Source organism: Bacillus sp. (in: firmicutes) (genome assembly GCA_017656295.1).
In the GTDB taxonomy this organism is placed as follows: Bacteria; Bacillota; Bacilli; order Bacillales; family JACDOC01; genus JACDOC01.
Genome location: JACDOC010000004.1, coordinates 172740 through 218644, shown reverse-complemented (window position 1 = coordinate 218644; position 45905 = coordinate 172740). Strand labels below are relative to the sequence as shown.

Sequence of the window (45905 nt, the reverse complement as noted above, 5' to 3'; positions counted from 1 at the left end):
TTGGCTTGCACTTCTCGCTTCTTGGCTTGCACTTCTCGCTTCTTGGCTTGCACTTCTCGCTTCTTGGCTTGCACTTCCCGCTTCTTGGCTTGCACTTTACGACACTGAGCTTGCACTTTCCGGCACTCGGCTTGCAGTTTCCGCCTCTTGGCGTGCATTCTCCGTTTGGTAATGTTCCTTCGTGGAAATGCAATAGTTCCGTTCATATTTCAAGCCATGCTCAGCCAGGAGTCTCTCTGAATACCTGCAGTCTTTTTGTACTTGTAATAGCCTGAAACGGATACTTTTAGAAACGTGCATAGTTCCTCTATTGTGTAATCTTCTCTGAATTGATCGACTATCTGGAACCTTATTTTCTTCCCTCCTTGTTCAAAATCTCCAGATACTTTTTTAGGATTGCATTCTCCATTTCTAATTTTCTAACATAACGATCTTGATCCTTATATTCTTTCCGTCTGCCCCTTCTATCGATTAAACCAGCTTCTCCATCTTTCTTATATTTTCTCCACCATACTTTCAAGCGGTCTTTGTCTTTTATGCCGAGTTTTTCGTTAATTTGAGCATTCGTATAACCAGCTTCTTTCATTTTTACTGCTTCCAATTTCATTTCAAATGTGTATATTTGGAACTTCTGCCCTTTTTTGGCCATAAAAATCACCCCTTAAAGTAAATGTTGCCCATTAGGGGGTTTTTCAACCTCTACTTTAAGGGGTGCAGTTCACGATATCCGTATGGTTTATTCTCCTTTAGATGCACTAAAAATCGCAATGGATCATCCTGATCGGCAAGTTGTGCTATTTGCAATTGGTTTTGAAACAACCGCCCCGTCAACGGCATTGACGCTGATGCGCGCTCGTGAACTGGATGTGTCCAATTTTTTCGTTTTTTCTAATCATGTCTTAATTGTCCCGGCGATACAGGCGATTTTGGATTCTCCTGATATGTACATTGATGGGTTTATTGGACCTGGTCATGTTTCATCGGTAATCGGAGCCCATCCTTATGAATTTATCGCGAAAAAATACCGAAAACCAATAGTCATCTCTGGTTTTGAACCGCTAGATTTATTGCAATCGATTCTTATGCTTGTGAAACAAATGAAGGAAGGGCGGTTTGATGTAGAAAATCAATATAGTCGTGTCGTTCCATCCGAAGGAAATATTTCGGCACTTGACGTAATGAAGGAAGTATTTGAAGTTCGACCTCTTTTCGAATGGAGAGGACTTGGTACGATTTCTCAGTCTGCGCTAAAATTGCGTCCTGAATTCGCCAAGTGGGATGCGGAGGTTCGTTTCCAAGTCGGGGGAACTCGGGTAAACGATCCGCAAATGGCACAATGTGGCGATGTATTAAAAGGTTTGTTAAAACCACATCAATGCAAACTGTTTGGCAAAGAATGCACTCCGGAACATCCTGTAGGAGCTCTCATGGTGTCATCGGAAGGGGCATGCGCTGCCTATTACCATTACGTTCATTTGCAAGGGGCAGCGGGTAAGTAAAAAGAAAGGGGATAATTTTATGGACTGGCTTTTAATGCTGGGTGTAGCTCTTTTTCTTGGGGTTCGTCATTCATTAGACCCGGATCATGTCGTAGCTGTTTCGACTCTTGTCTCCGAAGAACGAAGACTTTGGCCTGCGGCCTGGCTTGGTTTTATTTGGGGGATAGGTCACATAATTCCAATCGCTTTTGTTGGACTGCCGTTAATAATCTTTCATTTAGAAATTCCTCTGGTGTTTGAAAGCTTTGTTGACACAGGAGTAGGGATTCTTCTTATCTTGCTCGGTGGAACAACGCTTTGGAAATTGATGAAAAAACGTGTCCATTTTGACGTTCATTCGCATGATGAAACGATTCACGCGCATTTTCATCGCCCAGGCCATCGCCACCCGACGCTGAAATTAGAGCGTAGACAATGGATTACTTTCGGCTTCGGCCTTGTGCATGGTCTTGCGGGAAGCGGCGCTGTCGCTGTACTCGCCATGCAAGCTTCACCAAGCATAGAAATGGCGATCTCTTGGCTTTTGGTCTTTGGTTTAGGAACGGTTCTTGGGATGTTTGCAATGACATTATTCATCGCTGCGCCGGCTCTTACGATGGTAGCGAAGAGAAACACGATACGGTTTCGAATTCAGGGAATAGCAGGGTTCATCAGTTTATTTTTCGGTAGTTATATGCTTTGGGAGATTTGGTCTGAACTACTTTAATCATCATAGCATCAAGAAGAAAGGAAGGAACGGATATGAAGACTACCAAAGTACAATTTTCTGATTCTTACATTGAATTGGCTCATGGCGCCGGTGGGAAAGCTAGCCGAAGACTAATTGAAGGGCTATTAGTTCCTTATATGATGGGGGACAAGCCGATTGAATTAAGTGACGCGTCATATATTGATATAGATGGGCGCCGATTAGCGTTTACGGCAGATAGCTTCGTTGTCAATCCGCGTGTCTTTCCAGGAGGGTCCATTGGCGAAGTTGCCGTCAATGGAACGATAAACGATTTAGCGATGGGGGGAGCCAAACCGCTGGCGTTGGTGACTACCCTTATTTTAGAAGCGGGGTTGGCGACAGCGGAGCTGGAAAGGGAAGCGGCAGCTATCGCAAAGGCAGCTAAACGCGCTGGAGTGCCTGTGGTAGGGGGCGATACGAAAGTAGTGGAGCACGGAAAAGCGGACGGTCTGTTCATCACTACTGCTGGGATCGGCCTTACCGATCCGCGTGTTTCTCTTTCTTCGAAAAACGTTCAACCGGGTGACCAAGTGATTTTATCTGGTCCGATTGGAGACCATGGGATTACCGTTCTATTAGCTAGAGGGGAACTGGATTTGGAAGCCGATCTCACTTCCGATACGCGTCCACTTTGGCCGTTTGTATCGGCGATTATTGAAGCAGCGGCACCGGGGTTACGATGGTTACGAGACCCAACCCGCGGCGGGGTTGCTACGGCATTGAACGAATTAGCACGGGATGCTCAGGTGGCTGTTATGCTCGATGAAGAGGCGATTCCTGTACGCCCGGCAGTACGCGGTGCCTGTGAAATTTTAGGATTGGACCCCCTTCATATTGCCAATGAAGGACAGTTTCTCGCTGTGGTTTCACCGGAATACGCCGATATCGCATTAAAAACGCTTCGAAGCGTACCTGGCGGAGAAGATGCAAAGCGCATCGGTGAAATACAATCAGAACCAAATAAAGTGGTTCTGGCTCGCTCACAGTATGGAGGTACGCGAATGATCGATATGCTTATCGGTGACCCGTTGCCACGCATCTGCTAATAGAGTATGGAGAATTGTTATTAAATAATCTCTCTATGGAGGATGTGAATCAAGATGCTGGAACTCTTTGGGGCGAAAGGATGTCCTTATACGAGGGAATTGCGAGAAAGTTTACTATGGGACGGAGAAGAATTTGTCGAGTATGATGTGGAAGAAGATCAAAAAGCGTTAAAACAGCTCATTGCATTGACGGGGGGACGCACGGTTCCTGTCTTAGTCGAAGATAGGAGAGTAATCCAAATTGGGGTTAGCGGACGCGGATGCATTGTTGCACCTCCATCTTCTGAAGAGATAAAGTAGGTGATACATCATGAAAATTGCGCAACGTATTCACATCTCTGGTGTTGTACAAGGGGTTGGTTTTCGTCCCTTTGTTTTTCGTCTAGCAAACCGATGGAAGCTTAGCGGATGGGTGCGCAACGGAGAAAGCGGAGTAGAGATACATGCGGAAGGGGAAGCGGCAGCTGTCAAACAATTTGTTCAAGAACTTACCAAACATCCCCCTGCTTCAGCCAAAATAACTAAGCTAGTAATCAACGATGCAGCAATACAAGGAGCGTCTGATTTCGAAATTTTGGAAAGCACACGCCATGATCGTCCTACGGTGCAAATTCCTGCTGATCTTACAGTTTGTTCAGCATGTTTATCCGAAATGTTCGAACCTGTTAACCGCCGTTATCTTTATCCTTACATCAATTGTACGGATTGCGGTCCACGCTATACCGTAATCAAAGGTCTTCCATACGATCGTCCATATACGACGATGCACGCGTGGCCTATGTGTCTAGCTTGTTCAACTGAATATTATGCGCCGGCAGATCGCCGGTTTCATGCACAGCCAACTGCCTGCCCCGAATGTGGCCCTCATTATTATTTGCGGTGGTGGGAAGGAGAAATACATAGTGATGAAAAAGCGATTAAAAAAACGGCAGATCTCCTTCGTTCCGGTCACATCGTCGCAATTAAAGGGATCGGCGGTTATCATTTGGCGTGTGATGCTGAAAACGAAAAAGTAGTATGGGAGCTTAGAAGGAGGAAGCTCCGCGACGCAAAACCGTTTGCCTTGATGGTGAAAGACATTGAGACGGCAAGGACCTTGATTGATATATCAGCAGAAGAAGAAAAACTCCTTACATCTTCCGCCCGTCCCATCGTGTTAGCACGGGCGCATCGACAACTTTCGGGAGTAGCTCCTGATAATTCCGATTTAGGGGTGATGCTTCCATACACCCCTCTCCATCATTTGCTGTTTCATTTCGATGCTCCGCAAGTGCTCGTCATGACGAGTGCTAACCGTTCTAGTGAACCGATTATTTATAAAGATGAAGAAGTAATCAAGGGGCTTGAAGGTATTGCTGACGCGTGGCTCATTGGGGAGCGTCCAATTGCCCGCCGTGTTGATGATTCTGTCGTTCGCGTCAGCCCTTTTGGGAATATCGTGCTTCGGCGGGCGAGGGGGTATGCGCCGCTTCCTGTTGCACATCTTCCCAGCAACCGGCCAATTCTTGCGCTCGGATCTGATTTGAAAAATACTGTCGCATTAGTGGTCAATGGACAGGCAATCATGAGCCAGCATTTAGGAGATTTGATGAAATACGAAGCATATATATCATTTGAACAAACGGTCCGCGATCTTCTGTCGATGTATGATGTTCAATTAAAGGAAACGACTGTAGCGTACGATTTTCATCCTGATTATCGTTCTACTTCCTTTGCTCACAGTCTAGAAGCCTATCAACATATTGGCATTCAGCATCACCGCGCTCATGTGGCGACTGTGCTGGCTGAGCGAAACGCTTTCGAAAAACAAGTGGTTGGTGTTGCGTTCGATGGCACCGGATTTGGGGATGATGGAGCAATCTGGGGAGGAGAACTGTTTGTAGGAAGCATTGTAAAAGGATTCGAACGATGTGGACATCTTCGTTATGCCATGCTTCCTGGCGGGGATGCGGCAGCTCGAGTTCCGCTTCAAGCGTTAGCTGGTTTCTTTGGAGATGTGCCGGAATTGGCAATAAACGTTGGAAAGCGACTTTCGCTTCCTGAACGGTTTTTCACTGCAGTAAAGATGGTCGAAAAACGATTGCGCACGTTTCCTACGACGTCTGTCGGACGATTGTTTGATGCAGCGGCTGCCCTTTTAGGATTTACTGACGCTATTTCATTTGAAGGTCAGGCAGCCATTTGGCTGGAGCATTTAGCACGTACAGCTCCATTAGAGAAGGTATATCCATTTCCGTGGAACAGAAAAGAGCTAGACTACCGTCCTCTTTTGAAGGAAATGGTGGAAGACCGCTTGAATGGTATAGATGTGGCGATTATAGCTCGCGCCTTTCATCGAAGCGTCGCTGAAGGCGTATTTAAAAGTGTACGTTCTTTAGGAGCGACCTATGGAATTGATACCGTTGTGTTATCCGGTGGTGTATTTCAAAATTCACTATTGTTATCTGACTTGAAGGAGTTGTTTCTTGGAAGCGATATGACCGTATGGATCGGCAAGGAAGTTCCACCTAACGATGGTGGCATTAGTCTCGGGCAGGCTGCACTTGTGGCGGCAACGCATTTGAAAGCTAAGACGTTATGACATTGAAGTTACCAAATTTTGGACTATCATTTGCGGAAATATAAACTCTTGGATGTTTACTATTATTTACAGAAAAATGTTAACTATTTTTAACTGAAGCTCGCTGGTATGCCACAGCGAGCTTTTTTAATTTTTTTCAATCGACTGTTATTTAATCCCAATAGCCTATACGGCTGGAAAACTAGACAACAAAGTAATCATTCATGCGAAAGTGTGTCACAAATGGTTATGCTATTGTTACAGCCGTAATATGAAATTTTGTATTATTTTTTATTTCATGCCTTCTTTAGATCTAATATTTACAATGTTAGTCTACTAATTTGTTGGGTGTTGTTGAAAATTATCTTTTTTATTTCAGATTTTTTGAAATAAATATATATTCCGTTGCCTTGAAACGATAACAAAACGATGATAACAATGTCATTCACACCAATTAGAATGTATCTCAACCGTTGGGGAAATTTGGGATTTAGGCAAGAGAAAAGAGAAAATATTCTAAATCAATTTTTAATAATTTGAAAATTCTTTAAATTATGTTGATAAATAGTTTTTACTTTCGGTACAAGATAAATAAAAGTCGTTGGAACAAGTCCTAATAAGTACTTTGTTTCATTTCCCCCGCCTGATTCATTTTTACGTCGGATAGACTAAAGAGCACAGTGTTAGTTGAAGAAGGACTATTTAAAATCAAACGCGAAATGAATACTAGTAGATGAAAATATTACAAAATTGAGAAAAAAAGGAGGTTACGAATGTGAGTCAAACATTGATTCAACCAGATGATACATTAACATTATGGGGAATTATTGCTGTATGGGCATCTGTTAGTATTTACTTAGAGCAGCGCTATCGTTGGGCATCCAAAATCTCGGGAGCGATTATTGCCCTTATTGGAGCGATTATTTTATCGAATACCGGGATTATTACAACCGAATCCCCAGTTTACGATTCGATATGGGGAATTATCGTTCCATTAGCGATTCCATTGCTACTTTTTCATGTTAATATCGGTAAAATATGGAGAGAAAGTGGTAAATTACTGATCATTTTTCTTTTATGCTCTATTGGTACGGTAGCAGGTACAATCATAAGCTTCTTTTATTAGGCTGTTTTCTAAAAAATTGTTGCTTTTTAAATGAAAATTTCTGATTTCCCATATTTTCTGCTAAAATAAGGACAAGTTCAAAGTAAAATAGAGAATGGAAAAGGGGGGTTGATTATATTGAAATTGTTACTAACCTCTAACGGTTTTTACACTAATGAAATTAAAGAGCAATTTTTAAAACTCATTAACGGTGCTACTAATGACCTAAACGTTGCAATCATCACAACTGCCTCGCCACAAAAGGAGAAAAATCGGTTTGCTCAGAAGGCAAAAGAAGACTTTAGAGAAATGGGGTTCCAGAACATAGATTTCATTGATGTAGAGTTTGATAATGTAGAAAGTCTTACAAATAAAGATGTTATTTACATCAATGGTGGAAATCCATTTAAATTACTATTTCATTTTAAACAGAGTGGGGCGGATAATATTCTGCGACAGTTAGTTTCAAAAAATGTAGTTATTGTTGGCGTAAGTGCTGGTGCTGTCCTGCTCGGACCAAACATTAAAATTGTTCATTTCTTCACACCACAAATGGATGAACTAAATACTAAGGATTTTTCAGCATTGGGATTAACTGAAAAACTTGTTTTCCCTCATTATGACAGAGAGGACTTGTTTAAAGATATCACAGGCAAGACAATCGAAGATAGGCTGAAGGAATTTGAATTCCTTGAAAGATGTACAATTACGAGATTAAGAGATGATGAATATATCACAGTACAAATTTAGTTATGTGCCCTCTATAATCTGAGGTCTTTTTTATGCACTTCTAAACTCTTCAACCGTTAGATAATTTGATTTTTGACACGCTGAAATAAGCATTTGTTCCACACGTTTACCAACTGCCAAATTCTTCCCTAAATTAAGCCAACGGAACCAGTAAATATGGTAGATACCTTTCTTCACACGCTGTTTTTGTCGTTCATTAATAGTTTCGTAAGGTAAGCCTTTAAGTTTGGCAAACTTTTTATAGTTGGTTGCAGTATCAGTGCATAACAAAGCAGACGGGTGAGCGTTGTCTTGAACGATATTTACCATTTCTCTTCACAGACATACTTCCACAATGAACACAAGCCATACCAGAGGCAAATCTCGCTTCACGAATGGTATTAAGTAATTTTGTAATTTTGTCTGGTTCTTCTGGAAACAAATCCTGTTTAATCGCTTCAAACAACGCTAACTGTTCAGATTTTGAAAGTTCACTAAAATCTTCATAAACATCTTCCCACATACTTGAATGCCTCCTTAATACCAATTATATCAACCTAATAACATTATGGTTAAAAAAGCAGCAATCTATACGAAAACAGCTTTTTATTAAAAGAGCATATCCCACATCTCGATAAAATTGGAGGCATGACTTATATCGGTGGAGGAGTTAACTTTGCTGCAATGGCAGCCAAATTTGAGGCACCAGGGGAATTAGTTTCTGCTACTGTTGTGGCTGATAATTTAATGATGGCTTTCTATTTTGTGATTCTAATGATTATTCCTACATTAGCCTTCTTCAGAAAGCGGTATAATATTCCTCACATTCTCGAAGTAGAACAGGAGAGTGGATCCGAAGAAGGAAAAACGTTAGCCGAAAGTTTCTGGAAAAGAAAAAATATTTCATTAAAAGATATCGCCCTATCTGTCGGAACTGCATTTTTACTTGTAATCGTCTCATTTAAGGTAGCCCAGTTGTTCGATAACTTAATTCCATCAGGTGAAAATGCTTCCGTTCTAATGAATCTATTGAATGGTCTTTTTGGAGATAAATATTTAATGCTTACCACCATTACCTTTATTACATTAGCGCTATTTCCAACATATTTTGATAACCTTCATGGTAGTCAAGAAATTGGAACATATCTCATTTATTTATTCTTCGTCGTTATCGGAATTCCAGCAACCATTCCGCTTATTATAAAAAATGCACCGTTGTTATTAGTGTTTGTGTTGATCATCGTACTAATTAATATGATTGTTTCTTTAAGTGCAGGAAAGTTAATAAAAGCGAACCTTGAAGATATCATCCTAGCAAGTAACGCCAATATTGGAGGACCAACGACTGCAGCTGCATTGGCTATTGCTAAGGGGTGGAAAAACTTAGTCGGTCCGATATTAGTTGTTGGAACACTTGGCTATATTATCGGAAACTATGTGGGTACATTACTAGGTTTTTGGTTTTCAAATTTGATATAAATGATTTAACAAATAACCCGGCAGAGTGATTTGTGCCGGGTTATTTATTGAATACTAGGTTAAAAAGTAACTACAAAATTCCGTAAGTTAGATTCTCTTTTGTCGGGTTTCGAAAGTCATTGTGGCCCACTCTTGAAACAACCGTATTTTAGGATAATGTAGTTTGTGTCAAGAAGGTACCAACATATATTTAATAAAGTAGCTTTTATTAATCATTCAATAAGTCTCAAGTCGTATTTAATTATACATATCAGGTCCATTTTGGATTTTCTCTTTTTTTTATATCTTAAAGATGGGGAAGGAACAAAAAGCAAATAACGATGATTATTATTTCATTGCTTCTTGTCTAATAATGGCAAAAGTATAAGCAAGGCCCACGAATACTGTAAAAAATAATATGGAAAGAAGGGTAAACGTTGAAAAAATTTTTTATAATTTTATCGGTTGTCATTGGATTATATTTTATCTTATTAAAGCCAATTGATTTTAGTTGGTTACCATTTATAAATCAAGAAACTCAATCCGTTATAACTAAGGAAATTGAGATGATTGAGATTGATGTTTCAAGCGTTAGCACAGCGATTATTCCGGAAAGCCGAAAAGATTTAAAAGCAGATCTAGACGGAAAGGGAAAGGTGATGGTTAAAAGACACGGAGACACGGTAGAGGTAAGTGTGAAACAAAAATGGAAATGGTTTGACTGGTTTTTCTTCAAAGACAAGGCAAAACTAAATATTTATATTCCAGAAGATTATGATCGAGATATGGTAATAAATCTTGGCTCTGGAAATGTAAAGTTCTCCGGTCATTCAAAAACGAAACCAATGAAACTAGAAGAATTAATTTTAGATATTGGATCAGGCAATGTCGAACTCAAGAATTTATCGGTTCAACATTTTAAGCACAATGGTTCCTCAGGGAATGTCAATATAGACTCATTAACGACAAAAACAGGATCATTTGATATTAGTTCGGGAAGTCTCCATGTAAAAAATTATATTGGTGCTATTAAGGCTGAGTTATCATCAGGAAATTTACATGTACAAATGGCCAAATTAATAGATTCAGTTGATATTAAAGTAAGTTCTGGCACGGTGGATCTTAATCTTCCGACCAACGCTGATTTTACTTTAAACGGAAAGACAAGCAGCGGTAACATAATATGCGATTTCCCGATAACTAGTAAAAAATTGAGTAATAAACATATTTCAGGTACACATGGGTCAGCTAAACACCATATTAATCTAACGGTATCAAGCGGAAATATCCATATTTACTAAAATGACATTTGGATGGCTAGCGACCAAATGTAAAAAGTATGAAACAATAGGAGAGCTTCATCTATAATAGCAAACAGCTCTCCTATTTTATCGCTCTCAAAAGGATAAGCTCATAAACGTGGAGGAACAAGTCACTCGAAAAATTATTTTGCTATTCTTAGGTAAGGTTACGAAAATCATTGTGGCCCACTCTTGAATCAACCGTTCGTCAATGCTTGGTTGAAGGGGCTATTTTCGCCAACGGTAGATCATTTCATTCCGTCGAACCCAGGTCCATTAAATCCCGGCGGTGACATCGTAAAACGGTTATAAAACCATCTAATATATCGTGACTAACAGAAAATCCTTTACGTTTATAGAATTCCAAGGCGTTATGATTCCCATTTGAAACAAAAATAAAATAATCTTCGACATCATCAAATTGTTTCAACCACTTCATTGACATATTGAAAAGTTTAGATCCAATCCCATATTGTCTGTACTCTTCTTTAATATAAAATTGGGATAAACAACCTACATTATCTCTACTAACAGATGCAAGGTCAAAAAAAGTGGCAAATTCATTTGAATAAGTTTCTTTAGGAGAGATATTTGAATATACATAACCTACTAATTTATCATCGTCTTTAACGACCACAGTATAATTGTATATTGCACTTTTTATTGAAGGAATCATTCGTGTCTCAAAATTCATGTTGTCAAACAATTCCGGTTTTATGTATGCTTTCGACTTTTGAAAGGCCATGAGTTCATTGCATAAATCTCTGCAGCATTCAATTTTGTCATCAGGTATAATTTCATATTTTAAATTCATATTTATCACTCCTCACCTTTGCAAGTAAAAGCCTTGCTAATATTTGCTAGTACTCGATTCACTATAATATAATTTTAATATAAAATTACATGATATGAAGGATTTTTATTACTGATTAGGTAAAAAATTGTTAAACGAGTGTTTCGATATTTCTAATTTACCAAACGGTCTTTCACGATCTCCCATTGATGAGGTAGTGGGTACGGGCCGTATTAACTATATTGTTCAATTTTCAAAGAAATCATGGAAAGGAAAAATTGCTCAAAAGACAGAAGAAGGGAAATACTTAATAAATGAAGATACTTTTGATATTCATGTAGAATTTACATTTGATGCTTTTAATCGTTCCTTTACTTTACCATTACACTATGAAACACGCCCATACTTACCAAAACGAAAAATAGCTAATCATGCAGAAGGTAGCGAGAAATATCTTTATCAGAGAGAAATAGTGAAGCGTATGATTCATGAAAAAATTAAATCGCTAAACGATCAATCTATTAAATGTTATAATGGTTCAAACCAAATTGCCAATACAAAGATTGTGTTAAACGAAAACACCACTGTTAAAGAGTTCAAGGAACAGTTACTATTGAATTTGCGCAAAATATCAGATTTTGTGGATGAAACGGTATCCGAATTAAATGCGATGTCCTAAAGATTTGGTACATAGGTAACGGAGCTTGTTTCCTCAAAAAAGGAATCCACGGAACATGTGATGAAGACTAAACATAAGTAACGGGAGCCTATCAGGTATTTGATAGGCTTTTTTTACTGGAATCTTTCATTAGTAGGGGGCAAGATGGTTGAACATTCGCGAAATCTATAGATAAAACAGGAAAATCGATTGAATTTATTTGCAAAATATACAGGAAAATGGTTCGAAAAAATGTTCGAATCCCTACTGCTGTCTCTTTTTATCAATTGAACTGGATGATCAATAGGTTAAATCTGTTGATTTCGAAAAAATTTTTTCTTACAGCCACAACGATGTAAACGTTCTCAACATCTTTTTCGTAAAAAATCAAAGTTGACATGAAAGTAAAAAAGTTATAACATTCGGATTATCAAGAAAATTCAATCAAATGAAATAAAGTCTTATCCAGAGTGACTGAGGGAACAGGCCCGATGATGTCCGGCAACCTCCTTTATGGAACGGTGCTAATTCCTGCAGAATGAGTTTTTTCATTCTGAAAGATAAGGCGAAACAAATTGGTAATACCTTAAGCCTCTTTCAGAATGAAAGGGGCTTTTTCATTGCTTATAAAAAGCAATTGAAAAATGCCCCGTCTGATAAGGTGAAACACCATAAAAGGATGATCAAACTAATTCTGTGAAAGGAAAGGAGAAGAAGGTATGACTGTGGTTATTTTAGAGGGAGTGCGTACGCCATTTGGAAAGTTTCGAGGAAAACTGGCCGATGTATCAGCGAAACAGCTAGGAAGCGTTGCAGTGAAAGAATTGCTTCGCCGGGTTCCGGAAGCAAAAAACGCAGATGGAGTAATACTTGCACAAGTCATCCAGGCTGGAGAAGGGCAAAATCCAGCGCGAAAAGTGGCCGTAGAAGCGGGAGTGGATCTTTCGGTACCTGCTATTACACTCAATAATGTTTGTTTGGCCGGATTGGCTTCCGTTTCGGATGCTACGCGCCGGATTGTTTTACAGGAAGGGCAGTTATACATTGTTGGGGGCTATGATTCGATGACGAACGCTCCGCACACTGCCAACTTGCGAAAAAGTGTCCCGCTTGGAAAAGCAGAGTTTACGGACACTTTAATTAATGACGGCTTGTGGTGCTCCCTCTCGAATGAATCAATGGGCGTATTGACTGACAAGAAAAACAAAGAACTAGGAATCACTCGCAAGGAACAGGATGAATATGCATGCCTTTCACAACAACGGGCATACAAAGCGTTACAAGAGGGCCGGCTGCAGGAAGAAATCACTCCTGTATACGCACATGAAGAATGGTTAAAAGAAGATGAAGGTATTCGCCCGAACACCACGATTGAAGGATTAGCGAAACTCCGTCCTGTTTTTACAGAAGACGGTACGATTACAGCTGGAAACGCATCGCAAATGTCAGATGGCGCAAGTATTGGAATTGTCGCAAGCGAGACACAAGCTGAAAAACTTGGCTACACACCGCTTGCAAGAATCATCGGTTGGGCAGATATTGCTGGTCCAGATACGAGCCTCCATTTAAAACCGGCCCAAGCAATTGAAAAAGTCTTGGAGAAAACGGAGCTTACGGTTCATGATATAGACTTGTTTGAAATTAACGAGGCCTTTGCCAGTGTGGTCATAGCCAGCTGCAAGAAACTAAAGATTCCGTATGAAAAAGTAAATGTCAACGGCGGAGCAATTGCCATCGGCCATCCTTTAGGAGGCACAGGGTTCCGGTTGCTGCTAACGCTTGTTCATGAATTAAAACGGCGAGGCGGCGGAAAGGGAATTGCGACACTTTGCGGCGGGGGCGGCCAAGGATCAGCCATCCTAGTAGAAGTGCCAAAGAGGTGGTAGCCATGACAACGAACATTCAACAAACCTTTGATTTCCTCAATCAGCAGGAACCGGTATGGAATCCTAATAAAACCCTCATTGAAAATGCAAACATCCAATTATTTATGAACAAGCACAAGATCCCCACCATCGAAGAACTCCACGGAAAATCGATTCAGAACCCGGAATGGTTTTATGAAAGCTTGCTGGAAGAGTTTGATATCCTTTGGCAAGAGCCGTATCAACAATTTCTGAATACAGAAAAAGGAGCACCATTCGCCAAGTGGTTTATCGGTGGAAAAACAAATCTCCATTATTACACCATTGAAAAACAAATCAGCCAAGGAAGAGGAAATACAGTCGCGTTGATCTGGGAAGGAGAAAACGGTGACACGATCGCTTTTACCTACAATGAACTGAACGAAAAAATAAATGACCTGGCAGCTGCCCTTACATCCCTTGGAGTTTCTAAAGGAGATCGCATCGGGATTTACTTGCCGCCTATTCCTGAAGCCCCCATCTCTTTATTTGCGTGTGCCAAAATCGGTGCGATTGTCATTCCAGTGTTTTCAGGCTACGGGGCTGAGGCGGTAGCATCAAGGCTGAATGATGGTGAAGCAAAAGTATTGATCACAGCCGACGGATTCTTCCGCCGAGGAAAGATTGTCAAGATGAAGGAAGAAGCTGATCGGGCGGTTGAGCTAGCACCAACGGTCCAGCAAGTCATTATTGTCAACCGCTTTAACCGAAACATTTCCATCCATCCAAATAGAGATTATTGGTATGAGGAGTTGATTGGAAACCATTCATCTCATGAACCAGAAACCGAATTCGTCGATTCCGATCACCCATTCATGATTATGTATACGTCCGGAACAACTGGCCGACCTAAAGGAACGGTCCATACACATACGGGATTTCCGCTAAAAAGCGCGATCGATCTGTATTTTTGCTTTGATATAAAAAGAACGGACCGCATATTTTGGCAAACAGATTTTGGGTGGATGATGGGCCCGTGGCTATTTCTAGGTGCTGCTGTGCATGGCGCAACTGTTGTCCTCTATGAAGGAAGTCCCGATTTTCCTTATGAAGGAAGATTATGGGAATTAATCAAGCGCCATCAAGTTTCGATCTTTGGAATCTCTCCAACTCTCATTCGCTCCCTGATGATAAAAGATGTTGAAGTACCAAATCTTTCATCTTTACGGATTCTTGGGTCGACAGGGGAACCGTGGAATCCAACGGCATGGCACTGGTTCTTAGAAAAAGTCGGTAACGGACGGTGTCCCATTATTAATTATTCAGGCGGAACAGAAGTATCAGGAGGGATACTGGGCACCTATCCCATTTTTCCACTAAAACCATGCGGATTCCATGGCCCAATTCCCGGTATGGCTGCAAGCGTCGTCAATGAACGCGGAGAAAAAGTGGAACATACAGTCGGGGATTTAACGATTAGAGCACCGTTTCTAGGGATGACGAAATCGTTCTGGAACGATGATCAACGCTATGTAGAAGCCTATTGGTCAAAGTGGGAAGGAATTTGGGCGCACGGTGATTTTGCTGCCGTGGACCAGCATGGATTCTGGTATTTGCTAGGACGTTCCGATGACACTATGAAGGTGGCAGGGAAACGGATCGGGCCATCAGAAATCGAAGCAGCGGTTACGGCTCATGAAGCGGTAAAAGAGGCGGCAGCAATTGGAATCCCGCATCCAGTAAAGGGTGAAGTTCCTGTTATTTTTGCCGTTTTACATGGACATGAGGATTCACATTCTGACTTGGAACAGGAATTGCTTGCTTATGCCGCACGCTCTCTCGGGAAAGCTCTGAAGCCAAATAAGGTTCATATTGTCTCAGAGCTTCCATATACGCAGAGTGGAAAAATTGCCAGGAGAGTCATCAAATCATCGTATCTTGGCGAGCCGTTAGGGGATATTTCAACACTGAAAAACAGGGAATCACTAAAGGAAATTGCCAAAAGGGGGAAGGGAATTGAGTATATTGGCTAACGAACGTAAGCAAATTAATTTATCGGAGGAACTGGCAAGACTGTTTATTCAAAATAAGCGTCAGGAATCGCTATTTCGTGAGGTAGCTGTGCTTGCCGATCGTTTTCAAACGAGGGCGGCTGCAATCGACGAAGAGGGAAGGTTTCCGTTTGAAAATTTTCAAGAGCTGAAAAAGTCCGCTTACGTCTCTCTTACCGTTCCAAAACAATTTGGCGGCAAAGAGATTTCCCTCTACGAATTTGTTCTTTTGCAAGAGCGGCTCGCCCAAGGGGATGCGTCCACCGCTTTAAGTATCGGTTGGCACCTGGGGGTGATATACGACCTTAGGGAACGGAAGATATGGGATCACGTCTTATTTGAACGGATCTGCCGAGAAATTGTGGAAAACAAGGTGTTGATTAACCGTGCAGCGACAGAGATTGCTACCGGGAGCCCAACGAGGGGAGGCAAACCGCAAACCATTGCCGTAAAAGAAAATGGCAAGTGGAGAATCACAGGGAGAAAGTCTTTTACGACCATGGCTGTTGCCCTTGATTTCTCGTTAGTAACAGCTACGATTGAAGAATCAGGTGAGGTCGGCACCTTTTTGATAGATCATCGACTAAAAGGAGTTCGTGTGGAAGAAAACTGGGATATGCTTGGGATGCGGGGGACGAGAAGTGATGACCTTGTGCTTAATCAGGTCGAACTGCCGGAGGATGCGCTAGTAGAATTGGAACAATTGGATTCTTCAAATCATCCCCCGAGAGCGTGGCTGCTTCATGTTCCAGCCTGTTTCCTCGGAGTTGCCATTGCGGCTAGAAACTATGCGGTTTCGTTTGCGGCACATTACCAGCCGAACAGTCTTCCAGTACCCATTAAAGATGTCCCCGAGGTACAAAGGAAAATTGGCGAAATGGATTTGGAGCTGTTAAAAGCAAGACACGTTCTTTACTCGGTGGCACATCGCTGGGATACAGAACCTGATAAACGTGAAAGAATGGGCGGAGAACTGGCGGCGGCAAAACACATTGCCGTCAACAGCGCGAATAAGGTGGTTGATCTAGCGATGAGAATTGTCGGAGCAAGAAGCCTGCAAAAATCCAACCCTCTACAGCGTTATTACAGGGATGTTCGAGCGGGACTTCACAATCCGCCAATGGATGACGCAGTCATTTCTTTGCTCGCCAAAAAAGCCTTGCAACATGTTCATTCATAATCGTATTCATTCGATTAAATATCTACTGAAAACACATGTCTTTCAATTGGAAAGGAGAAAAATAAATGAGATACCATAAAATTCTATTTTTGTTAGTAATCACAGTGTATTCACTAGTTTTATCAGCTTGCTCAGGTTCAGACCAAAAGGCGAGCGGTTCAGAGAAAAAGGTGATTAAAATTGGAGCGACAGCAGGGCCTTACAGCGACCAGGTAAATGAGGGCATTAAGCCTTACCTTGAGAAAAAAGGATACAAGGTCGAAGTTATCGAGTTTAATGATTACATTCAGCCAAACATCTCCCTTGATACGGGAGGAATTGACGCGAACGTGTTTCAGAATGAGCTTTATATGAAGGAATTTGCCAAAGCAAGAAACTTGGATATCGTCGAGGCGATTAAAGTCCCAACAGCCCCAATTGCCATTTACTCAAAAAAGCATCAATCGATCGATGAAATCAAAGATGGTTCGACCGTAGCGACATCCAATGATCCAGTTAACCAGGCAAGAGCCCTTGCCATGCTTGAACAGCTCGGCATTATTTCCTTAAAAGAAGGAGTAGACCCGACAAAAGCCTCTGAAAAAGACATTGCCAAATATCATAAAAAGATCGTTATTAAGCCGCTTGAACCGGCACAGCTTCCAAGAGCACTGGAAGATGTCGATTACTCGTTTATTAATGGTAACTTCGCCATTTCCTCCGGGTTAAAATTAGAGGATGCTGTCGTATTGGAAAAAACTCTGCCTCACTATATGATTGGAGTTACGGTGAGGGGGAAAGATAAAGATGCTCAATTTGTCAAAGACATAATAGAAGCTTATCAATCAGAAGAATTTAAAAAATTAAATGAAGAAAGCGAAAAGTACGAAGGTTACGTCTGGCCAGACTGGATGAAATAATTAGATGAAGAGCTGAAAAAATGCATATGAAATTTTACTCTTTAACTATTGAATCAACAATTTATGAATAAAAGTACAAATCATACTAGTGGAAATATGAAGCTTAAAACCAAGTTCACTCATAAGAAAATAAGACTTTCTCATAATAAAAAAACTATTTTTAATAGTCTTGTTGTATTTCCCGGCTCGTGATGGGAATAAGCAGAATCTTTCCTTCTATTTGTTTTGGGGGTGGTTACTCTAAACAATAGAGGAAGATTCTGCTTTTTTCAATGTATTTTGTACAATTTCTAGAAAAGGAAAATAAAAAATATGTCGAAAAAAGTAGAAAACATGATATAATACCAAATTGTTTGGAATTTTGGACTAATTACAAAAGAGAGAGGAGACATCATGAATTTACTTCAAAAAAAGTCAATTACTCACTTGTTAAGTCAAAAGAAAACATTGCAGAAAACACTAGGTGCCTATGATTTAATATTGCTTGGTATCGGAGCTATTGTTGGGATCGGTATTCTTGTGTTGACAGGTGTCGCAGCAGCAAATGATGCAGGTCCTTCGATTATCTTTTCGTTTATGCTGGCAGCCTTGGTTTGTGGATTTGTTGCATTTTGTTATGCAGAAATCGCTTCGACTCTTCCTGTTTCCGGAGGTGTCTATACGTACGCGTATGTGACAATAGGGGAAGTAGTTGCGTTTTTAATAGGTTGGACCCAACTATTAATATATGTTTTGTCCGCTGCAGCAGTGGCAAATGGATGGTCTGCGTATTTACAATCATTGTTAGATGGATTCCATTTGCATATCCCGAAAATGATAAGTGCAGTACCTCAGCAAGGCGGAATGGTGAACTTGCCGGCAATCTGCATTATTTTACTTATGACTTGGGTGCTGTCAAAAGGTGTGAAAGAAAGTAAGAAAGTGAATAATACGATGGTAGCCATCAAATTATTTGTCATTTTATTATTTATTATCGTTGGAATATTCTACGTTCAACCGGAAAATTGGGATCCATTCATGCCTTTTGGGTGGGAAGGGGTTCTCGCAGGTACTGCTACTGTTTTCTTTGCCTATTTAGGATTTGATGCGGTTGCAACTGCGGCAGAAGAAGTAAAAAAACCGCACCGTGATTTGCCAATCGGTATTATAGTTTCTTTAGTTGTGTGCACTCTTTTATACGTTATTGTTTGCTTAGTCCTTACAGGAATGGTTCCATATCATTTATTAAATGTTTCCGACGCGATGGCATTTGCGCTTCATGCAGTCGGACAAAATTTTGCTGCAGGAGTTATATCAGTTGGCGCCATTGTTGGTATTACAACCGTTATATTTGTTTATCTTTACGCAACCGTACGCGTTCTGTTCTCTATTAGCCGTGATCGCCTACTGCCAAAACCATTCTCAGTCGTTCATTCACACACTCAAGCACCTGTTTTTTCGACATGGATTGCAGGATTTACAGGAGCAGTAATTGCTGGATTTATTGATTTGAGAGCATTGGCCAATTTAGTCAATATTGGTGCATTATTAACATTCGTGATGGTTGCCTTATCCGTTATTATACTGCGCAAAACACATCCAAATCTGCAAAGAGGATTTAGGGCACCGCTAGTTCCATATCTTCCAATTTTCACAATTGCGTGTAGTATCTTTTTAATGACCCGCCTTGCCCTTGAAGCGTGGTTGTATTTCGGCATTTGGATGATAATTGGTTTAAGTATTTATTTTATCTATCGAACAAAGCGAATAAAGAATTCATACCAAGAGGAAGCGCATATGCTGAAAAAAGTAAATTAGAAAAGCAGAATAGTTCTGATACAAAAATCTCTGAAACTTGGAGATACTGCTACTAAACGATTTAAAAAGATTTTAAAATACAGACGAAAAGCTCGGTAATTAATTTTTACCGAGCTTTTTGCCTATAATTTAATGGCTTTGATAATTATGATTATTTACACCTAACTTAATAAAGCATTTAACGGAGCGTTTTAGATTTGTTTTAGAAACATTTTTTTTTCTCGCCAGTAGATGAATAACAGAAAGATAGTTACGACATTGTAAAGTAAAAACATTATTAATGATGCGATAAATGCCCAGTGCTAAATTGAAGATAAAACGTCTGTTTAAAATTAGGAATACTCAAGATGATTGAGAATAAAAAGATGATAATTGGCAGGATAAGACCAAGCCACATTTTATGGGATTTAACCAATATTTTTTGAATGAAACAAATAGGGATAATGAAAACGACTCCTACAATTACTAAAGTAGGAATTGAATAAATATTACTAAACATAAGAAAAAGCACCTCCTTCTCTTCATTTATATTGTTCAATTAACATGACTTAATGGCTCGTAAGTAGAGGAATGTTAAAATCTTAATATTGATACGTTGTTATGAGTGATAAGTTTCATTAATTGGATAATCAGTATGTAGGCTCCGTTTGAAACTTTTTAGATGTTCATTTTTCCCGGGATTTTTTTGAGAAGTACCCCTCTCAACCGGTTAAAACAAATTAAATATTGTCAATTATGTGAACATGGAATTCATGGCTATTCATAAAATAATTACATTTCGTTGATGATGTAGGAAAAAGGATTTGTGATAAATGATCAATAAAAGTAAAATCGTCCCTAATAAATCCATAAATTCTGCAAATTTAATTTATACAATCATAATTACATCTGCTTTGTAATACATCCAAAGGCATAAACCATTCGTCAATACAACTTGTTTTCAAAGTTTTAAAGTTTAAATGATAAAATATGTCATTCAGAGAAGTTTTTTTCCCTCGAAATAAATGAAGGAGAAATCATAAAAATACCTTTTCGACTTTGAAGTTAATGGGTTGGTAAGGAAGGGACAAAAGTGAGAAAAATTTCGTTTAAACTAGGACTATTATTTTTTGTATTCGTATTAGGAATAGAAACGGTTTTATTTTCGTCATTATATGTTACTCTCGTTCATTCTAGAATTGACGAGGAATTTACCCAATTGTTGGCAAGAGGGAATAATCATCGCGATGTGTTAGAAAAAAGTTATGATCCTTCTACGTTAGAACATGTCACGATGATGGAGTCTGAAGCGGAGACGGACGTCGTTATTACCAATGAGAAGGGAAAAATCTTGTATTTTTCTGACAATATTTTACCATTTGCTAAAAAAATAATTAAAAACACCAATAAAAACATCCCCTATGATGGAGTGATTGTGCAAAAAAATTGGCAAAAAGAGTCGCATATTTCGACAGTAAGCCCTATTCGTATGGACGGAAAGATAATAGGATATGTCTATATGTTTAAAAATACGGATTCTATTCAAAACATGATTTATAAGTTAAAGCATCATTTCATTATGGTGGGAATTCTTTCTGTATGTTTAACCATTATTACGATTGCTCTATTATCAAGATTCATTACCATCCCTCTTATTCGTATGAAAATGGCAACCGAAAAATTGAGTAAAGGTGATTTTTCTGTTCGTTTGCAAGTAAAAGGGGAGGACGAATTGGCGGAATTAGGGAAAGCCATTCAAACATTGGCGAGGGATTTAGAGTACTTAAAAAAAGAAAGAAACGAATTTCTTGCCAGTATTTCCCATGAGCTTCGTACCCCTCTTACATATGTAAAAGGATATGCGGATATAGCTAGGAGACCCAACATTGAGGAAGAAGAGAGAAATCGATATTTATCCATTATCTATGAAGAAGCCGAGCATATGCAAAAATTGGTGAAGGATCTTTTTGAATTAGCAAAAATGGATCAACATTCATTTCAAATCCATAAGGAACCTGCTAATTTATGTTCTTTCTTTAAAAAATTGTATGACAAAATGCATCCTGCGTTTCAAGTTAAAAAAATGTCTCTTGTATATCAATGCGATGAAAACATTACCGTCCATATAGACCAAAAACGGTTTGAGCAAGTCATGATCAATTTGTTAGACAATGCTTTAAAATATTCAGATCAAGGTACTACTGTCTCTATTGATGTAAAAGCGGAGAAAAAGAAAATGATGATGATTGTTTCAGACGAAGGCGGAGGGATCCCTGAAGAGGATTTACCGTATATTTTTGAACGGTTTTACCGAGTGGATAAATCAAGATCAAGAAACAGAGGCGGAACAGGATTGGGACTAGCCATCGCCAAGGAAATTGTGGAAGCGCACGGAGGATCGATTTACGCCGTAAGTGATTATGGAAAAGGAACAAACATTATCATTACATTGCCGGAGGGATGATCATGTACACAATTTTACTCGTTGACGATGAAAAACGAATGTTAGATTTACTTGAACTTTATCTCTCTCCGAAAGGATTTCAATGTGTTAAGTGTGAGACTGGTTTTGTAGCGATACAGTACTTAGAAAACACCAAAGCGGATTTAGTTTTGCTGGACATCATGATGCCGGAAATGGATGGTTGGGAAACATGTCAACGAATTAGAGAAATGTCTGATGTACCTATTATCATGGTGACTGCAAGAGATGAAACAATGGATATTGTGAAAGGGCTTAAATTAGGGGCTGATGACTATATCACTAAACCATTTAACGAATCCGAGCTGCTTGCTCGAATTGAAGCTGTACTGCGCCGTTCAGTTGGAAAACAATCAAGAATTGAGTTTCAAGGTTTAGTGTGGGATGAAGATCAGCACACCGTCCAATATAAAAACCATGCTATTTGTTTTACTCCTAAAGAGTTTGCTGTATTAGGCCTTTTTATGAAAAATTTAAACAGGGTGTTTAGCAGAGAACAAATCATTGTGTCTCTTTGGGGCTATAACGCAAATACAGAAGAGCGTACGATCGACTCTCATGTAAAAAATATTAGAGAAAAGCTGAGACAAGCTGGTTTTCCGATCGATCGATTTCTGCAAACCGTTTGGGGGGTTGGGTATAAATGGGAGGCGTAAGGTGAGAAGAAGATGAAAGAGCAAATTATTACACTACTCAACACATATGAAAATGTTGCTTTCCTCATTAGTATCTTTATAAATATTATGATCAGTATTTTAGGAATAGTTCCAAGCGTATTTCTAACCGCTGCTAATTTGGCTGTGTTCGGGTTTTGGAAAGGCACCTTCATATCTTTTGTCGGGGAAGCAATAGGAGCCATTATTTCTTTTATGTTATATTGTAAAGGATTTAGGAAACTTTCTGAAACAAAGTTGTTTTCTCATCCGAAAGTCAAACGTTTGCTTGAAGCAAAAGGTTTAGAAGCTTTTTTTCTTGTTCTATCATTGCGGCTTCTTCCTTTTGTTCCATCAGGAGTCGTTACCTTTGTTGCAGCAATTGGAAAAATCCCTTTTCTTATTTTTGTGATTGCTAGTTCCATAGGGAAGATACCTGCCTTACTTTTAGAAGCCTATTCGGTTTATCATTTGATGAATTGGACATGGCAAGGTAAAGTGATTTCTACACTTCTGTCTGTCTTTTTATTCATATTTACTTGGAAGAAAATCAATCAAAATTATAAGAGCAAGATAACGACATGAAGTAACAGAAAAATTCCCCTCCAAAGAAAACTTGGAGGGGAATTAACGTTATTCTGGTTTATTTGTTATGTCATTCGGGTCGGGCTTATAGTCCGTCTTGTAATCTTTATATATTACTTCTGTAACCATTCCGGCAGAAGCATGGTGCAATTCATGGCAATGGAACATCCAGTTTCCTGGATTATCCGCCTTAAATGCGACGACATATTCTTCTCCCGGTTCTACATTTAAGGAATCCTTTATTAATGGAGAGCCTGAAATCGGCTTCCCGTTTTTGCTCAATACTTGGAAGAAGTGCCCGTGTAAATGCATCGGGTGCTCATCTTTTGGTGAATTGTTTACTATTCTTACTTTTACTAAATCTCCTGTCTTTACAATTACAGGGGCTGTATCAGGAAATGTTTTACCATTGATCGTGTAGACTATGCTACCTTTGTTCATAGCTGTTCCTAAATCCATTGTGTACTCTACATCATATTTTTGGTCTAACATAAATGGACCTAATTCATGTTTTCCGTAGTTTGTTAAATCTACGATTGGGAGGTCCTCTTTTTCATTTGCCTTGTCTGTCTGGTTTGTTTCGCCTTCATATTGAATTTTCACTTTCATGCCATCGGTACCTTCCATCTCACCGTGACATTCGAATAACCATTCCCCAGGATTATCCGCTGTAAATTCAATATCGTAACGTTCACCCGGAGCTATATTTAGAAGATGATCTTTGATTAGTTGCGGCTCTTTTATCGGTTGCCCGTCTGTTGCTGTAATTTTAAAATCGTGACCATGGAGGTGGAGTTTATGGGACATGTATCCAGCGTTTACAAGGCGAAGTCGAACTTTTTCGCCTTTTTTCACTTTTAAAGGTTCTACAGCGGAGCCACTTTTTCCGTTCAGCGTGAAAATATCATACATACTCATATCATGTTCCATGCTGCTCATATGCATATGGTGGCTATCCGAGTAATTTTCATGTCCCATATGGCTATGATCCACCGTATTCGTATGCATATGTCCTTCATCTGGATTGCTCATCCATTCATCTAACACAAGTGTATACTCACGATCTACTTTTTCCTCATCTTTAGGCTCTACGATGAATGTCCCGTATAACCCTTTGTCTACTTGTTTCGCGCTTTCTTGATGGGAATGATACCAATACGTTCCCGGTACAGTAGCAGTAAATTCATACGTAAAGGTTTCACCTGGTTTAATTGCGTTCATCGTGACACCCGGAACTCCATCTTGACTATTTGGAACAGGATAGCCATGCCAATGGATTGCAACCGGTTCAGGTAATTCATTTTTTAAATGAATTTTTACAGTGTCCCCTTGTTTAATACGGATTTGCGGCCCGGGAACAGATCCGTTGAACGTGTAAACTGGTAGTTTTACATGATCATTTATTTCTAATAATGCTTCCTTCGCAGTAAGATGTATCTCATTGCCGGATAATACTTCTGTATTTGTTGCCAAAGGAATTTGTTCACTGACTTCAGAGGCTTTGGATGTTTTTTCATCCTTTGTATCCATATTTGACATATCGTGTCCTTGCATGGAACTGTTTGAGCAGGCTGCGCCAATAGTCATGACACCCGCTAAAATGGTTCCAACCAATAATTTCTTCATGTATTTCCCTCCATCAAACATGTGATTCAAATGCTAAGATCATCATAAAAAATAAATGTGCAAAATTTATGGAGAAAAGAGTAATATAAAAGCATTTGAAGAAATGACGATTTTTAAAAATGATTTATAATTGAAATGAATGACATTATTGTGTTTATTTGGAGTCATTGACTTATCATAGAAAAAAGGCTAGTAGGTTTCAGGAATTTGTAATTAATGAGGATTCTTATCATGAAGGAAATATTTTTTAGTAGGAGGAAATTAAGATGAATCCAGTCATTGAAACAATTTTACAGCACCGTTCCATTCGAAAATTTGAAGATCGGGGGCTATCCGATGAGCAAATTCGTACTATAGTCAAGTGTGCTCAAGCAGCATCTACGTCCAGTTTTATTCAAGCTTATTCAATTATCGGAGTAAAAAATAAAGAAAAGAAACGGAAGCTCGCTGAGTTAGCTGGAAATCAATCGTATGTAGAGAATAATGGACATTTCTTTGTATTTTGTGCCGATTTACATCGTCACGAGATTGTCGGTGAAATGGAAAATGTCGATTTATCTGCTACATTAGAAAGCACCGAAAAATTTATGGTTGCACTCATTGACACGGCATTGGCCGCGCAAAATGCTGTATTAGCGGCAGAATCCATGGGATTAGGAGCTTGTTATATCGGTGGTTTAAGGAACAATTTACCTGAAGTGTGTGAGCTGTTAAACGTTCCGAAACGAGTGATTCCGTTGTTCGGAATTGCAGTAGGATATCCAGCACAAAATCCTGACAAAAAACCGCGATTACCTTTTCATCACGTCTACCATGAAGAAACATACGAACAAGACCGTTCCAAATTAGAGGATCAACTAAAACATTATAATGATACGATTTCGTCCTATTATGAGAAACGTACGAACGGCAAGCGCCGTGATACATGGACGGGACAAATGGCAAATCTACTTAGTAAACAGGTCAGAATGTATATGAAGGAGTTTGTCGAAAGAAAAGGATTTAATTTAAAGTAGCACATGGAATGCGGATGAATTGAGCAGGCAGAAGAAGAGGATTCTTCTGCCATTTATATTATCACGTTCTACCATCCTTATTCTTAAAATAGTTTTTGTACGAAATGAAAAAAGATTTTGTTATTCTAAAAATATTTATCATTATTTACTGGAGGAATAAATAAATTTTTAGCAGAAGTCCTTATTAACTACCAAAAATTTCCACATAATTAACTTTATAATCTATTAAACATGACTACAATAACACTTTTTTAAAATACCAACAAAAATTCCTATGGAGAACAGTTGATTATGCAAGGAGGTGTTCATATGGATAAAACAACGATTTTTATAAGTTCTGTTGCCCAAGATTCTCTTTCCGCTATACGAAACGATGTATTTAAAGAATTAAAAAATATGGGGCACGAGCCCATTCGCTTTGAAGATAGCATGCGATATATTCATCAAGATGCCATCCGAACTTGTTTAGAATATGTATCAAAAAGTGATATTTTTCTACTATTTATCGCTGATAAAGCAGGAACTTTGCTAGAAGATGAAGGGAAAACGATCACTCATCTTGAGTTTTTACGAGCATATAAAGAAAATAAACATATTATTGTTTATGTTCACGATACGGTTCTAGATACGTATTTCCAAACGATTAGACCTCAAATAAAAAAATCGTTAAAACTGTATTTTAGCAAACACGGTAAAGAGCCGGATTCCATGTTCGATTTTATTAGTGAAAATATAAAAGAGAATTCCCATATTGCCGAAAAATATGTATGGTACTTTCTTTATGATGCAGAACAAAAAGGAATCTATTTCGAGAAATGTTCATTAGGTGTCGAAGTTCTTTCAAACATAAAAAGCTATCTTTCTGCACTATTTAAAGAAAGTCTTCAATACTTTAATATTCGATCGGAAATACAAAAGAGTTTAGAACATGTCGATTTGTACGGGGATTTTTATGAGCTTTCTCTTGAATTCATAAGTTTAATACGTAATGCACAAATTACAAATTGGAGAAGATTACTTGCCCTTTTACGTTCGAAGATGGTCGGATGCAATATTTACACGACAAATACAAAGTACCAGCAAGAGGCGATAGGAGCATTAATGGACTGTAAAGCTGTAACCCTTTACGAAAAAAGAGGTAACATGATGGTTTGCAAAGAATATGATGGATTAACGACGCCTGAAAACTTTTCACTAAGCGATACAAGTTCGTATGTGGTGCAAACATACAATGATCATGAACACAATGAAAAGTTATACTATTCGTTGGAAAAAAGGACATGCTATTTCTTGTTCAAAGTAAAGTCTTATGTATTTTGTTTTCATCTACCGCTGTTAGGGGAATGGGATTATCATAAATTGAAGACTTACCAACACCATATATTTAATGCTATACTTGAATCTAAAGGATATTCTTATTGTTACTTTATAAAAATGTTGTTAGGAGGTCTTTCGAGTGAACAATTATAAAGAAGATGTCATATTAATCGCCTCCGCACCAAATGGATATGGAAAAAAAGTTGTCACTAATCGTCTTAGTCAAATGAAACGCGATCACGCGAACTTACAAAATAAACTTTCCAAAATAAAAAGCTCATTTCACCATACAAATAAGAATGAACATGAAATCTCATAAAAGTGAAAAAAATGAATATAACGGGCACTACATACATCCTTTCACCAGGGATGTTTTTTTATTAGTACGAGAGAGGTAGACGAAGGATTTTTTTAGAAGATATTCCTTCATATTCTACTAACAATAACAAGAGACACGAACAGCAAAAATAATTCTTGTGTTTTCAGAAATTTCTGAATATAATAAAATCAACATACTAACCGGTTGTTACATAACCATAATTTTCAATTTAATTCTTCCGATTTTTGTTTCTACGGAAATGACTCTTTTTTCTAAATAAGGGATTGAAAACAGTTTGATCTGGGTCACTCGTATTAGGTAGAGGACATCGTTGTTTTACCATTACTCGAACGGGAATTTGTATCGACAGGATGGTTGAGTAACAAGGCATTTCTAGCAGGGTATAAGGATGCAAAGACGTTCCGGGACTCTATTTACTTTTGCAACATACCTAGGGACTGTAATGATTGGCTGGGGATGAGGATTATTAGGAACCGTTGCTATTTTCTTGAATGCATTTCTACATTTTAGGAACTCTTACTTCTGGGATAGCCTACGCTGTAATCCAAAGGTCAAGGGTGTGTTAACGGGAGTAAATACAGTAGTAGGTATCATAACTTTGCTCTTTTTATATTGAACTTTTTTCTAAATGAATAAATTTTATAATTTAACAAACACTTTTTACTGATAGAAACCTTATCTTGAATAGTAGACAAGACATATTGCATCAAGAAAGATATTATTTCAGAAATGGAAGTGTAAAATTCACATGGATTATAACAAGTATAATGATATGCAAGATACGATGAAGAACAAATTCATACCAATGACCTCTTTGACAAGCGGATTGGGACAAGAAGTGCTCCCTGATCTTTATTGTTATACAAATCAGATTGTGAATTTGTGTTTTGTGGGAAACCCTGAAAAAACAAATGAATGGGTCTTAGTGGACACAGGAATGCCTAAATCAGTCGACCATATTCTTGATGCTGTAGAAGAAAGGTTTGGCAAAAAAAGCAAGCCAAAAGTGATTGTCCTCACACACGGCCACTTTGATCATGTGGGGACAGTGGTTGATCTAGTAGAAGAATGGAATGTTCCCGTGTTTGCGCACGAATTAGAATTGCCCTTTTTAACCGGAAAATCTAACTATCCAGAACCTGATGAATCAGTCGAAGGAGGACTCGTGGCAAAAATTTCTCCTTTGTTTCCGAATGAATCGGTCGATTTGGGAAACAACGTAGAGAAGCTTCCTTCTGACGGTAGTGTACCTTACATGCCTGGTTGGCGTTGGATTCATACACCTGGTCATACTCCTGGCCATATATCCTTATTTAGAGATGAGGATCATGCTCTAATTGCAGGAGATGCTTTTGTGACAGTGAGACAAGATTCTCTATTTAAGGTAGTAACTCAAATTCAAGAAATCAGCGGTCCACCAAGATATTTAACTACTGATTGGGATGCGGCATGGGAGTCAGTTAAAAAGCTTGAAGCATTAAAACCTACTGTTGCAGTGACCGGTCATGGTCTGCCAATGTCCGGAAAAGAGCTTTCACAAGGTCTGGAAAAATTAGCGAGAGAATTTGATCGAATTGCAATTCCCGATTATGGGCGATATGTAAATTAAAGACACTAATTCTCATAAGTGTAGGGCGCACTGAAGGTGATGGTGGTAAAACCAATTCCGATATTTTTTAGTAAAGTTTCTTGTTGCCTACTTTGAATAGCTTCTTCAAGTAATTTCCGTAAGTTTTCATCACCTGCATGGTTAAGATAAGTTGATAACCTGCAACAAATCCTTTAGCTGTCAATAGTAAGACCACATTCCAAAAACTTCACCATATTTCATTAGTACGATTTCCACTTAAAATCCCCATAAAAACACTCCTTATCGTTTTTGTAAAATCCAAAGAATTTACTCCTTGAAGAGGAGTTTAGATGTTATATCGTGCCTTAGCTCCTATATCAAGGGAATTACACAATCCAAGTAAAGTATCTGTATCGAAATTTAATTTTATTCATCCTTTCGGGAATGTAATGCCGACTAGATGAATAATGACCAGTGCGATTGCAACCATTAACAAAATTACTTAAGATACCAGCTAATAAGATTAGACTATATTGAATGAACCGACTGGATGCACTCATGATATAGCTCGGAATCACAAAAGATAGAATGGCAGATCTGGCAACTGAAATAATTAAAATATTACTGTCAAGTAATTCCTTAAATATAGAGGGAAAGGAACACTACGGTCTTTGCTTTTCTTTCCTTAACCCATATCAGACAATCAGAAAAATTAACTTCGATTAATTTGTTAATTTCGAGTACTGAGCCATGGCCATCGACGCTCGAGGCCTGGTGGCTCTAAACCATTGAAAGCAAAATATGAAGATAAGAATAACGTCAATGGCGTCGCCACCGTAGTACATTAGCATTCCTCCCATTTCTGCTTGTGCTGTCGGCACGTTATTAGGTGGATGAGCATAGATGTACTTGGATAAGATGCTGTGGCCAGCTAAAGCAATCACCAACACAATTGCACGGTAGACGAAGCTAGACCTATGTGGTGTCGGGTCAATATAAATCATGGACACTGTGAAGAGGTAGCCGGCAAAAAAGACATGTACGTGTATCAATACATGAAGTAGAATATTTTGCTGCATAGCAGCGTACAAATCGGTCGTATAGAGTATCCATAGCCCTCCGACGTTGAGGAAGGATGCGACAATTGGATCACTAAGAATACGAACTGGCCAACTCTTCAGCACACGTGAAAGACGTCGTGCTAGAGTCACATTGAGTGTTCGTAGGACAAGAGTCATAGGTGCACCTAGCACCATAAGGAGTGGAGCAAGCATTCCAAGGAACAAATGTCCGAGCATGTGCGCTGTGAAATCCATATGGGCACGATTCGCTAGGGGGCCGACAACTGCGGTAACCGCGCAGAGAACTCCGAAAACCCAGAAGGCAGTACGATATAGTGGCCATTGTTTGTTGCGGAGACTGGATACAAACACAGCAAGGATATATATAACCAATACAAGTAAAAACGGCAGTGCCAAGAGTAGCTGGGATACTATCCCATCAGCGTGATAAATATGAGTTCCATCGCCGTGATGAATGTGATCATTGATGTTCATTTGAAACAGTCTCTCCCGGTTGTTGTGATCTGCGTCGTGTACGGACAATAAGGATGGTACCAGCTACAATCATGGCAATGGCTATGATATTCCATGTCAAGTCATAGGGGAAAATATTCACATTGTAGCGAATTTGGTGCAACCGCATTAGCTTGTGCTGGATTGTACCGTCGTATAACTGGAATATTCCTGCCCCGAGCAACACCCCTCCCCACCACCTAGTGAGCCACAATGCGTTTCGTCGGAGTAGATCGGCGAACATAAACGAGGACCCGATTGTCGCAAACCAACTAAAAGCGTGAAACAAGCCATCTGAGATTAGTCCAATATCGGACGTGGACTTGTCATAAAAATGATGCCAATGCAGAAGTTGATGAAAAACAGTTTCATCGATAAAGGCGACTAGACCAAGGCCGAATAGGAAGCCCGACCATAGATTACGAACCGAGTATGCAGAGCGAGTTGCATAATTTGAATGATTTTTTAAATTCACGTTCTCAGCAGTCATATGATCCTCCTTCGTGCATATACGCGCCATTCCAACTTGCACCTTCACATCGTTTTTTCCTCCATCTTACCCCAAATAAACAAGTTATAATCAAGATCAGCAGGAACATTGCACCTATAAATAAACAGAACAAAAATTCAATATAATAAAAACGAACAAATTCAACATAGGTAATAGAGGTGTGAGGTAATCTTGAAAAATTTCAGCAATATTTGTTGAATGTGAGAAAAAGTGAAAATCCGGTGAAAGGATATTTACAGTCAGTTGCAGGATTCCTTATATGGTTTGATCAATCCAAGGGTATTGAATTTAGCAAATTCATCACGAAAATGTCCAAGAGTATATTTTATTTTGAAAACGGATAAGGATGCTAAACCCAAGATGATTAAAACTAAATTAAATACTTTAGTTATAGTACAGATAAATCCCGTATTTTTCTTGTCGTGGACGAATGAGAGGAGATAAAGCCACAATGAGCGCATCGTTCTTCTTCTACTTTTGTCTCTACATGACCTAAATAATGAGTTGGAAAAGTTTCTTAATTAACAACTTCAAATTCTGGGAATTCTAGTAACACGGAAAACACGTGAAAACCTCCTATTAATGTTTGTTCGGTAACTAACATTATTACCAGGAATTCAAAAGTGTTTTCCTTTTTTTGTGTTAAAAGAAAGAAGAAAGGGCCAACCTTTAAAGGTTGGCCCTCAGGCTCTAGACAAATAGGGATCAGAATATTATCTGAACCTAATTTTGTCTACAGTCTCAAAGGTTTCTTAAACATAATTCTATATTAGACCCTAATCTCTTCGGTCATCTCTTCTTCTTAGCCCTAATAATCCTGCCAAACCTAGTAAACCAATCCAACCCCAATCATTATCGTCATCAGCATTGTCTGCAACTTGATTATTCATGTCATTATTGTTATTTTGAGCGTAGACATCATCCATCCCAAGAAGCATTACTATCAATGATAAAGCGTAAAATGAATATAGAAATTTTTTTAACATGTTTTTTTCTCCTTTCAATAATTTGTATTAATTTTAATGTGTCCAATTAGTGAACAATTATTACAATTTTACGGGTAGTTGTAACGAAAAAAATATAGAAGTCCATTGAGTTACGGGTCAAATTTTATTCGGTATAAAGTTGCGGTTTATTTGTGCTAAAATTGTGTGTTTTGCGATCACGCAGGGGATGACGGACACGCTTTCGAAAATTTAGCGATAGAGGAAGAATCAAGCACGTTTTATTGAACAGAACCATATTTTAACCATTTCGAAAAATTCAAATGAAAAATGAGGAATTTTGGAGAAGATTACTTTTGGAATTTGAGAGATGAAGAAAGAGGTATTTGGATGAAATAAAGAAAAGTATTTGCTGTATTAATCTCTGCTACATTGGCGGCTTACGTACTCTTGAAACCCAGGATATAAATAATAAAAAAGAGCCAACTGTATTGTTGACTCTTGTTTGTATATGTACCGCATCCGGTTTGTATATCAACTTGATGAATAGAGGAATTCCCAGTGTGGCTACGTTTCTGGGGTGAAAAGTCTAAATTATGAGGGTTCAAAAATATTATATATACGTCACACTGACTTAGCCGTTTCCTTCCGGGTGACTTCGTCAATTTTATCTACAAACATTTGGAAAACACGTCTTTTCTCTTCTAAATCACGAATAGATTCTTTCAGTTCTTCATATTTCTCTTCAAATGGTTTATGGTAACGCTGGCGAATCGTTTCAATGATTTCTTCGTTCACTGTCGATTGAATCACTTGCTTTGTAATGCTGTATTTATATGAGTAAACTCTTAACTCTTGTTTGACTTCCTCATATTCTTGGTCAATCTGGTTTAATACTTCAGAAATATCTTCCTTCCATTCTTCAAGGGATTTCTGTATGTACGATTTTTTCATCATTTCATCCATGAAAACACCTTCCCGCCGTATAGATAGGTTATCTCTTCCTCATTTTAACGCAACTTTTTTACACCCCGTTTTCTGAAAAATTACATTGTCTTTTCATTTATGTGATAATGAGCATAGGATTTATAGAGAGGGCTACAGGTTGGGTTGATTTGCAGGAGGAACCCCTGGTATTACCTCACTGAGAAATATCTCGATATCACCTTTCAAGTGTTAGAGGGAATTGTTTTTTCTAACTGCGTTAAGAGAAATTCGTCGTATCTTGTTCAACAAACGGGCGTAAGAATGGCATAACAGGAGTTGTCGATGCGACAGCTTCTATAGCTTCTTGTGCTAACAAAGCATTTAGCTAAAGAACAAAATAAGCGATGAATGCTTTATCATTTAAGGAATAATTTTCGATGAAAAAAACAAAAAATACAAAGGAGCTACTGAAATCTTAAGTTTTTTAGGAAGTTAAGTAGGCATCATCAGATATTCTTAAGACGGTAGATTTTTCAACACTATGTTATGTCTATGAAAGGAGAAGTAACAGTGACAAACCGTAATAATAATCGAAATCAGCCACATACTGGAGGAAGTAAATCAGCCGATACAGAATTTGGCGCAGAGTTTGTACAAAGTAATAAAGCCAGGAAAAAAGCGGAAAGAGAAAGAAAAAATAATAGCTAATAATAGAAGTTGAGCAAAAACACAAAACACAAGTTATTCCAGAAAAGGGCGCAAGTGCTTAACAAGGGGCTGTTATGGCAGCTCCTTTTCTTATTAGACTAACGATAGTGAATAAAGTAGTGATAAAATAGGGATTAGCACTTTAATAAGGGTGAATTAACATATGGCTAATGAATTTGCTCAACTTGCTGTTTCACCATTGTATATGTTAATGGTTGTTTTGAGTATATTATATTTAATATTTTTAAGAGAAGACAAAGGTTGTATTACGACTTTCGGAAGAATAGCTTCTGGGGTGTATATTCTTATATACCTAATAGCACTGTCTTTATTTATATTTTAATCTTTAAACAGCAAATAGAAGTTACTCAGGAATTCCATAATTTTCTAAAAAAACAAAAAACAAAAGTTAGTGATTACTACTACTGCCAAGTTCAAATATAGGTTTCGCTTTTCATTATTATGCATGTCAGTCACCTTTAAAATTTTGACGAAAAACATCCGAGGTAATGTGGTCCTCGGATTTTTAATATTAGATAAGTTGCTACATTTTCGGTGCACGCTGTTGGCCTTTGTTGTTTCTTGCTCTTTTTTCAGTAGCAAGGTCTTCTGGAGTAGCTTTGAATTCAAGGTTTTTTATACCTTTTTTCGTTTTATCGTCCATTATCATCCCTCCTTGATTACAATCGTAGTTTTTTCTAATCTCGGGAGGGTTATGCAAAGGGGTTGTTTGACTCTGTAGAAAATGATTCCATACATGAACACATTCTTACTTCAATTTTCTACGCGAATAAAAAAAGTGTCCCTAACATTTTTTTACATATAAATCACCTTCTTTATGACGCAAACTACTCATGAGGTGAAAAAAATGCAAGAAAAAGAACCATATATCCAAGGTAGCGTTATTGAGATCAAAGACGAAGGAGAAGAATCAGCGGAAACTTATAAAAATTCTTTATCGCAAGAGTTGGCAGAAGCGATACGGCGGGAAAAAGAGAAAAATGATTAAGTGAAGTTTCATGAAAAACCTCTTCAGGAACGTGCTGAAGAGGTTTTTACGTTTTTGCTTATAGGCAAATCTATAATGACACCGGTGTAGGATGCTCTCAAAAATAAAGGAAATTAACTTGAACGAAGGGATAGGCTCAATTCAATGGGACATAGAAGTTGTCAAGTTATTTAATAAAAGAATATTCATTCGATTAGATATTCAAAAATTACGTAAAATAAATAAATAAACAACAGTTTATAGATCAGCAAGAAAAAGTACTGAAAAGCAGTTAATAAAATATGATCATCACCGCAACCTATCGAATAGATTTAGGAGTTTTTACGATGAGGGGAATCTAGCAAACGGGAGGTTATTTTTATGGAAAGTAAATTTTTTAAAAAACCGAAACAACTCTGGGTCGCTCTCATCGTAATTAGTATTGTTTTATGTATGTTCTCGTGGAATGTACAATCTGAAGAAAAGTTAAGCAAGAGCAGAAAGGAACCTATACTTGTGTTTCCTGTGATTAGTGATATACATATTAAGCAAAGCGGGACAATGGATATGCAAAAGTTTCAGGAAGCGCTGGAGCAGCTAAATGAGCAAGCACCAAAACAAGATGCTTTTGTGGTAGTTGGTGATTTAACGGACAAAGGGTTAAAGGAAGAATATGACCGATTCTTTTCACTTTATGATGTAAAAAAACAACCACAAGCTATTTCCCTGTTCACCATTGGAAATCACGAATACTGGAATGGATTATCAGAAGCAGACGCTCAAAAAAGGTTCCTAGCTGAAACAGGTATGGATTCCATTTATGATCATAAGGTGATCAAAGGTTACCATTTCATCATTCTTGGTCCGGAGAACGGATTAACAAAAGGCTATTATTCCACAAAACAAATTAATTGGCTTGGTGAGCAGTTAGAACAAGCCGCGAAGGATGACCCGAAAAAACCAATATTTGTTTTTCAACATCAACCAATTAAAAATACAGTAATTGGTAGTAATTCGACTACTGAATTGAATAGAGAACTTCTTTACAATACGTTAAAGGAATATCCGCAAGTTATCCATTTTTCCGGCCATTCGCATTACCCGTTATACGACCCTAGAACCTTATATCGAAAAGACTTTACATCAGTTGGGACTTCTTCTGTAAGTTATATCACAACAGGGATTGGCTTTCTTCTAGGAGAACTGCCTCCAGGATATCAATACATTAGCCAGGGACTAATAGTTGAGGTTTATAAAAACAAAGTCGTCATTAAGCGTCGTGATTTCCACAAAAATGATTGGACAGGAGAACCGTGGGTGATCCAATTACCAGTAAAGGCCAATACATTAAATTAAAAAGGTTTATTCATTTTTCCATAACATTGTCCGTTTAAGATTCCTCAGAAGGACATTTAGATGAATCCTTCTGTTTTTTTTTGCTTAAAGTTCTCAAACCTTCATTAAACAGGTACCCTCGATTAAATCGAACATTCATTTTAATTTTTGCTAGTCATCATTTGTTGTTTGAATTTCATTAGACCTTGCTAATAAAAGCAAAGGAAAGGAATATAGTAGATATAAAGGAGAAAACCCCCGACGTTTACGAGAAAATACTCAATAATTAGGGCAAGACACATTACTTATGAGAAAAAATCCAAAATTTATGAGAAAAAATTGAACTTTTATGGGAAAAAATCTAAATTTTATGTGAAAAAAACCACGTTTATGAGAAAAAATCGAACTTTACTAGCTAGGGAGAGATGCGGATGCAAATCCATGTGGTCCAAAGAGGGGAAACTTTATGGTTGATTGCACAGCGTTACGGTGTTACCATTGATCAAATTGTAACTGCCAACCAGTTGACAGATCCGAATCGGTTGGTCGGTGGCCAAGCACTAGTTATACCAACACCTTTTAAATATCATACAGTCCGTCCAGGAGAGACATTATGGATGATCGCCAGGCGATATGGAACATCGATTGAAGCGATTGTTCAGGCCAATCGAATCAGTGACCCTTCCCTGATTTATCCCGGCTCCGTTTTGGTAATTCCTGCAAGAACCCATACGGTTCAACCTGGGGATACGTTATGGGAAATTGCCCAGCGTTATGGTACCACCGTTCAAGAAATCATTCGGGTAAATCAAATTACAAATCCAAGTCTCATTTATCCTGGAACGGTTTTAACGATCCCTTTATATAAACCTGCCATTGATGTAAACGCCTTTACGTATCAAATGGGAGAAGAAGGGGGGCGTCAAGTCCGGGAAGTAGGCCGTTATTTAACATACGCATCCCCTTTTGCTTACCTTATTAGGGAAGATGGCGGACTAGATCCGATTAATGACACCGCCATCATCCAAGCTTCCATAGCAGAGAAAGTTGTTCCAATGATGTGTATTACAAATTTTACGTACAAAGATCCCGGATCCCGGTTGGCGAGAACAGTCCTTTCAAATGTGAATCTACAAAATCAACTGTTAACCCATATTGTCAATACGATGAAAGAAAAAGGCTATCGAGGTTTAAACATTGACTTTGAAAACGTCTATCCGGCGGATCGCGAGTTGTATAATCAATTTCTGCAACGATCAGTAGACATACTTCATCCGGAAGGATTTTTTGTTTCAACGTCTGTTGCTCCGAAGACCAGTGGCGATCAAAAAGGGCTTTTATATGAAGCGCATGATTATCCTGCCCATGGAAGAATTGTGGACTTTGTGGTGTTAATGACGTATGAATGGGGTTATCGATTAGGTCCTCCTCAAGCGATTTCACCACTTAACCAAATTAAACGTGTTCTTGATTATGCGGTTACGGTCATCCCAAGAAACAAAATTTTTATGGGGTTCCAAGTGTACGCCCGCGACTGGCTCCTTCCTCATGTAAAAGGACAAGAGGCTGAAACGTTTAGTCCGCAGGAAGCTGTAGAGCGGGCAATACGCTATGGAGCGACGATCCAATATGATGGGACAGCTGAAACGCCGTTTTACCGGTATGTCGATAGTCAAGGACGTACGCATGAAGTATGGTTTGAAGATGCCCGAAGTGCCCAGGCCAAATTTGATACGGTGAAGGATTACGGTCTGCGTGGAATTAGCTATTGGGTCCTTGGTTATCCATACCCACAAAATTGGTTATTACTTGAAGACAATTTTCTAATTCGTAAGATATTATAAAGCAGGTGAGAAGCTTATCGCCTAAAAAGAAAAAGAGCTATGTAGCGGATAAATTTTCCGATTACACGCTCTTTTTTTTATGGCTAAGTTAACTTACTCTGTTGATATTTGATAAAATCCAACTAGTTTATTTCCAATTAATGAAACTTATTATTCATTAAGAACGTATCAATATTAAGACTTTTATCGTTCAACAAAGGTATTAAATTGTTTGGTAAAACGTTGAGGGAGGAAAAATGAATAAGAATCAGAAATGAACAATCGTATTTATTTTATAGGTACTTCTTTTATAGCAGGTGGGTTGGCATTAAAGGAATACATTGAATATTCCCGCTTATCGGGTGGATAGCTGGACTGGTATGCCAACTATTTGCTTTAGTATTTGTTATTAACTGGGAAAGAGATAAAAATAGAACTTCTAATAAAGCAAATTAGAAGTCCTTTATTATTTACCAACTTTTGTTTTTTATATAAGATTTTTATATGAAATCTACTCATCCATGTTGTATTTCAATTGGCACCTCTTATTAAAAAATGTTTGATACCCTAAGTAAAGATACAAAAGAACTGTTAACGAGACGCTTCCAACGAGTCCGAGCATGATCGCGATTTGGTATTCGACCGCGACGAGGGGAGAGGTACCGGATAAAATTTGACCAGTCATCATCCCGGGGAGAAAGACAATTCCCATTCCGACCATTGAGTTAATCGTCGGCAGCATCGCTTCATCAAATGCCCGGTTGACGATAGGTTTGGCTGCTAATCGAGGAGTCGCTCCAAGCATGAGCGCTTCTTCAATGCGTGCTCGATCGGATTGAAATCCTTGTATTAAAGTATTGACTCCTAAGGAAATACCTGTCATCGAATTTCCGATAATCATCCCGGCAAGCGGGATAAAGTATCTCGGTTCATACCATGGCGATAAACGTATGACGATAAAAATAAAGTAACAGATACTGCACAGAATCCCGATGCCCATAGAAAGGGCAATAGCTTTTTTCATCGAAAAGGAAAGTGTGATTTTGGACCGATTATACACATTAAAAATAGCAAACACAAGCATAATTCCGATAATCAATAACGTGATCCATGGGTTTGGATGATCAAATATGTATTGAAGTAAATATCCGACCAACATTAATTGGAGCGTCATGCGAATGGTGGATATGAGTACTTCTTTTTCTCGTGGTATTCCTTTGATTTTTAAAATAATTAGTAAAACGACAATAAATAGATAAGCAGTGGCCATTTGCCAAAAGGTCAAATCGATAATACCTTCCATGGAATCCCCCCTTATTTTCTTAATGATCTTTTTGAAGGATTAAGCTATATTTTGTTATATCAATCATATTTCCATGTATTTTTTTCAGCAAATCTTTTGAATGCGTGATCATGATAATCGTTTTCTTATGTTGCTGATAAAGTTGAATCACATCAAAGATGACGGAACTTGCGGTTTCCTCATCTAACGCCGAAGTCGGCTCGTCTAATAAAAGGACCTCGGGATGTATCAGTAACGCCCGTGCTAGCGCTAGTCGTTGTTTTTCCCCGCCAGAAAGGGTGTCGGCATCTTCATCTAACGGTTTACGCAAATGAACCGTGGCTAGTATGTTTTCTAATTCATAATCTGATGGAATGGGTTTTTCTGCAAACTTACAACCGATTATAAGATTATCTTTCACCGTTCCCTCATAAATCGTTGGCGTTTGCGGGACCATGACCACTTTTCTACGGAGTTCAATCGGATCCATTTCGAATAATGATTTCCCATTAAAATAGATATTTCCTTCATCAGGGCTATGTAAATGATTTAGAAGCTTTAACAGTGTTGACTTACCACTTCCGCTCGGGCCGTATATACATGTCACCGTATGGGAAGGGATGATCAGTTCGTCAATGGATAGAATCTCTTTTATCTTGACATTTTTTAACGTAAACAATGCCAGTCCTCCTTTGGAAATACCGTACTTATTAAATATAATTGGAAAATTTCATGAAGTCCAATTATGTAATGAATCAACTAGGGGGAATGGGAGTGGTTGGAGAAAAACGGGGAGCAGGGGAGCTGTTAATTTACAACTTACAACATTAAAGGCAGATTCTATAACGTGGAAAAAGGAACCAGTTTGTTCAATTTCACGTACTTAAATATAGTGATATGTTAAGTATCAGAAGGAGTTTTGGATTATGGAAAAAACAAAATTAATACAAAAATTCAACAAACAGGCTTCTAAATACGCAAAAAAACGTAAAAAACAGGAACAAAATATATGGCGGAAGAAAATGTTCCAGTCTGTCAAAGGAAAAACTCTTGAAGTAGCTGTTGGAGCTGGAATGAATTTTGCTTTCTTTCCGAAAAGCATAGAGTACGTAGGAGTAGATTTCAGTCCTAAAATGATTGAACAAGCGAAAGAAGCAGCCATTGAACATGGGGTTAATGCTGAATTTGTGCTATCCGATGTAGAAAGTCTGAACTTTCCTGAGAATTCCTTTGATACCATTGTATCATCGGGTTCTTTATGTAGTTATGAAGATCCAATTCAGGTTTTAAATCTTTTTAGTCAATGGTGTAAGGAAGATGGTCAGGTATTACTTATGGAGCATGGACTATTTTCCGTCCCGGCACTGGCATGGATTCAAATGAAACTTGATGATTTTGCCGTTAAAGCTATTGGATGTCATCAAAATCGGGATATCATAAATATTGTCAAGCAATCAAATTTAATCATTCACAAACATGAACGTGCATTCTTGGGATATCTTTATTTCATATGGGCAAGTCCACAAAAAGGTAATATTGGCTAATTGGCGCAAAATTACGTTTTTTAACATTTTGGTATAAAAAAAGGAGAAACCCCACTTTCTAAAGTGCATGTCTCTCCTTGTTTTTATAATTACTTGCAAATTCCTCTAGTTGATAAAAAGCTTCCACCATTGTTTCTTTATTGATAATGACATTCATTAAATGGATGGACTCTTCTGGTTGAACAATGGCCTCGGCAATGGTGTGTAAGACTTCTTTTTCATTCGGTAAACCAAGCTGTTGAAATGTAATTGGGAGCTGTAACGCTTGATAGAAGGGGAGAAGCCTGTGGATTTCATCCCAATGATTCTCGATAACTAGCTGAATCAAAATGCCGTAAGCGACTTTTTCTCCGTGAAGTAAATGATGAGTAGATGATACTTTTGTTAGCCCGTTATGAACAGAATGAGCTCCCGCTACTCGTCCATATCGATCACCAAATCCACCAACCATCCCGCCGGCCATGATATTCGTTTCTATTACTTGTCGAAAGGAGAACGAGTCACGCTTTTCTAAAAAATCGTTGATCGCTTTTGGACCGTGTTCGAGTAATGTTGTTTTACATAAATACGCTGTTTGGTGCGCAATTTTTATGGAAAGGGGAGGGGATGGGAGTTGCCGAATGATACAATCGGCCTCATACCATTTCGCTAACGTGTCAGCTATACCTGCTCGGAGGTAGGCGACAGGTGAATGTAACAACATGTTGGGATCAACTAAAACAAGCGTAGCGGATTTAGGAAAGATATCGTATCTTACATACGTTCCGTTATCATCATAAATAACGCTCAACGGGGTCCAAGCGGCACACGTCGATGCGAGTGTTGGTATTAATACGACGTCTAATCGTACTTGATTGGCGACAGCTTTTGCTAAATCGAGTACTTTTCCACCGCCAATTCCAATGATGACATCATAATCGATACAATGGGAGGATAACCGTTCGATTTCTGGTAGAGAACATTCTCCATGATAACGAAAAAAGGAATAAGATAATGTTCGGTCTTTCGGGAAATAAGGTTCAACGGCGTTCCATGATCTCTGTCCACAGATGATAAAAGCTTTCTTAAAACCATATCTTTTCAGGAATGGTTCAAGGTGCTGGATCACTCCGCTTTCACATACATAATCATTCGGTGCACCACGCACTTCTAACAGGTCCAATCGAATCACTCCTAATTGTTTATAAAGATAAGGAAAGCACCGCAACCATGCGGCGCTTCGCTAAAGGAAGTTTATTATCGATTTAACATCCATTGCGGTTTTCCGAAGCCTTGGAAATCTTTATCGATGACTTGTTCAAACTCCTCGGATTCAACGGCTTCTTTAATGTCTTTGACAAATGGTTTGTCTAAATCTTTCGTATTAACGACGACGCGATTTCGGTAGTCATCTGGCATGTTCTCTAATTCAAGGGCATCAAGTAAATTCATTTTAGCCGCTAACGCGTAGTTTCCTGGAACAGCCGCTAAGTCCACACTTTCTACAGCCCGAGGCAGCTGGCCAGCTTCAATTGGTTTAAATTGTAGGTTTTTTACATTTTCTTTTACGTCTTTTTCTGAAACCGTTAATGGGTTTGCGGATGAATCAAGCGTAATTAGTCCGGCATCTTTTAAGATTAATAGAGCTCGTGCTAAGTTTGTTGGGTCGTTCGGAATCGCAATTTCGCTACCTTCTTCAATTTCGTCTAATGAATTAAATTTATGAGAGTAAATTCCCATCGGAGCCGTAGGAACGATAATCACTTCCGATAGGTCTAAATGATGTTCTTCAGCAAACTTTTCCATATAAATTTTATGCTGAAACAGATTCGCGTCTAAGTCACCATTTGCAAGCGCTAAGTTTGGCTGAATGTAGTCGCTAAATTCAACGACTTTGACTTTATAGCCTTTCTTTTCCAAAATCGGTTGAATCGCTTTACGAACCATGTCACTGTAAGGACCGGATGTCGCTCCAATGGTAAGTTCTTTTTTCTCGGCTGCATTCGACGAAGTTTCGTTGCTTCCGCAAGCAGCTAGAAGTCCAATCGATAAAAGTAAAATGAGAATGATCGAAAATTTTTTCATGTCTGTACCCCCTAGGATATGTAATGCAATAGATTTATTTTTTAACGTCATTATCGCTTATCTACTAGACGAGCGATATGGTCGCCAAGAAACTGAATGAGTTGAACAAGACAAATTAATATGACAATTGTCGTAATCATGACGGTATTATCGTAGCGGTAATACCCGAAGCGGATGGCTAAGTCTCCAATTCCTCCACCACCTACAATACCAGCCATAGCAGAATATCCTACTAAACTGATCGTGGTAATGGTAAGGCCATGCATAATTCCAGGACGGGCTTCAGGTAGGAGTACATCTTTTATAATCATCCATGGCGTCGCCCCAACCGCAACCGCTGCTTCAATAACGCCTTTATCAATTTCCCGCAACGACGTTTCTACGATTCTCGCAAAAAACGGAATCGCTGCGACGGACAAGGAAACAGAAGCAGCCGTCGGTCCGATCGTGGTTCCGGCGATGAGTTTCGTTAATGGTAAAAGTCCCACTAGTAAAATAACAAACGGAATGGAACGAACCATATTGACGACAAATCCGAGGGTTGATTGGATGGTCTTATTTTCTAAAAACAGCCCCCTGTCGGTGACAAATAACAAAATTCCTAATGGTAGACCTAGTAAACAGGCGATGGAAAGAGAAATGGCTACCATATAAAGTGTTTCTAAAAACGCTTTGTTTAGTTCAGGAAGTAAGTTTAGCAATGAATCAAGCAGCACTTCCAATCACCTCCAATCCACTTGTTCGATGAGAAATATATTCAATGGCTTTTTGAACTTCTTGAGGATCGCCGGTTAGTTCCATAATAAAAATCCCTATTGGTAAGTCTTGAATGTACTCAATTTTCCCGTGCAAAATATTTCCTCTCACCTTAAATGTTTGCAGCATATCCGAAACAACGGCCTGTTCCGCGATCTCCCCTTTAAACTGTATTTTGACAATCGTTCCAGTCTGTTTTTGTAACAGGTGTTCCGGAAGGTCAAATTGAATCACACTTTCGATAAACGATTTGGTTAATTCTTCTTTCGGATTGGTGAAAATTTCATAAACGGTGCCTAATTCAATGACTTTTCCATCCTGCATCACAGCAATCCGGTCGCAAATATCTTTCACGACTTCCATCTCATGTGTAATTAACACGATTGTAATGCCAAGTTCTCGATTAATCTTTTTTAACAAGGACAAAATCGACTTGGTCGTACTTGGATCAAGGGCTGATGTGGCTTCATCGCATAAAAGAACAGATGGTTCATTGGCTAAAGCTCGGGCAATACCGACACGCTGTTTTTGTCCACCACTTAATTGGGAAGGATAGGCATCTCGTTTATCCGCAAGACCAACCATCTCCAACAGTTCCGTTACTCTTTTTTCAATTTCACTTTTTGATTTTTTCGCCGCTTTTAAGGCAAAGGCGATATTTTCGAATACTGTTTTCGAGCTAACAAGATGGAAATGCTGAAAAATCATCCCTATTTTTAATCGGGCTTTACGCAATTCCTTTTCATTTAAAGACGTTAAATCGACTCCATCGATGATGACATTCCCCGACGTAGGCCGTTCTAAAAGGTTTATGCAGCGCAATAGGGTACTTTTTCCTGCACCGCTATAGCCAACGATGCCAAAGATTTCTCCTTTGTTGATGGTTAACGAAACGTGATCGACACCAACGACTTGTTTATGTTTGGTCGTATACACTTTTACTAAGTCTTTAATCGCAATCATCCAATTGCTCACTCCTATCGGTTTGAGATGTTTTAACAATCAAAAAATTTATATAACTACAAAAATAACAAAAAATGCCTCTTCCATTCAGAAAGAGGCATCGGTATCTATGTACACGACTTATCTTTCAGAATGGAAGCCATTCTGCAGGATGTGGCACCGTTCCTATAATTAGGAGGTTGCCGGACGTCATCGGGCCTGTTCCCTCGGTCTCTCTTGATAAGCGGTCTTTCGTATTGAATTTGATATCAATCTTAATATCTAAGTAAATCATTGTCAATAAGTGTTTTTTATTTCCTTTTCAAGATAACGCTTACATGGTTGTGATTTAAAGGAAAAATTTTTTATAAATAAGAGAAATAAAAAAGGGGAGTCGGGTAAAGAAAACTATTTATTTTCATCTTTTCTTTCTTTTAAGAAGGATATGTTATATGTCATTGTTGATTTTTAGCAAGTTAAACACATGAAGCGAAAGGCGGCGACTCCAGCGTGAACAAGAAGCCAGGCAAGACCCTTACTTGAGCGTAGCGAGGGAAGCGGGTTGCGGCTTGCCCACGGAAAGCGTCCGCCACAAGCGGAATGTATAAATATCAACAGTATCGTTTAACAGCCATTTATAACAATTTCCATTGGCACACCGATGAATAAAATAACAGTAAAAGTTATCCACAGTTAATTTAGGGTAGAGCCTTTAAGAAGAGACAGTACAACCTGTCCCTTTATGTTGGTGTATTTTTTATTGATACTGCTGCAACCTTGAGAAAAATTGTTTAACAAAATCATAAAACACTTTAACAGACGGAGCGAGGTTATGGCGAGTAGAATAAATGACCCCAACATTTCGTTTCACTTGGGGCATGTCAATCGGAATTTTGACCGTGTAGCGAGGCATCGTGTCATAAAATGTGTTTTCTGGCAGAAGGGTGACCCCAATTCCAGCTGATACCAGTCCTTTGATCGCGTCTAAATCTTCTCCTTCCGAGGAGATGATCGGAGAAAAACCGGCTTGTCGGCAAGCATTAATGACGATGGTATGAAGTACATACCCTTTCGGAAAGGTAACGAACGGTTCATTGCGCAGTTCATTTAACGCTAAACGCTCACGTTTGGCTAAGTGATGGTGAAGGGGCAATAGTACAGCAAAGGACTCCATAAATAAAATTTCTCCTTTTAGTTCTTTCTCATCCGTTGGAACGGGGCCGATAAACGCTAAATCGAGCTCTCGATTTTTCACCGCTTCGATTAAAAAATGATACGATCCTTGACGT

41 protein-coding genes, 3 pseudogenes and 2 riboswitches (1 of these 46 only partly in view) are annotated in these 45905 nt (G+C 38.7%); of the genes and pseudogenes, 27 read left to right on the top strand and 17 right to left on the bottom strand.

Annotated features, from left to right (window positions below; all coding sequences use genetic code 11):
- On the bottom strand, window positions 1-158 hold a 158-nt coding region (locus H0Z31_06420; protein ID MBO8177075.1), incomplete at its 3' end, for a hypothetical protein.
- Window positions 159-349: 191 nt separating this feature from the next.
- Window positions 350-649 carry a helix-turn-helix domain-containing protein gene (locus H0Z31_06415; protein MBO8177074.1) on the bottom strand — a complete coding sequence of 100 codons (300 nt, stop codon included), beginning with the start codon at window positions 647-649 and terminating at the stop codon, window positions 350-352.
- 58 nt (window positions 650-707) lie between these two features.
- On the opposite strand from H0Z31_06415, the pseudogene hypD reads away from it, so the two are divergent.
- The 7 genes and pseudogenes from hypD (at window position 708) to H0Z31_06380 (ending at window position 7690) form a co-directional block, all read left to right on the top strand.
- Window positions 708-1499 (top strand): annotated as a pseudogene (gene hypD / locus H0Z31_06410) (hydrogenase formation protein HypD).
- 19 nt (window positions 1500-1518) lie between these two features.
- On the top strand, window positions 1519-2205 hold the full coding sequence (locus H0Z31_06405; GenBank protein ID MBO8177073.1) for a sulfite exporter TauE/SafE family protein: 687 nt from the start codon (window positions 1519-1521) through the stop codon (window positions 2203-2205).
- A gap of 35 nt (window positions 2206-2240) precedes the next feature.
- A complete protein-coding gene (gene hypE, locus H0Z31_06400; GenBank protein ID MBO8177072.1) occupies window positions 2241-3275 on the top strand; it encodes a hydrogenase expression/formation protein HypE in 1035 nt (344 codons plus the stop codon).
- A 54-nt stretch (window positions 3276-3329) separates the two neighbouring features.
- Window positions 3330-3575, top strand: a complete 246-nt coding sequence (locus tag H0Z31_06395) for a glutathione S-transferase N-terminal domain-containing protein (protein ID MBO8177071.1) — start codon at window positions 3330-3332, stop codon at window positions 3573-3575.
- Between the two features lie 10 nt (window positions 3576-3585).
- Entirely contained in the window at window positions 3586-5856 is a 2271-nt protein-coding gene (hypF, locus tag H0Z31_06390) for a carbamoyltransferase HypF (protein MBO8177070.1), read from the top strand.
- 754 nt (window positions 5857-6610) lie between these two features.
- Entirely contained in the window at window positions 6611-6961 is a 351-nt protein-coding gene (locus H0Z31_06385) for a DUF819 family protein (GenBank protein MBO8177069.1), read from the top strand.
- A gap of 114 nt (window positions 6962-7075) precedes the next feature.
- Window positions 7076-7690, top strand: coding sequence for a Type 1 glutamine amidotransferase-like domain-containing protein (locus tag H0Z31_06380; GenBank protein MBO8177068.1), 615 nt, complete (start codon window positions 7076-7078; stop codon window positions 7688-7690).
- A gap of 30 nt (window positions 7691-7720) precedes the next feature.
- On the opposite strand, the pseudogene H0Z31_06375 reads toward H0Z31_06380, so the two are convergent.
- Window positions 7721-8192 (bottom strand): annotated as a pseudogene (locus H0Z31_06375) (hypothetical protein).
- Window positions 8193-8317: 125 nt separating this feature from the next.
- Here H0Z31_06375 and H0Z31_06370 point away from each other — a divergent pair.
- Together H0Z31_06370 and H0Z31_06365 are read left to right on the top strand one after the other, a co-directional pair.
- The gene (locus H0Z31_06370; protein MBO8177067.1) at window positions 8318-9148 is read left to right on the top strand and encodes a DUF819 domain-containing protein; all 831 of its coding nucleotides are present in this window, start codon (window positions 8318-8320) and stop codon (window positions 9146-9148) included.
- Between the two features lie 545 nt (window positions 9149-9693).
- The gene (locus H0Z31_06365) at window positions 9694-10428 is read left to right on the top strand and encodes a DUF4097 domain-containing protein (protein MBO8177066.1); all 735 of its coding nucleotides are present in this window, start codon (window positions 9694-9696) and stop codon (window positions 10426-10428) included.
- 253 nt (window positions 10429-10681) lie between these two features.
- Here the strand turns inward: H0Z31_06365 and H0Z31_06360 are convergent, their stop codons facing one another.
- A complete protein-coding gene (locus H0Z31_06360) occupies window positions 10682-11242 on the bottom strand; it encodes a GNAT family N-acetyltransferase (protein ID MBO8177065.1) in 561 nt (186 codons plus the stop codon).
- Between the two features lie 196 nt (window positions 11243-11438).
- Here H0Z31_06360 and H0Z31_06355 point away from each other — a divergent pair, with 196 nt between their 5' ends.
- From H0Z31_06355 to H0Z31_06315, 9 genes are all read left to right on the top strand, one after another.
- Window positions 11439-11900: a hypothetical protein gene (locus H0Z31_06355; GenBank protein ID MBO8177064.1), complete on the top strand. Its 462-nt coding sequence runs from the start codon at window positions 11439-11441 to the stop codon at window positions 11898-11900.
- Window positions 11901-12337: 437 nt separating this feature from the next.
- Window positions 12338-12446: riboswitch (SAM riboswitch) on the top strand.
- 152 nt (window positions 12447-12598) lie between these two features.
- A complete protein-coding gene (locus tag H0Z31_06350) occupies window positions 12599-13765 on the top strand; it encodes an acetyl-CoA C-acyltransferase (protein MBO8177063.1) in 1167 nt (388 codons plus the stop codon).
- Window positions 13766-13767: 2 nt separating this feature from the next.
- On the top strand, window positions 13768-15756 hold the full coding sequence (locus H0Z31_06345) for an AMP-binding protein (protein ID MBO8177062.1): 1989 nt from the start codon (window positions 13768-13770) through the stop codon (window positions 15754-15756).
- Window positions 15740-16954 carry an acyl-CoA/acyl-ACP dehydrogenase gene (locus tag H0Z31_06340; GenBank protein MBO8177061.1) on the top strand — a complete coding sequence of 405 codons (1215 nt, stop codon included), beginning with the start codon at window positions 15740-15742 and terminating at the stop codon, window positions 16952-16954. Before H0Z31_06345 ends, H0Z31_06340 begins: the two co-directional genes overlap by 17 nt.
- A 65-nt stretch (window positions 16955-17019) precedes the next feature.
- On the top strand, window positions 17020-17853 hold the full coding sequence (locus H0Z31_06335; protein MBO8177060.1) for a hypothetical protein: 834 nt from the start codon (window positions 17020-17022) through the stop codon (window positions 17851-17853).
- A 393-nt stretch (window positions 17854-18246) separates the two neighbouring features.
- Complete coding sequence (locus tag H0Z31_06330; GenBank protein ID MBO8177059.1) at window positions 18247-19650, top strand: amino acid permease; 1404 nt, start codon at window positions 18247-18249, stop codon at window positions 19648-19650.
- Window positions 19651-20722: 1072 nt separating this feature from the next.
- Window positions 20723-22093, top strand: coding sequence for a HAMP domain-containing protein (locus H0Z31_06325; GenBank protein ID MBO8177058.1), 1371 nt, complete (start codon window positions 20723-20725; stop codon window positions 22091-22093).
- Between the two features lie 2 nt (window positions 22094-22095).
- Entirely contained in the window at window positions 22096-22767 is a 672-nt protein-coding gene (locus H0Z31_06320; GenBank protein MBO8177057.1) for a response regulator transcription factor, read from the top strand.
- 12 nt (window positions 22768-22779) lie between these two features.
- Window positions 22780-23349: a TVP38/TMEM64 family protein gene (locus H0Z31_06315; protein MBO8177056.1), complete on the top strand. Its 570-nt coding sequence runs from the start codon at window positions 22780-22782 to the stop codon at window positions 23347-23349.
- A gap of 48 nt (window positions 23350-23397) precedes the next feature.
- Here the strand turns inward: H0Z31_06315 and H0Z31_06310 are convergent, their stop codons facing one another.
- Window positions 23398-24975 (bottom strand): multicopper oxidase family protein, encoded by a 1578-nt coding sequence (locus H0Z31_06310; GenBank protein MBO8177055.1) that lies wholly within the window; start codon window positions 24973-24975, stop codon window positions 23398-23400.
- 266 nt (window positions 24976-25241) lie between these two features.
- Between H0Z31_06310 and nfsA the strand changes: the two genes are divergently transcribed.
- From nfsA to H0Z31_06290, 4 genes are all read left to right on the top strand, one after another.
- Entirely contained in the window at window positions 25242-25991 is a 750-nt protein-coding gene (gene nfsA, locus H0Z31_06305; protein ID MBO8177054.1) for an oxygen-insensitive NADPH nitroreductase, read from the top strand.
- A gap of 309 nt (window positions 25992-26300) precedes the next feature.
- Window positions 26301-27461, top strand: a complete 1161-nt coding sequence (locus H0Z31_06300; GenBank protein MBO8177053.1) for a DUF4062 domain-containing protein — start codon at window positions 26301-26303, stop codon at window positions 27459-27461.
- Window positions 27448-27627 carry a hypothetical protein gene (locus H0Z31_06295; protein ID MBO8177052.1) on the top strand — a complete coding sequence of 60 codons (180 nt, stop codon included), beginning with the start codon at window positions 27448-27450 and terminating at the stop codon, window positions 27625-27627. Before H0Z31_06300 ends, H0Z31_06295 begins: the two co-directional genes overlap by 14 nt.
- A 793-nt stretch (window positions 27628-28420) precedes the next feature.
- On the top strand, window positions 28421-29257 hold the full coding sequence (locus H0Z31_06290) for an MBL fold metallo-hydrolase (protein ID MBO8177051.1): 837 nt from the start codon (window positions 28421-28423) through the stop codon (window positions 29255-29257).
- Between the two features lie 391 nt (window positions 29258-29648).
- On the opposite strand, the pseudogene H0Z31_06285 reads toward H0Z31_06290, so the two are convergent.
- From H0Z31_06285 to H0Z31_06265, 5 genes and pseudogenes are all read right to left on the bottom strand, one after another.
- Window positions 29649-29865: pseudogene (locus H0Z31_06285) on the bottom strand (spore germination protein).
- A 75-nt stretch (window positions 29866-29940) separates the two neighbouring features.
- The gene (locus tag H0Z31_06280; GenBank protein MBO8177050.1) at window positions 29941-30774 is read right to left on the bottom strand and encodes a cytochrome c oxidase assembly protein; all 834 of its coding nucleotides are present in this window, start codon (window positions 30772-30774) and stop codon (window positions 29941-29943) included.
- Entirely contained in the window at window positions 30761-31282 is a 522-nt protein-coding gene (locus tag H0Z31_06275) for a DUF2243 domain-containing protein (GenBank protein MBO8177049.1), read from the bottom strand. Before H0Z31_06275 ends, H0Z31_06280 begins: the two co-directional genes overlap by 14 nt.
- Window positions 31283-32079: 797 nt before the next feature.
- Window positions 32080-32289, bottom strand: a complete 210-nt coding sequence (locus tag H0Z31_06270; GenBank protein MBO8177048.1) for a WGxxGxxG-CTERM domain-containing protein — start codon at window positions 32287-32289, stop codon at window positions 32080-32082.
- 582 nt (window positions 32290-32871) lie between these two features.
- Window positions 32872-33213, bottom strand: a complete 342-nt coding sequence (locus tag H0Z31_06265) for a hypothetical protein (protein ID MBO8177047.1) — start codon at window positions 33211-33213, stop codon at window positions 32872-32874.
- Between the two features lie 531 nt (window positions 33214-33744).
- Between H0Z31_06265 and H0Z31_06260 the strand changes: the two genes are divergently transcribed.
- The 4 genes from H0Z31_06260 (at window position 33745) to H0Z31_06245 (ending at window position 38049) form a co-directional block, all read left to right on the top strand.
- Window positions 33745-33882, top strand: coding sequence for a hypothetical protein (locus tag H0Z31_06260; GenBank protein MBO8177046.1), 138 nt, complete (start codon window positions 33745-33747; stop codon window positions 33880-33882).
- Window positions 33883-34750: 868 nt separating this feature from the next.
- A complete protein-coding gene (locus tag H0Z31_06255) occupies window positions 34751-34891 on the top strand; it encodes a hypothetical protein (protein MBO8177045.1) in 141 nt (46 codons plus the stop codon).
- Between the two features lie 360 nt (window positions 34892-35251).
- The gene (locus H0Z31_06250; GenBank protein ID MBO8177044.1) at window positions 35252-36226 is read left to right on the top strand and encodes a metallophosphoesterase; all 975 of its coding nucleotides are present in this window, start codon (window positions 35252-35254) and stop codon (window positions 36224-36226) included.
- A gap of 410 nt (window positions 36227-36636) precedes the next feature.
- Window positions 36637-38049 carry a LysM peptidoglycan-binding domain-containing protein gene (locus tag H0Z31_06245; GenBank protein MBO8177043.1) on the top strand — a complete coding sequence of 471 codons (1413 nt, stop codon included), beginning with the start codon at window positions 36637-36639 and terminating at the stop codon, window positions 38047-38049.
- Between the two features lie 490 nt (window positions 38050-38539).
- Here the strand turns inward: H0Z31_06245 and fetB are convergent, their stop codons facing one another.
- Both fetB and H0Z31_06235 read right to left on the bottom strand, forming a co-directional pair.
- Window positions 38540-39331, bottom strand: a complete 792-nt coding sequence (gene fetB, locus H0Z31_06240; GenBank protein MBO8177042.1) for an iron export ABC transporter permease subunit FetB — start codon at window positions 39329-39331, stop codon at window positions 38540-38542.
- Window positions 39332-39350: 19 nt separating this feature from the next.
- Complete coding sequence (locus tag H0Z31_06235) at window positions 39351-39989, bottom strand: ATP-binding cassette domain-containing protein (protein MBO8177041.1); 639 nt, start codon at window positions 39987-39989, stop codon at window positions 39351-39353.
- Window positions 39990-40236: 247 nt separating this feature from the next.
- Between H0Z31_06235 and H0Z31_06230 the strand changes: the two genes are divergently transcribed.
- Entirely contained in the window at window positions 40237-40854 is a 618-nt protein-coding gene (locus H0Z31_06230; GenBank protein MBO8177040.1) for a class I SAM-dependent methyltransferase, read from the top strand.
- Between the two features lie 58 nt (window positions 40855-40912).
- On the opposite strand, the gene H0Z31_06225 is transcribed toward H0Z31_06230, so the two are convergent.
- The 5 genes from H0Z31_06225 to H0Z31_06205 all read right to left on the bottom strand — a co-directional run.
- A complete protein-coding gene (locus H0Z31_06225; GenBank protein MBO8177039.1) occupies window positions 40913-42016 on the bottom strand; it encodes an iron-containing alcohol dehydrogenase family protein in 1104 nt (367 codons plus the stop codon).
- 74 nt (window positions 42017-42090) lie between these two features.
- Complete coding sequence (locus tag H0Z31_06220) at window positions 42091-42918, bottom strand: hypothetical protein (protein MBO8177038.1); 828 nt, start codon at window positions 42916-42918, stop codon at window positions 42091-42093.
- Between the two features lie 50 nt (window positions 42919-42968).
- Window positions 42969-43634, bottom strand: a complete 666-nt coding sequence (locus tag H0Z31_06215) for an ABC transporter permease (GenBank protein ID MBO8177037.1) — start codon at window positions 43632-43634, stop codon at window positions 42969-42971.
- A complete protein-coding gene (locus tag H0Z31_06210; protein ID MBO8177036.1) occupies window positions 43624-44637 on the bottom strand; it encodes a methionine ABC transporter ATP-binding protein in 1014 nt (337 codons plus the stop codon). The genes H0Z31_06215 and H0Z31_06210 overlap by 11 nt, the downstream gene beginning before the upstream one ends.
- A gap of 117 nt (window positions 44638-44754) precedes the next feature.
- Window positions 44755-44863, bottom strand: a riboswitch (SAM riboswitch).
- 510 nt (window positions 44864-45373) lie between these two features.
- Window positions 45374-45905 carry the 3' portion of a LysR family transcriptional regulator gene (locus H0Z31_06205; protein MBO8177035.1) on the bottom strand. The gene runs 371 nt beyond the window's last position, so only the last 532 of its 903 coding nucleotides appear in the window; its start codon lies off the right edge, out of view; it ends in the stop codon at window positions 45374-45376.

Excerpts from the sequence above, each read along its gene's own strand:
- H0Z31_06415 (MBO8177074.1), bottom strand. The coding sequence starts at position 649 with ATGGCCAAAAAAGGGCAGAAGTTCCAAATATACACATTTGAAATGAAA.
- H0Z31_06405 (MBO8177073.1), top strand. The coding sequence starts at position 1,519 with ATGGACTGGCTTTTAATGCTGGGTGTAGCTCTTTTTCTTGGGGTTCGT.
- hypE (MBO8177072.1), top strand. The coding sequence starts at position 2,241 with ATGAAGACTACCAAAGTACAATTTTCTGATTCTTACATTGAATTGGCT.
- H0Z31_06395 (MBO8177071.1), top strand. The coding sequence starts at position 3,330 with ATGCTGGAACTCTTTGGGGCGAAAGGATGTCCTTATACGAGGGAATTG.
- hypF (MBO8177070.1), top strand. The coding sequence starts at position 3,586 with ATGAAAATTGCGCAACGTATTCACATCTCTGGTGTTGTACAAGGGGTT.
- H0Z31_06370 (MBO8177067.1), top strand. The coding sequence starts at position 8,318 with ATGACTTATATCGGTGGAGGAGTTAACTTTGCTGCAATGGCAGCCAAA.
- H0Z31_06365 (MBO8177066.1), top strand. The coding sequence starts at position 9,694 with ATGATTGAGATTGATGTTTCAAGCGTTAGCACAGCGATTATTCCGGAA.
- H0Z31_06360 (MBO8177065.1), bottom strand. The coding sequence starts at position 11,242 with ATGAATTTAAAATATGAAATTATACCTGATGACAAAATTGAATGCTGC.
- H0Z31_06350 (MBO8177063.1), top strand. The coding sequence starts at position 12,599 with ATGACTGTGGTTATTTTAGAGGGAGTGCGTACGCCATTTGGAAAGTTT.
- H0Z31_06345 (MBO8177062.1), top strand. The coding sequence starts at position 13,768 with ATGACAACGAACATTCAACAAACCTTTGATTTCCTCAATCAGCAGGAA.
- H0Z31_06335 (MBO8177060.1), top strand. The coding sequence starts at position 17,020 with ATGAGATACCATAAAATTCTATTTTTGTTAGTAATCACAGTGTATTCA.
- H0Z31_06330 (MBO8177059.1), top strand. The coding sequence starts at position 18,247 with ATGAATTTACTTCAAAAAAAGTCAATTACTCACTTGTTAAGTCAAAAG.
- H0Z31_06320 (MBO8177057.1), top strand. The coding sequence starts at position 22,096 with ATGTACACAATTTTACTCGTTGACGATGAAAAACGAATGTTAGATTTA.
- H0Z31_06315 (MBO8177056.1), top strand. The coding sequence starts at position 22,780 with ATGAAAGAGCAAATTATTACACTACTCAACACATATGAAAATGTTGCT.
- H0Z31_06310 (MBO8177055.1), bottom strand. The coding sequence starts at position 24,975 with ATGAAGAAATTATTGGTTGGAACCATTTTAGCGGGTGTCATGACTATT.
- nfsA (MBO8177054.1), top strand. The coding sequence starts at position 25,242 with ATGAATCCAGTCATTGAAACAATTTTACAGCACCGTTCCATTCGAAAA.
- H0Z31_06300 (MBO8177053.1), top strand. The coding sequence starts at position 26,301 with ATGGATAAAACAACGATTTTTATAAGTTCTGTTGCCCAAGATTCTCTT.
- H0Z31_06290 (MBO8177051.1), top strand. The coding sequence starts at position 28,421 with ATGCAAGATACGATGAAGAACAAATTCATACCAATGACCTCTTTGACA.
- H0Z31_06280 (MBO8177050.1), bottom strand. The coding sequence starts at position 30,774 with ATGAACATCAATGATCACATTCATCACGGCGATGGAACTCATATTTAT.
- H0Z31_06275 (MBO8177049.1), bottom strand. The coding sequence starts at position 31,282 with ATGACTGCTGAGAACGTGAATTTAAAAAATCATTCAAATTATGCAACT.
- H0Z31_06270 (MBO8177048.1), bottom strand. The coding sequence starts at position 32,289 with ATGTTAAAAAAATTTCTATATTCATTTTACGCTTTATCATTGATAGTA.
- H0Z31_06265 (MBO8177047.1), bottom strand. The coding sequence starts at position 33,213 with ATGGATGAAATGATGAAAAAATCGTACATACAGAAATCCCTTGAAGAA.
- H0Z31_06255 (MBO8177045.1), top strand. The coding sequence starts at position 34,751 with ATGCAAGAAAAAGAACCATATATCCAAGGTAGCGTTATTGAGATCAAA.
- H0Z31_06250 (MBO8177044.1), top strand. The coding sequence starts at position 35,252 with ATGGAAAGTAAATTTTTTAAAAAACCGAAACAACTCTGGGTCGCTCTC.
- H0Z31_06245 (MBO8177043.1), top strand. The coding sequence starts at position 36,637 with ATGCAAATCCATGTGGTCCAAAGAGGGGAAACTTTATGGTTGATTGCA.
- fetB (MBO8177042.1), bottom strand. The coding sequence starts at position 39,331 with ATGGAAGGTATTATCGATTTGACCTTTTGGCAAATGGCCACTGCTTAT.
- H0Z31_06230 (MBO8177040.1), top strand. The coding sequence starts at position 40,237 with ATGGAAAAAACAAAATTAATACAAAAATTCAACAAACAGGCTTCTAAA.
- H0Z31_06220 (MBO8177038.1), bottom strand. The coding sequence starts at position 42,918 with ATGAAAAAATTTTCGATCATTCTCATTTTACTTTTATCGATTGGACTT.
- H0Z31_06210 (MBO8177036.1), bottom strand. The coding sequence starts at position 44,637 with ATGATTGCGATTAAAGACTTAGTAAAAGTGTATACGACCAAACATAAA.